Source organism: Novosphingobium chloroacetimidivorans (assembly GCF_014204535.1).
Classification (GTDB): Bacteria; Pseudomonadota; Alphaproteobacteria; order Sphingomonadales; family Sphingomonadaceae; genus Novosphingobium; species Novosphingobium chloroacetimidivorans.
This window is the reverse complement of record NZ_JACHLR010000026.1, coordinates 1-41,354: the sequence shown is the minus strand read 5'-3', so window position 1 is coordinate 41,354 and position 41,354 is coordinate 1. Positions and strand designations below refer to the sequence as shown.

Annotated in this window: 31 protein-coding genes and 10 pseudogenes; 23 read left to right on the top strand and 18 right to left on the bottom strand. The window is 62.5% G+C overall.

The window, feature by feature from the left end; all coding sequences use genetic code 11:
- The first annotated feature begins 358 nt into the window (after positions 1-358).
- Positions 359-484 (top strand): hypothetical protein, encoded by a 126-nt coding sequence (locus tag HNO88_RS22740; RefSeq protein WP_281384055.1) that lies wholly within the window; start codon positions 359-361, stop codon positions 482-484.
- A gap of 59 nt (positions 485-543) precedes the next feature.
- A pseudogene (locus tag HNO88_RS22460) lies at positions 544-804 on the top strand (IS5/IS1182 family transposase); the annotation flags it as partial.
- Positions 805-1,342: 538 nt separating this feature from the next.
- Here HNO88_RS22460 and fliE read toward each other — a convergent pair.
- Complete coding sequence (gene fliE, locus HNO88_RS19525; RefSeq protein WP_184249807.1) at positions 1,343-1,714, bottom strand: flagellar hook-basal body complex protein FliE; 372 nt, start codon at positions 1,712-1,714, stop codon at positions 1,343-1,345.
- Positions 1,711-2,772: pseudogene (locus tag HNO88_RS19520) on the bottom strand (sigma-54 interaction domain-containing protein); the annotation flags it as partial. The pseudogene HNO88_RS19520 and the gene fliE, both read right to left, overlap by 4 nt.
- A gap of 661 nt (positions 2,773-3,433) precedes the next feature.
- On the opposite strand from HNO88_RS19520, the pseudogene HNO88_RS22450 reads away from it, so the two are divergent.
- Both HNO88_RS22450 and HNO88_RS19505 read left to right on the top strand, forming a co-directional pair.
- Positions 3,434-4,181, top strand: a pseudogene (locus HNO88_RS22450) (IS630 family transposase); the annotation flags it as partial.
- A pseudogene (locus HNO88_RS19505) lies at positions 4,157-4,414 on the top strand (integrase core domain-containing protein); the annotation flags it as partial. The pseudogenes HNO88_RS22450 and HNO88_RS19505, both read left to right, overlap by 25 nt.
- Positions 4,415-4,938: 524 nt before the next feature.
- Here the strand turns inward: HNO88_RS19505 and HNO88_RS19500 are convergent.
- Positions 4,939-5,214 carry a hypothetical protein gene (locus HNO88_RS19500; protein WP_184249794.1) on the bottom strand — a complete coding sequence of 92 codons (276 nt, stop codon included), beginning with the start codon at positions 5,212-5,214 and terminating at the stop codon, positions 4,939-4,941.
- 565 nt (positions 5,215-5,779) lie between these two features.
- Between HNO88_RS19500 and HNO88_RS19495 the strand changes: the two genes are divergently transcribed.
- The 4 genes from HNO88_RS19495 (at position 5,780) to HNO88_RS19480 (ending at position 7,015) form a co-directional block, all read left to right on the top strand.
- Complete coding sequence (locus HNO88_RS19495) at positions 5,780-5,947, top strand: hypothetical protein (protein WP_184249791.1); 168 nt, start codon at positions 5,780-5,782, stop codon at positions 5,945-5,947.
- A gap of 141 nt (positions 5,948-6,088) precedes the next feature.
- Entirely contained in the window at positions 6,089-6,310 is a 222-nt protein-coding gene (locus HNO88_RS22445; protein ID WP_184249789.1) for a hypothetical protein, read from the top strand.
- A complete protein-coding gene (locus HNO88_RS19485) occupies positions 6,264-6,695 on the top strand; it encodes a P27 family phage terminase small subunit (protein ID WP_184249787.1) in 432 nt (143 codons plus the stop codon). The genes HNO88_RS22445 and HNO88_RS19485 overlap by 47 nt, the downstream gene beginning before the upstream one ends.
- Positions 6,696-6,790: 95 nt before the next feature.
- Positions 6,791-7,015 (top strand): hypothetical protein, encoded by a 225-nt coding sequence (locus HNO88_RS19480; RefSeq protein WP_184249784.1) that lies wholly within the window; start codon positions 6,791-6,793, stop codon positions 7,013-7,015.
- Between the two features lie 554 nt (positions 7,016-7,569).
- Here the strand turns inward: HNO88_RS19480 and HNO88_RS19475 are convergent.
- Positions 7,570-8,193 (bottom strand): DVUA0089 family protein, encoded by a 624-nt coding sequence (locus HNO88_RS19475; protein WP_221420123.1) that lies wholly within the window; start codon positions 8,191-8,193, stop codon positions 7,570-7,572.
- Positions 8,194-8,501: 308 nt separating this feature from the next.
- Between HNO88_RS19475 and HNO88_RS19470 the strand changes: the two are divergent.
- Positions 8,502-8,699: pseudogene (locus tag HNO88_RS19470) on the top strand (IS6 family transposase); the annotation flags it as partial.
- A gap of 58 nt (positions 8,700-8,757) precedes the next feature.
- Here the strand turns inward: HNO88_RS19470 and HNO88_RS19465 are convergent.
- Entirely contained in the window at positions 8,758-8,868 is a 111-nt protein-coding gene (locus HNO88_RS19465; protein WP_246382104.1) for a LysR family transcriptional regulator, read from the bottom strand.
- 115 nt (positions 8,869-8,983) lie between these two features.
- On the opposite strand from HNO88_RS19465, the gene HNO88_RS19460 reads away from it, so the two are divergent.
- Genes HNO88_RS19460 through HNO88_RS19445 form a run of 4 tightly spaced genes read left to right on the top strand, consistent with a single transcriptional unit; the run spans position 8,984 to position 13,445 of the window.
- The gene (locus tag HNO88_RS19460) at positions 8,984-9,910 is read left to right on the top strand and encodes an alpha/beta fold hydrolase (protein ID WP_184249782.1); all 927 of its coding nucleotides are present in this window, start codon (positions 8,984-8,986) and stop codon (positions 9,908-9,910) included.
- Positions 9,907-10,542 (top strand): cupin domain-containing protein, encoded by a 636-nt coding sequence (locus HNO88_RS19455; protein ID WP_221420122.1) that lies wholly within the window; start codon positions 9,907-9,909, stop codon positions 10,540-10,542. Before HNO88_RS19460 ends, HNO88_RS19455 begins: the two co-directional genes overlap by 4 nt.
- A 48-nt stretch (positions 10,543-10,590) precedes the next feature.
- Positions 10,591-11,703, top strand: a complete 1,113-nt coding sequence (locus HNO88_RS19450) for a hypothetical protein (protein ID WP_184249780.1) — start codon at positions 10,591-10,593, stop codon at positions 11,701-11,703.
- An 11-nt stretch (positions 11,704-11,714) separates the two neighbouring features.
- Entirely contained in the window at positions 11,715-13,445 is a 1,731-nt protein-coding gene (locus tag HNO88_RS19445; protein ID WP_184249777.1) for a peptidoglycan recognition protein family protein, read from the top strand.
- Positions 13,446-13,528: 83 nt separating this feature from the next.
- On the opposite strand, the gene HNO88_RS19440 is transcribed toward HNO88_RS19445, so the two are convergent.
- Positions 13,529-13,789, bottom strand: a complete 261-nt coding sequence (locus tag HNO88_RS19440) for a hypothetical protein (RefSeq protein ID WP_184249774.1) — start codon at positions 13,787-13,789, stop codon at positions 13,529-13,531.
- A 134-nt stretch (positions 13,790-13,923) separates the two neighbouring features.
- Between HNO88_RS19440 and HNO88_RS19435 the strand changes: the two genes are divergently transcribed.
- Together HNO88_RS19435 and HNO88_RS19430 are read left to right on the top strand one after the other, a co-directional pair.
- Entirely contained in the window at positions 13,924-16,455 is a 2,532-nt protein-coding gene (locus tag HNO88_RS19435) for a hypothetical protein (RefSeq protein WP_184249771.1), read from the top strand.
- 229 nt (positions 16,456-16,684) lie between these two features.
- Positions 16,685-17,413, top strand: a complete 729-nt coding sequence (locus HNO88_RS19430; protein WP_184249768.1) for a DUF7379 domain-containing protein — start codon at positions 16,685-16,687, stop codon at positions 17,411-17,413.
- A 61-nt stretch (positions 17,414-17,474) separates the two neighbouring features.
- Here the strand turns inward: HNO88_RS19430 and HNO88_RS19425 are convergent, their stop codons facing one another.
- Positions 17,475-18,068 (bottom strand): phosphatase PAP2 family protein, encoded by a 594-nt coding sequence (locus HNO88_RS19425; RefSeq protein WP_184249765.1) that lies wholly within the window; start codon positions 18,066-18,068, stop codon positions 17,475-17,477.
- Positions 18,069-18,200: 132 nt separating this feature from the next.
- Here HNO88_RS19425 and HNO88_RS19420 point away from each other — a divergent pair, with 132 nt between their 5' ends.
- Positions 18,201-19,436, top strand: a complete 1,236-nt coding sequence (locus tag HNO88_RS19420) for a hypothetical protein (RefSeq protein ID WP_184249762.1) — start codon at positions 18,201-18,203, stop codon at positions 19,434-19,436.
- Here HNO88_RS19420 and HNO88_RS19415 read toward each other — a convergent pair.
- From HNO88_RS19415 to HNO88_RS19400, 4 genes are read right to left on the bottom strand one after another with little or no spacing between them, the layout of a single operon-like run.
- Positions 19,389-19,958, bottom strand: a complete 570-nt coding sequence (locus tag HNO88_RS19415) for a hypothetical protein (protein WP_184249759.1) — start codon at positions 19,956-19,958, stop codon at positions 19,389-19,391. The two genes, HNO88_RS19420 and HNO88_RS19415, sit on opposite strands and share 48 nt — an antisense overlap.
- Positions 19,955-21,010 carry an NAD-dependent epimerase/dehydratase family protein gene (locus tag HNO88_RS19410; protein WP_184249756.1) on the bottom strand — a complete coding sequence of 352 codons (1,056 nt, stop codon included), beginning with the start codon at positions 21,008-21,010 and terminating at the stop codon, positions 19,955-19,957. The genes HNO88_RS19415 and HNO88_RS19410 overlap by 4 nt, the downstream gene beginning before the upstream one ends.
- Positions 21,007-22,914 (bottom strand): DUF362 domain-containing protein, encoded by a 1,908-nt coding sequence (locus HNO88_RS19405; protein ID WP_184249753.1) that lies wholly within the window; start codon positions 22,912-22,914, stop codon positions 21,007-21,009. Before HNO88_RS19405 ends, HNO88_RS19410 begins: the two co-directional genes overlap by 4 nt.
- Positions 22,915-22,971: 57 nt before the next feature.
- Positions 22,972-23,331, bottom strand: a complete 360-nt coding sequence (locus HNO88_RS19400; protein WP_184249750.1) for a hypothetical protein — start codon at positions 23,329-23,331, stop codon at positions 22,972-22,974.
- Positions 23,332-23,727: 396 nt separating this feature from the next.
- On the opposite strand from HNO88_RS19400, the gene HNO88_RS22900 reads away from it, so the two are divergent.
- Entirely contained in the window at positions 23,728-24,909 is a 1,182-nt protein-coding gene (locus HNO88_RS22900) for a cytochrome P450 (protein WP_184249747.1), read from the top strand.
- Here the strand turns inward: HNO88_RS22900 and HNO88_RS22075 are convergent.
- Complete coding sequence (locus HNO88_RS22075; RefSeq protein ID WP_221420121.1) at positions 24,857-25,306, bottom strand: hypothetical protein; 450 nt, start codon at positions 25,304-25,306, stop codon at positions 24,857-24,859. The genes HNO88_RS22900 and HNO88_RS22075 overlap by 53 nt on opposite strands.
- On the opposite strand from HNO88_RS22075, the gene HNO88_RS19390 reads away from it, so the two are divergent.
- Together HNO88_RS19390 and HNO88_RS22435 are read left to right on the top strand one after the other, a co-directional pair.
- Positions 25,286-27,931: a Dyp-type peroxidase gene (locus tag HNO88_RS19390; RefSeq protein ID WP_221420120.1), complete on the top strand. Its 2,646-nt coding sequence runs from the start codon at positions 25,286-25,288 to the stop codon at positions 27,929-27,931. The genes HNO88_RS22075 and HNO88_RS19390 overlap by 21 nt on opposite strands.
- 265 nt (positions 27,932-28,196) lie before the next feature.
- Positions 28,197-28,340 (top strand): annotated as a pseudogene (locus HNO88_RS22435) (IS6 family transposase); the annotation flags it as partial.
- 1,282 nt (positions 28,341-29,622) lie between these two features.
- On the opposite strand, the pseudogene HNO88_RS19385 reads toward HNO88_RS22435, so the two are convergent.
- Positions 29,623-30,317: pseudogene (locus HNO88_RS19385) on the bottom strand (transposase); the annotation flags it as partial.
- A gap of 74 nt (positions 30,318-30,391) precedes the next feature.
- On the opposite strand from HNO88_RS19385, the gene HNO88_RS19380 reads away from it, so the two are divergent.
- The gene (locus HNO88_RS19380) at positions 30,392-31,420 is read left to right on the top strand and encodes an IS110 family RNA-guided transposase (RefSeq protein ID WP_184249741.1); all 1,029 of its coding nucleotides are present in this window, start codon (positions 30,392-30,394) and stop codon (positions 31,418-31,420) included.
- Between the two features lie 243 nt (positions 31,421-31,663).
- Here the strand turns inward: HNO88_RS19380 and HNO88_RS19375 are convergent.
- The 3 genes and pseudogenes from HNO88_RS19375 to HNO88_RS19365 all read right to left on the bottom strand — a co-directional run.
- Positions 31,664-31,859, bottom strand: a pseudogene (locus tag HNO88_RS19375) (transposase); the annotation flags it as partial.
- Between the two features lie 110 nt (positions 31,860-31,969).
- Complete coding sequence (locus tag HNO88_RS19370; RefSeq protein WP_184249738.1) at positions 31,970-32,635, bottom strand: N-acyl amino acid synthase FeeM domain-containing protein; 666 nt, start codon at positions 32,633-32,635, stop codon at positions 31,970-31,972.
- Between the two features lie 762 nt (positions 32,636-33,397).
- Positions 33,398-34,146, bottom strand: a pseudogene (locus HNO88_RS19365) (IS5 family transposase); the annotation flags it as partial.
- Between the two features lie 329 nt (positions 34,147-34,475).
- Between HNO88_RS19365 and HNO88_RS23055 the strand changes: the two are divergent.
- Entirely contained in the window at positions 34,476-35,078 is a 603-nt protein-coding gene (locus tag HNO88_RS23055; protein WP_376768788.1) for a group II intron maturase-specific domain-containing protein, read from the top strand.
- A gap of 208 nt (positions 35,079-35,286) precedes the next feature.
- Here the strand turns inward: HNO88_RS23055 and HNO88_RS19355 are convergent, their stop codons facing one another.
- Both HNO88_RS19355 and HNO88_RS19350 read right to left on the bottom strand, forming a co-directional pair.
- Positions 35,287-36,378 (bottom strand): PEPxxWA-CTERM sorting domain-containing protein, encoded by a 1,092-nt coding sequence (locus tag HNO88_RS19355; RefSeq protein ID WP_184249735.1) that lies wholly within the window; start codon positions 36,376-36,378, stop codon positions 35,287-35,289.
- A gap of 35 nt (positions 36,379-36,413) precedes the next feature.
- Complete coding sequence (locus HNO88_RS19350; protein ID WP_184249732.1) at positions 36,414-38,276, bottom strand: toll/interleukin-1 receptor domain-containing protein; 1,863 nt, start codon at positions 38,274-38,276, stop codon at positions 36,414-36,416.
- Positions 38,277-38,602: 326 nt separating this feature from the next.
- Here HNO88_RS19350 and HNO88_RS19345 point away from each other — a divergent pair, with 326 nt between their 5' ends.
- Together HNO88_RS19345 and HNO88_RS23190 are read left to right on the top strand one after the other, a co-directional pair.
- On the top strand, positions 38,603-40,366 hold the full coding sequence (locus HNO88_RS19345; protein ID WP_184249729.1) for a DUF4231 domain-containing protein: 1,764 nt from the start codon (positions 38,603-38,605) through the stop codon (positions 40,364-40,366).
- An 86-nt stretch (positions 40,367-40,452) separates the two neighbouring features.
- Positions 40,453-41,132: pseudogene (locus HNO88_RS23190) on the top strand (IS6 family transposase).
- Positions 41,133-41,354 lie beyond the last annotated feature (222 nt).

The following is a 41,354-nucleotide window of genomic DNA, read 5'->3' as shown; positions in this document are numbered from 1 at the left end:
ACATGCCAGCGCTCGTCGCCGCCCGCTTCAATCCCGATCTTAAAGCCAAATATCAGCAGCTGGTGACCGCCGGAAAGCCTGCCAAAATCGCGATCACCGCGGTCAGGCGGAAGCTCGTCATCACCGCGAACGCTCTGCTCAAAGCCAACCGGCTCTGGCAGTAATCTCCTGCTTGATCATCACGAATACTTTAGTGCTACTTTCCGCGACGCTGCCAGCATGACTTTGTGTACGGTGACGTACACAGCGGCTGCTGCCATGTGAGCGTCCCACCGATCATTGCCGCACGTGCCGACGCGATTGCGAGGTAAGTCGACAGAACGTTGTCGAACCACGTCGCGCACGTATTATCGGGGCGATGGCCTTCGTACCTGCCAATCAGACCCAGCAGACGGGCGTGTGGCCCCATAGCGACCAGATCGCCGGCTCGGTTGAGCGTGTCACGTTCCACAACGCGGACATGGCTTCTGCGTTCTTCGGCTGACCGGTTTGTGGATTTGCCTACGATGCGTGAGCACCTCCGAAGCTTCTACAGCGCGATCGGCCGGTTTTGGTGGTGCAACTTCGGTCCAGCCGCAGCGCGTCCCGCGCGTTGATCCAGCGGCAAGCTGTTCCTTGGCACACGGCGGACGCGCTGCTTTCTACTACTTCACCGACTGCCTCACCGACGCCGACAATGCCGAGATCGTGGATGTCCAGGCGAGCACGGCGATCCGCCAAGCGGAAGTCATCCCGGCCGAGCGGATGATCGGACGGGCGGCCGATCGCCGCAGCCTATGGCCACGCAAGCTGATTAACGACACTGAACAGCCGTCAGAGGCCGTTCCCGCACCCCGGCTTGGCGCCAGTGTACGAACCGGTTGTAACAGGTCGTTTAGGGCCCGTTAGCGCTCAAGCGCCTAGGCCCATGGCGAACCGCTTCGAGACCGACAGAGAATGCCGTTCAAGACTCCACGATCACCTACACTGAAAACCCCGCGATGCTTGTCGGGCGGTAGCGGCTCGATGATCGGCCATTCCGTATCTGTCAGTTCGTATTGCCGCAGCGTCATCCAGCTTCCATCGCAATGAACAGCTTGAATCACCAAAGCCAGCTAACCTCAGGCAGCTTAACAAGTATGCCCCCGAAACAGCCCACTGGGCTTCACTACTTCGGCCTGTTTAGTACACACCCGCCGAGAGTGGCCGCCGTTTACAGCGACCCCTGCATCGAGGTTGCGGGCGCAGTTTCAACTGTCGGAAACGCCGCTCAGACGCCTAGGTGACCTGGTGATACGATTAAATTGTATTACCAATCGGGGCTGTTACGGCTGCCGTAAGCTCGTCTCCCGTCGGCTTGCTATTAAACTCCCATCCGCATGATGTCTTGGTAGGCGCTGAGCAGCTTGTTGCGGACCTGCAGGGTCGCCTCGAACGAGACGCTGGCTTCCTGGCGCGCGAGCATGACTTTCGCGACATCGGTCACTTCACCGCGCTGGTATGCTTCGGAGATCCCCTCCGCCTTCAGCTGCGTGGCGTTGACGCCGTCGAGCGCGGTCTTGAACGCGTCGGCGAAGTTTTGCGCCGGTGCTGCCTGCGTTCTGGCGACCTGACTGGTGCCCTGCGGCGCATGCAACTGCTGCAGGACCTGGTTGCGGTCCATGATCTGTGCACGCAGCGCCATGATCTGCTGCACGCCCGCAGCGCCGCCGCCGATGCCGTTGATCCCGCTCATCGACGGCCACCCGCCGCGGCGCGGCTGATCTCGATGCCGGCGTCACGGAACGACGCGAGGCGGTAACGCAGGGTGCGCTCGGAAATGCCGAGTTCGCGAGCGGCCTGCAGGCGGTTGCCACCGCAGGCTTCCAGCGTGTCGATGATAGCGCGCGCTTCGGACAGCTGCACCACGCTCGACAGCTTGCGCGCCGGAGCCTCTAGCTCGATCGGTTCGGAGACGCTCGGCACCGCGACGAGGCGAGCTGGCATGTCGAACACGATGTGGTCGGGCGTGATCGTGCCCGACTCGCCGGCGAGCAGCAGCGCACGGCGCACCACGTTCTCCAGCTCGCGCACGTTGCCGGGCCACGCGTGGATCTTGAGCATGGCGAGCGCGGCTTCGTTTAAGCAGGGCACGCGAGCCGGGTTGTGGGCGTGGCGCAGCGCCATGCCGAAGGCGAGCGGGGCGATGTCGTCCGCACGCTCGCGCAGCGGGCGCAAGCTGAGCGGGAAGACGTTGAGGCGGTAATAGAGGTCGGCGCGGAAGCGGCCTTCGGCGACTTCGGTCGGCAGGTCGCGGTTGGCGCAGGCGATCACGCGGATGTCGACCGGGATCGGCTTGGTCGCGCCGATTGGCACCACTTCCTGCTCCTGCAGGGCGCGCAGCAGCTTGGCCTGGAGCGGCAGCGGCAGTTCGGCGATCTCGTCGAGCAGCAGCGTGCCGCCATCGGCCGCGCGCATGAAGCCCTCGCTGGCGCCGGTCGCGCCGGTGAACGCGCCCTTCTGGTGACCGAACAGCATGGCTTCCAGCATGTGCTCGGGCATCGCGGCACAGTTAACGGCGATGAAAGGTCCGGCGGCGCGCTTGGACCGTGCATGGATGAAGCGGCTGAGCACTTCCTTGCCGGTTCCGGTCGGTCCGTTAATCAAGACGGGAATGTCACTGACGGCCAGGCGATCGGCGAGTGCGAAGACCGAGAGGCTCTCCGGATCGGCCGCGATCGGCTCGCCCGGGCCGGCCATCGCGGCCAGTGTCATGGCGAGCGCCGACTCGCTGGCAGGGTCGGCAAAGGTGAGACGTGTAAGTTTTCCATCACGCACGATCGCGGAATGCCCTTCACCAAAGGTCAGATCGCGTAGCGTTGCATGCGGCAGACGCCCTGGTGTGCGATAATCGCATGCGCTCTTCAGAACTCTCAATATGGGACCGAGCCGTTCGGCCATCACCTCTTCGTGCGTGTCCGTCGCTGGGTATGGTTGGCGCCGAAGGTTACAGATATTGGACATAACGCTGCGAACTCAAGTGACGTGGAGACGAGATCATTTGTATGCGCGATCGGCGGAAACATACCTAATTGCGAGTCACGGACAAATACGTAGTACATCATGGTGCAAGAGACGCTGAGGGCGCAGTTCACCCTGCCGCACGCCAGGAGAAGTGTGACGCTGTCGGAGGGGCGCCGATGACGCTCTACTTTGGTGTAGTTAGCCGATGCGTACTTGGCCGGAAGCTTGCACTGGTGTGGGCGGCCAAGGGCTCTGTCAAAGGAAGTGCACCGGTCGGTGGCTCACGTCGGAGCGGGCTGCGGCCTCGCGCGTCGAACTGCCTTTCTCACCCGCGCGAATCAACCTCCTCCGCAAGTCTTGAAGTATTTTCCACAGTGCCTGAATCAAGCGGTATTCTCTTGCCGCGTCAGGTCTGATTCACCCGCCTGGCTGGATTTGGAGGCCGGCATGGATGGGCAGAGCACTGTCTCAGGATCTGCGTGACCGGGTAGTGGCCGCTATCGATGGCGGCCTGAGTTGCCAAGCAGCTGCAGATCGGTTCGGAGCTGGCGTGGCGACGGCTATCCGCCGGCGGCAGATAGCGTTGAGGCATGGCCGAGCGGTGCCTGGAAAGCCAGGAGGCGACCAACGCTCGTCAAAGACCGATGCACATGCCGAGCTCATCCTGGCCATGCTGGAGGAGAATGGCGACATCACCCTTGCCGAGATCCGGACCGGCCTTGCCAAGCGTGGCATTGCGGTCGGGATCGGCACGCTCTGGCGCTTTTTCGATCGTCACCGGATCACGCGCAAAAAAAGTCGGGTCACGCGATCGAGCAGAACCGACCCGATGTCTTGAGGCAGCGCCATGCCTGGTTTGATGACCAGCTTGATCTCGAGCCAGAGCGCCTCGTCTTTATCGACGAAACATGGACTGCGACCAACATGACCCGCAGCCATGGTCGCTGTGCCAGAGGCGAGCGCCTGCGAATGGGCTTCCCGCATGGTCATCGCAAGACCACCACCTTTGTCGCCGGCCTGCGCATGACCGGCATGATCGCGCCGATGGTGCTTGATGGCCCAACAACGGAGACTGGTTGGAGGCCTACGTGACCAACGTGCTCGTTCCCGAGCTACGCCCCGGCGACATCGTCGTTATGGACAATCTCTCAAGTCAAAAGCGCGCCGCAATCCGAAGCACCCGTGGGCCAACGGTCAGGTCGAGCGGATGAACCGGACGATCAAGGATGCGACCGTCAAACGCTACCACTACGACAACCACGATCAGCTGCGGCAGCACCTCAGCGACTTCGTCGCCGCATACAACTTCGGTCGCAGGCTCAAGACCCTCAAGGGCCTCACGCCCTACGAAGCAATCTGCAAAGCATGGCTCAAAGAGCCATTCCGCTTTACCTCAAATCCGCACCAGCAAATTCCGGGACCAAACACCTAGACAAAAGTGCCGTCAACACAGCCTCGCTGCTCAATTCAGAAGCTCACCCGAACGCTTCATGGTCTGGCAACCCCGACCCAGCGCATTGTCATTGCCGATCAATGTGATCGCGACATGCAGTTAAAAGAACGGCGACCCCTGAGGTATCAGGAGGTCGCCGCGTAGTTGTCCGGACTCAACAAGAGTCCTTCGGGTGGTACCGCAACTATACACGGTGGACACCGTCGGTGAATGGCTATTTGCTGTGCTATACGCTGTGCGGTGCCGTATGTTCTGGATCGCGCATGGCTTAAAAAACGGCGGCGCCCGGGATAGCAGGAACGCCGCCGCGTAGTTGTCCAGACTCTTGCGAGTCCTTCGGGTCGCACTGAAGGCATACACAAACGAATTCCGCAGATGAACAGTTGTTCATCGTGCGGTGCCGTACCATCGTCGATGTAAATTTGGGTTAGCCGGTAGAGCGCTGGTCATTCAGCCCTGGCGAAGTAGGATTGGCGCAACCATCCTAAGCCCGGCCCCTTTTTTCAAAGTACGGCATACACGGCAGCCGCAACCAACGCCCAAAGAAACATGGTCAACGCGACAATGGCGGCGATGCGTTGCCGTATTGGCAACTTCTCTTCTGGCGAAACTTCCTGATAGGCTTCTGCCAGCAGATGCTGCAGTTGGCGAACGTGAGTCGCGTCCGCATCTATGACAGTCAGTTGAACATCGGTGCGCTCTGCTGGCTCGGCCTGCTTGGCGATGATGTTCGAAGTTTCGTCAAATGTGGCAAGTGCGAGATTGTGAGTGCGCGGCATGAGAACTCTCCATTTCTACATGGAGCTAAATCGCGGCGGTTGACGGCGTGTCGATGCAAATGGTTAACCGTATGTCTACGGATGGATCTTCGTTTTACTTCCTGGCAGCGCGCTTGAGAGCGCCTAGCTGGCGCAGGGACAAACGCTCATCCAGTGAGCGCGGCTATGGCAGCAAGTGGCAGAAGGCCCGCTTAGCATTTCTCGCAGCCAACCCGCTGTGTATCCGGTGCGAGGCAAAGGGAAGGGCGGTGCCTGCCGCTGTTGTCGACCCCCGCATCCAGCACCGTGGTAATCAGAAGCTCTTCTGGGATCGCAATAACTGGGAGCCAGCGTGCAAGCGCTGCCATGGCGGCGAGATCCAGCGGGAGGAGCGAGGCGGCATCGTGCATGGCATAGGCCGTGATGGCAGGCCGCTCGATCCGGCGCATCCATGAGGCAGGGGTAATGAAAGTGACCGACCTGTCGTTGACTTCGATCCCGCGCGCTTGTCCACGGACCAACCGATCCAGGCAATCGCGCCGATTATCTTGAGATCGGCTCGGCGCTGATCATCTGGCTCGACGGCGTGGAGCAACGGGATGTGCCGTGCTACTACATCGACGAGGGCTTCGTTGTCCGGTCGGTGCTCGACAATGCTGGCAACTTCCAGATCAACCCTGATGTGCGGGACAAGGGCTGGATGAAGAAGGTGCACGGTGCGGTCGAGGTGACTCGCAAAGGCGAGAACACCTGATCGTTCATCGATTTGGTGGATTTAGCTGAACGGACCACCCCTATCGAAAGTTTGAACGGGCGGCCTCCTAAACCCGGCAGGTACCTCTGTGCGCACCTCGATTAGGGGCCAGAGTAAAAGTTGCTTTGAAAGGGGTCATGAATGTCCGTCACCCCCGTCGAAGGTACCTTCGCCATCGTTCCTGAGCCCGATTGGACGCTGCTGCTGAGCGACGAGATCGAGGGCGCTGCGGCTGGCGAGCACTGGCGTCGGATCACGACCGAGATGAAGGAGCGAGAACTGCTCGCGCTGGCGAACGCGCACTCGATCCAGCCTGGTGCTCGCCTACATCGTGTTCGATCGCTGCTCGCGCGCAGTCATTGAGAACGGCGCGGTGCTGAAGCCAAAGCGCGGCAATCCGACAGCGATTGCTCGGCTCAGCCCGTACTTGACAGCGATGCGCGAGGCTGACTCCAATGCTGGTCGCCAGGAGCAGGAGCTCGGCCTGTCGCCGCGCCGCCGTGCGGGCGCGGCCAAGGTCGTGCGCAAAGGTCACCCCGGACGACTGGCGGCGGTTACCTCAGGAGCCGTGCCTAACCGCTTTCTGGCCGATCAAGATCCGACGACCTCGCGGGCGAAGGCGGCAGTCGACGGCAAACTGTTCCCTTGCGGCGAGTTAGTGCGGTACGCAGCCGAGCGTCACTTACGTCATATACGCAACGGCGAGAAGCGCGGGATCTACTGGCGGCCGGAGGCGGCGGCACGCTAAGGCGGCCATCATCGTCATCCGCAAAGCCCCATCTCAAGCGTGACTCTGACCGCTGGCAGACCGGCTCGTCTGCCCATCAACCACGGCGAAGTACCATGAAGAAGCTTACCCTTGCGTGCCTGTCCCTTTGTCTCGCCTCGCCCGCCTTGGCGATCGCCACCAAGCCCAACTCCGCACCGATAGCCGAGCCGAGCCGCGAACTGCTGGCCCTCCAAGCGCGCATGCAGACCTCCAACGATGCGTGGAACGCCGAGCCCGGCACGCGTGATGCTGTGGAGGCCGTTTTCGCGCGGGCGCAGAGTGCTTACTCGATCGCTTGAGCGGCCGACCAGAAGCGCGTCAGTGCGGCTTTTGATCGTCAGGTCGCAGCTTTCGGGCCCGCGTATGACAAGGCCTGCGCCGTTCTGTCGGGCTGCTGAGAGTAAGGCCGCTCGATCGACCGGGCGGCCCTCGCGACAGAGTTAAGGAGGCTGGCGCTATAAGCGTGCAGCTTCGGAGCAGTCGTTCTTCGCTCGAATAAGCCAGAACTCGTATTCGTTGCCATTGCGTTTGGGCAAGAAGGCTGTTGCAGCGTTACGTGCAACATGGCATCAAGCGACGCTGGTAGTAGTGGTCGCCCCTTTGGGCAAATGCGCGTACTCGCTCGCGGCTAGCTCACCTGGGCTCACTCGGTCACAGCTCGGTAGGACGAGCAGGATCGAAGCAGCCTCACCGCATCGTTTGGCCAATCGCTATCGCTTTGAAAATGTCGACCGAGCTGGGGTTATATCTTCAGCTATTACGTATTCGCTGGCTGCGCGATTAGGCCCGTGCCGTTCTGAGGGGCCGTTGAGAGTAGAAGGGGCCGCAGATCAAAGCGACCCCCGTCCTTCGATCAGGCGACGTTAGGGCTCATAACCTGAGCGGCTTTACGCCGCATGGTGAAGCCGACAAAGCCGATACCCATAATCATCATGGCCCAAGTTGAGGCTTCAGGCACAGAGCCTACTTGCGTGGCGGACTCGACGCCGAGGATGTCGAAGGCCCAATTGTTGTTGCGAACATCGCCGGTGACGTCTGTAAGGCTTCCATCGCCCTCAAAGCCGTCGGAAAGGTTGGGGCCAATTGCAAAGTTCGAGTAAGCTTGGATGGATACAGTGTAGTTGCCGGGACCCAGCACGCGCTGCAGGAAAACGTCGAATTGTTCTCCGGTTACAGCGTCGGCCGCCACCGTCCCAGTCTGATCATCATCATTCTGACCGATCTGGAAACCATTTCCGTCGAACAACGCCAATATGGGATCGAAGCCTCCGCGATCGATGGTCGCTCCTTGAGCATTCACTCCACCTGCATAGGACCATGAGCGTAACGTCACGGTGGAGGGAGCTCCCACGACAAAATTGAAAAGCTGTACATCATTGCCGTCGGCGAAGTTGCCGACGAACGATAGATCGGCAGCTAGCGCGGGCGACGAGAAAGCAGCAGCTGCTGCTGTAAAGGCTAGTGTAAGTCGCTTCATCATACGCGTTCCCTGTTTAAGTGAGATGCGACCCTCTGTTATTCTAAGAGGCTATCACCGGATCATTGCTGACGAAATAAAAAACCTCGTGGACTTAGCTTAGAGAAGTCGCTGCTCCCGAGCCGGACTCGCTATATCCAGACGGCAGAACTTTGCGGCGTCCGGGTGGTGCTCTCCGCCATTTTAGCGTTCTGGACTCACCAGCCAAGAGAGGCACATACGCACGGCTGGAGAAAAGGTCAGAAGTCCTGATGGCTTTGTCAAACCAAGTGCACCTGCTGGTAAGCAGGGCAGGGTATGGCGGTTCCATGCCTCGCCCACGTAAGCCCATCAGCCCATTTTGCTACTTTAACTCGTCGCCGGAGGTGATCCGGCTGGTGGTGCTGATGTACGTGCGCTTTCCGCTGAGCCTGCGCAACGTGGAAGACCTGCTGTTCGAGCGCGGGATCGACATCCGCCATGAGACGGTGCGGCTGTGGTGGAACAGGTTCGGGCCGATGTTCGCAGGTGGGCTAAGCTGCCATCCTCGAAGATTGAAGTGCATCGTTTAAAGAGCGGTTCGCGTTAGACTGACAGCACCACCGACTTGGCCATGCTCAGACGGCGCGCCGCTTCGCTGATCGACCCGGCTTCGGCCACCGTGACAAACGCCGCCACGCCGTCGAGCTTCATCATTGTTCGGCACTCCCGAAAGGCGGTTCCGGCATTTGGCGCCTAGTGCGCACGATGGCTGTAAATCATCTTGGCGTCGAGGCTGCGCGAGGGGGGCGCAAGCAAGGAGGCTACTGTCATGATCACTCGCATTCTCACCAGCGCACTCGCGCTTTCCGCCATCGTGACCGCCGGCTCCGCTGCCGCTGAGGTGGAGCGCTTTCCCGCCAACTTCAGCACGCAGGAGATCGCCGCCAACGGCACCACCATCCACACCCGCGTCGGCGGCAAAGGTCCCGCCGTCGTCCTGCTGCACGGTTATGGCGAGACCGGGGACATGTGGGCTCCGCTCGCCGCCGATCTAGCACGCGATCACCTGGTGATCGTACCGGATCTGCGCGGCATGGGCCTGTCCGCCAAGCCGCCTGCGGGCTACGACAAGAAGACGCAGGGGCAGGACATTGCAGGGCTCCTGGATGTGCTGAAGGTCGGCAAGGTCGATCTGGTCACGCACGATATCGGCAACGTGGTGGGCTATGCCTTTGCCGCGCAGAACCGCGCGCGCGTGACGCGCTTCGTGCTCATGGACGCGCCGCTGCCGGGCGTAGGTCCCTGGGACGAGATCCTGAAGAACCCCTTGCTCTGGCACTTCCGTTTCGGCGGGCCGGACATGGAGCGCCTCGTCGCCGGCCGCGAGCGCATCTACCTCGACCGGTTCTGGAACGAGTTCTCCGCCCGGCCCGAGCGCTTCAGCGAGGCATCGAGAGCCCACAATGCCGCGCTCTATGCACGGCCCGGGGCGATGCATGCGGGCTTCGCGCAGTTCGCGGCTTTCGACCAGGATGCGACCGATAACCGAGAGTTCGTCGCTGCAGGCAAGCTGACGATGCCGGTGCTGGCGATCGGCGGCGCGAAGTCGTTCGGGCCGATGATGGCGACGGTGATGCGCTTTGCCGCCGACGATGTGACGGAGGCGACGATCCCCGATGCCGGACATTGGCTCATGGAGGAGCAGCCGACCGCTACCATCGCCACGGTACGCCGCTTCCTGGACACACGCCGGTGATCGCGCGCAGGTATCGTCTGACGCTCGCAGCGCTTGCGGCATCGGCGGCAATCGGCGTGGCGAGTGGTGCAACTGCGCAGGACGGTCAGGAGCGCCTGACGCCTGCCGCGATCGACAGCCTGCCGGTAGTGGCCGCTGGCGCAGGCACCTCCGGATTGCGGCAAATCGAAACGCGCGTGCTCTCGGGCGACCCGACCAAGGCCGGGCCGTACACCATCTCGATCCGCGTCCCTCCAAACGTCCGTATTGCCGCACACACGCACAAGGACGCACGCTCCGCCGTGGTGGTGGCCGGGGTCTGGCACTTCGGCTATGGCACGGCGGCCACGCAGGACAAGTCGGTGCCATTGCCGATCGGCAGTTTCTACACCGAACCAGCTCGCGAGCCGCATTTCGCCTGGACGGGTCCCGAAGGCGCGACCGTTCACATCACGGGCATGGGCCCGTTGATCCCGCGGGGGCTGTCGCGCTGGACGACCTTTTGCCCCATTATTGCCACCGGGCGATTTGCGCACCTGTGGGCGAGGATGCGCTTCAATTGGTCGCGACCGTGCTTGCCAGAACGACGATTTGAGCACAATATGCATGCGACTTCGCAGGCGTCGCCGCAGAACCATAAACATCGCTATTGATGGGCGTGCCCCGGCGAGGCGGGGCGCAGGTGCTTGGCCGGAGGGCGGATGCGCGACGATAGGGCAGCGACGGTCGAGCAGATCCGCATCGGCGGAGAGGACGCTGACGGACGCGAGGTGATCGACGTCTACGGTCGTCAAAGCGGGCGCTATGCGATTTACCAGACGACCCGCCGCGTCGTGGTGCGCTATGCCGACGATCCGCTGCTTCAGCGATTGCAACGCAAGCGGTTGGCGGGGCTCGCGCCGGTGCGCAACGCAATCGACGGCTCGCTGCTCGCCTGGCGCTGCAAGAACCCGAAGTGGAGCCGGCTGCCCCAGACCGCGCGCGAGTTCGACATGCGCATCGCATCTGGGCTGATCGAGGCGATCGAGGGCAACGTCGAAGGTGGCCTCGCCATCCTCCAGCAGATCCAGGCAGACCTCGCTGGCGAGATGGGCTCGCGTGCGAGACTCAGCTACCTTGCCTGGACGCTCGCCTCGGCCGCCGCCTTCCTGATCCCGGTGCTGCTGTTTTATATCAACGTTCGTAGGGGTGGCTGGGGTAATGGGGCCTGGATCGAGGGCGGGCTCGCTGTCGTGCGCGCGATCGTCGCCGGCGTGCTCGGCGCGGTCTACTCAATTGCGCTCGGCATTAGCCGGCGTGATCTCAAGAGCGACCTCAGGCGCTATGATTACTTTACCGACTCTTTCTTGCGCGTCGGCATCGGCGCGATCGCCGCATTCGTGCTCGCCTGCTTCGTGCTGAGCGGCATCATCCAGATCGGCTTCGGCGCTGAGATGAGCCTGCCGGGCGGCGACCGCAGTGTGGGCCGCATTTACCTGCCGATCTGGCCCGTCGGGCTTATCGTCGGTTTCCTTGCGGGCTTTGCCGAGCGGCTGGTGCCGGACCTTCTCGATTCCTACGCTGTCAAGGCACGCAAGGCCGATCCGGTGCCGGTACTCGCTACTCAGGCAAAACCAGCAGGCGCCGCGGAGAGATCTCCCGCCGGGACCGCCGCAACCGAGGGTGCTCCGGTGCCCGACGACGAGGACCTGATTGTCACCCCGCCCAGCGACGAAGAGATGATCGACGGCTGCGATGTCGATCTCGCCGCCCCTCAGGACGCGACCCCCGACGACAAACTTCCCGCCGCCGCCGGCGGTGTCGTCGGCAGCTAGGGTGACGCGCCATGGTCTATTCGCTCACTTGGCTCCCCGACGTGCTGCTCAAGGCGAACCTTAAGGTCGCCGAAGTGCCGGACTGGCGGACCCGCGGCCGCGCCGAGATGGGCCCGGTGCGAGGCGTCATGGTTCATCACACGGTCGGATTGCCTGAGGGTAACATGCCGTCGCTCGATCTGCTCGTGCGCGGGCGCTCGGAGTTGCCCGGGCCGCTGTCGCAGCTCGGCCTGGGGCGCGACGGTACTTACTACGTGATCGCCGCCGGGCGCGCGAATCACGCAGGCAAGGGGGTTTGGCGCGGCGTCGCCACCGGCAACAGCAGCTTCATCGGTATCGAGGCGGAGAACACGGGCAAGCGCGAGGACGTCTGGCCCAAGGTCCAGGTCGACGCATTGCGCCGCGGCGTTGCCGCCATCCTGGCGCATATTGGCAGCGACGCCTCGATGGTCTGCGGGCACAAGGAATTCGCGACCCCGGCCGGCCGCAAAATCGATCCGCTATTCGATATGCCGCTGTTCCGTGAGGCGGTCGCCACGATGCTCGTCGAGGGCGTGCCGCCGGCGCCGGCGATCCCCGCAGTCGACCTCGTCTCACGGCCGACGCTGCGGCGCGGCGCCAAGGGAGACCTGGTGCGCACGCTCCAGGCGGCGCTCGGCGTTACCCCCGCAACCGGCAACTTCGGTCCGGTGACCGAGGCGACGCTGCGCGGTTTCCAGCGCCAGCACGGCCTGGTGCCCGATGGCATCGCCGGTCCAAAGACCTGGGCGCGGATCGACCGCGTGACGACCGACGCCCGCGCGCTGGTCGCTTCTGCTGTCGCACCCATCGCCTCGGCGGTCGGCGCGGGGGACATCCCGGTCGCCGACGACGCGCAGCATCCCGTCACCCCTCAGGGCGATCGCCTGATCGGGCCCAACGGGCGCGGCTTCGCCTCGAAGTTCCGCCTCGGCTTCGTCACCAACGGTCAGACCAGCGCGCGCGCCTACCTCGGCGCGAACCCGGCGGCCGGCGAGGGCGTCTCGGCTTCCGCGCTGCGCTGCGTATGCGCGGTGACCGGCAACGAGGGCGGGTTCGAGGCGGTCAACTCGTGGGACCTTGCGTTCATGTCGTTCGGCATCATGCAGTGGACGGTCGGCGTCGGCAGCGATCCGGGCGAGCTGGCGGCGCTGCTCGCCCGGCTGAAGCGGGACGAACCGGGGGCGTTTATCGAATGCTTTGGCCGCTTCGGCCTCGACGTCCCCGCCGACACTGGGAGCACCACCGGGCGGCTGACCCTCGGCCGCCTCGCAATGGCGGACAGCGCCAGCAAGAAGCCGCTGCGCTCGCCCGAGTGGGCCTATCGCTTCTGGCGCGCTGGCCACCACTCGGCGGTGCGCCGCTGTCAGCTGCAACACGCAGCCGCCCGCGTGGCGCGCTTCGCCAATGTGCCACTTCGCGGCCATCCGCTGCGACAATGGGTCACGTCCGAGCTCGGCATGGCCCACCTGCTCGACCAGCACGTCAACCGCCCGGGGCACGTTCCCAAGACGCTTGAGCAGGCGCTCAACGCGCTCATCGCCGCAGGACGGGTAGAGCCCGATCCCGCGCGCTGGAACGGCGACGACGAGCAGCGGCTGATCGACCGCTACCTGACGCTCCGCGCCAAGACGAGCATGACTCATTCGCAGCAACGCGCCACGCGCATCATTGACCAAGCGCGCGACGGACTTCTCGAAGCCGGGCGAGGGTCGTTCGACTGATTCCGTCCGAATTGGGCTTCGGCTAGCAGACATGGAGACGCACAGTGCCGACTTTGCCCCGCTGGATCACCGTCGCAGGCGGCTTAGGCGACCTCTCGGCACTGCTGCCGGGACTTGAGACCTATGCCGAACTCGGCCGCCGCTGGCGCGACATCGCGCATGGCCTGTTCGTCACTGGCACGCAGGCGCCGGTGGACAGCCCGGCTAAACTGGCGCTGTTTCTCGCCCGCCAACTCGACGATCCGGCCTGCGCCGCGCTCTTTGTGGAGCTGGGGCTTGAAGATCTGCGCATGCGACTGGCGACGCTGCGCGAACGGCTCGGCGCGCCTGACGCGCCCTGGCACAAACTGCTGCAGCCGCTCTCGGCATTCGTGGAAAGCTATGTCGCGCTCGCTGCCGGCGCGCCGCCCTCCAGCCTGTTCGGCTTCGACGATGGCGCCGATCCGATCTTGTCCCGATCAAGATACCGCCCCTCGCGGTGGCCGAGGGGGGACCGGCCGCTGGCGCCGAGCTGCAATTCAACCTCGGGGCCGAGGCTCTGCTGGAGTGCGAGGCGGGCGCGGTCTGGCCGTTCCGCGGCGACGCGGTGCCGCCCGGCCTGCTGCGGATGGGGGCGCGGGGCAAAGTCGAGACCCGCGCCGGGCTGTCGTTGCCGTTCGGGCAGGTGGGCGGCGGTAGCGCGCATGCGGCGGCCAGGGGCGAGGCCTGCCTCGGCTTCTTCTTTCGCCCGCGCGATTCCGACGCGCCATTCGCCGAGGCGCTGGCGCGCACGCTCACCGCTATGCCCGAACCGCTCGATCTCAGCCAGATTAGCCACGCAATGGCGCTTGCCGATCTAGAAGGGCTAGTGCTCGCTTGTGACGGCGCCGCCGAGGCCGGCGTGAGCGTCGTTGCTGGGGAGAGCTTCGCGATCCCTAGTTTTCTCTCCGGCTCGGCCGGACTCGCCGCCGAGCTGTCGTTCCGCCGCAACGCGCGCTGGATCCTGTCAGTGCGACGGCACGACAACGCGCTGCACTTCGTGCTCAGCCGGGACCAGCTGCGGGAGCGCAATTGGTCGGCCGGGCTCGACCTGCAGCTGGACATCTCGGGCCTTGCCCGCCGAGTCCACGACCTGCTGGTCAAAGCCGACGAGCTAGCCAAGCCAGCGCTGTCGCAGATTGCGCCGTTCCTCAGCCCGGGCACGTACCTTGCGACGCAGGCGCGCCCGCTGCTGTTCACCGCGGCAAAGTCGATCGTGGAGCATGGCGCGCTGCGTCGGGCCCTGCTCGATGATGTCAGCATCGCTCTGGCCGGGCCGGCTGACGCGGACAGCGCGCTCGTCGAACACCTGGCGACGCGCATCAGCGCGCTCGCCGCGACACAGGAACGTGCGCTTTTGTCCGACCTCGATGTCTTCGCCGGCACGATCGTCGATGGCTTGGTCCGTTCTGTGCCGGGCCTCGCCGCCGCCGATCTAGCCGAACAGGTCAAGGCGCGGATCTGCCCGCTACTCGGCGACCTGCAGACGCGGTTCACCAACGCCGTTCAGGCGCTCGCCGCCTCAGTAGGGCCGCAGCTCGCCGCTGAGCTGGCGGCTGTCGGCACCGCAGTGAACAAGACCGAGACCCGCGCCGATGTGCTGCTCGCCGGCACCCGCGAGCTAGTCGACACCTTCGACAGCTTCTCTCAGCAGGTGATCGCGACCACCAGCGACGGCGTCGCTAAAAAGCTGCAGGCGCGGTTCGGCTGGTCGGGTGCCGACATGTCGGGTGCGCATTACGAGCTTATCGGCACGATCACCGACGCCACCGAGCCCGTCTCGCAGCTGTGGCGGGCGCTTGTCACCGGCCGGCTGCAGCCGTTCCAGCTCATCCTTGCGGACCCCTCGCTGGCGCCGGCAGGGCTGCAGCTTGCGCCGAACTCGAGTCTTGCGCGCTTCGCCGGCACGCAACGCGGCTTCGCGCTCGAGGCAGTGGTTCTCGGAGTGGACGTGTCGCTCGCCTCAATCGTCAGCGGCAAGGCGCGGATCGACCGAACCGCTGCCGGAGACGTCACCGTGACCGCCGAGGGGAGCGCGCTGCGCAAGGTGGACGGCTTCGACGAAGGCCGCTCGGCCAGCTTCGTCAGCAGCTGGGACCTGATGCTCGGCAAGCTTGACGAGGTGCAGGGGGGAGGCCGCACGATGTCGGTCGCGATCGCCTTCGACCACGAGGATCAGAACCTTTCGGCAAAGGAGGTCAACGGATTTTTCGCCGGACTTGAGCGGCAGCGGCTGATCGATGCGTCCCGCTCGCGATTGGCGCTTGCGACCTACCAGCAGTGGCGCACGCGCGTTGAGTCGGGCAAGGACGTGAAAGGCCGGATCGAAGTGCGCATGGGGCTGACTGCGGAGGCAATGCAGCGGATGGTGCGGCTTGGCCGCGCGGTGAACCAAGAGCAGGCAGGCGTCCGCCTTCGGCTGTTCGCGCTCGCTGGCAAGGCGCAGCTCGCCGCAGGAGTTGCTGATGCCGCCGGATTCGAGCGCGACTGCAAGCGCGCGCGGGAGGAGTTCCGCGAGATTGCCGGACTCGACGATCCCTGGCAGGTCATGTTCGCGCTGCGGAAGGTCGATCTGACTCCAGAATCGAGCACGGGCACAAACCGCTACGGGGCGTTCGCCCGGATGATGCCGCGCGCGCTCGGCTTTCCTGACATGCTGGCGAAGATGGCCGACATTTACGATGCGGTGCCGGTCGGCACGGGCGGGTCGCCCGGCGGATGGACCGAGAAGGACTATGCCAAGGCCGAGAAGGAACTCGCCGCGCACGCGCGCAAGTGGCTGCGGCTGAACCAGAAGTTCATCTTTTTCTTCAAGGACGAGATGCATCCGGCGATGCTCGCGTTCCTGAGGCTGCTGGCGGACATGAACCGAGCGCTGCTCCCCGGCGACGATCCGCTCGCCGGGCTGGAGCAACCCGCCGACGCGGCGCTCAGCAATGGCCTCGTCACGATCGTGATGGTGCCGCAGGGCGGCGCGCTGATCCCGGTCTGAACACCGACGTACTCGCATCTCATTAAATGGAGAGCGCAGATGGTGACCGAAAACACCCCCAAGCGGCGTAACCATCGTCAGCGAAGGCGTTGTCGTCACCGCCCGTTCGGCCGGGCTCGAAGACGCGCGCCGCAGCTTTCAGCGCGAGCCGCCACCGACCGACACCGAGATCGACGAAGGGCTGCTCGCCGCCAACATCGCGCTGGTCGATACGCTCGCCGTCGCCGCGGTGCCGGAGGATGATGGCCGTCGCAGCTTCGGGGCGGAGCCCGAGGCCCAGCTGCGCATCGACGTGCCGCTCGGCGCCAACGAGAGCGCCGCACTGCTGGTCGAGGACGAGAGCGGGCTGCTCACCTGGCAGGTCGCCGATGCCGCCGCTTCGCCCGAGGACGTGCGCCGCGGGGAGCAGGTGGTCGCCAGCTTCACCGTGCCGCTGAGCGCGCGCGGCGAGGGCGAGCCGGGCCGCCGCAGCTTCATCGGCGACTTCCTGATGGACAAGCTGATCGAGCCGGTGCGGATCCACGTCCTGCGGTTCCTTGCCGGCCGCACCATCGACACGCTGGTCGACTGGATCGAGGGTGACCTGATCGCCGGGCCGATCGTCATCGCCGATCCCGCTCCGGCGACGTGGAAGGTGGGCGCGCTCAGCCTTGCCGCCGCGCGCATCCCGGCCGACCGTCCGGCGCGGGTGCTGCTGATGGTGCACGGCACGTTTTCGACGACGCTGGGCAACTTCGGCGCGCTCGACCCGGGCGTGCTGCGCGCGGCGATCGATGGCTACGACCTCGTCCTCGGCTACGATCACCGGACGCTGGCGCGACGTCCGAGCACAACGCCGCCGCGATCTTGGCGGTGCTCCACGCGCTCAACCTGCCCGAAGGCAGCACGATCGATGCGGTTGCGTACAGCGATCGCCTTGAGACCGGTCGGAATGATCTTGTTAGCCGGGCACTCGTGACGTTCAATGCGACTGGGTTGATGCTCCGAGCACTACACGTGCTGCGGTCGGCAACTCTTTTCTACGAAAGGAAGGTCACCGGCAGCGCGATTGCTGCACCCAGGAGGCCGCCGGCAGCGATGTCACTGGGATAATGGTGGCCACAAGCCATGCGCGCCCAGGCCATCGCCAACCAGAAGCCGAGCGCCAGGGGCCACACGATCGGAACGGCATGCACGAGCGGGATCAGCGCCGCGGCCAGCGTCATCGCGTGGCCGCTGGGGAAGCTGTGCTCATCCAAGGAGGCCAGCAGCGGCTCAAGGCTATCGCGCAAGTTGCAGGGGCGGCTGCGTGCGCACGCAGCCTTGAGCCATGGGTAGAGCAGATGCGCTATCGCCACGCTCAGAGCAGCCGCAACAAGGGGTCGCGCCACCCAGTGGGCCATGTACCACAGGGGAACGGCTATGATCGGGTAAATCGCCCCGTTTCCCAGCCAACTGATGGAGATCGCGAGCGCGCGTATGCCCGGCCGTCGGGTGCCACGCCACGCCAACTCCACAAACCTGATTTCGCGTTCCGATAAGTCGTTGAAAAGCGAACGAAGAGGATCAAGCGCCTCATGGGCGGCGATCCTTGTGCGTGCAGATGCAAGTGATATCCTAGGTCGCGCAAGCATGGCGGCACCCCCGTTATAAACGAAAGATCGCTCTTTATCGGGTCGATCGCAAGTAAAAGGTGTTGAGTGCCTGGCTGAATTGGCGTTTGCTATTTGACGTGGAGCGCTCAGTCGGCGGCGTTGGAGGGTGTCATGGCTACAGATGCGCACGCGTATCCTTACGCGTTTCACGTTGCGCTCGATGGTAACGGCGTAAACGGCCTGGAAGGCATGGCCGGGGTCTGCCTGTTTCGATACGACCCGCACGGCAATCGATACGCCTGGAAGATCAGGTACTTCGACGGAATCGGGGCGGGCCATGCCGTTTCGATCGATCCTACCGGTCGCCTCGGTTTCCTCGGTAATGCCGGGCAGCACCTATTGTTCTACGATGCCCTCACGCTGGCAGAAGTCGCGCGTCAATCGACGCTGGCGTTCGAATGTCCGCGATCGTCGGTCCAAGGCAGCACGCATCTAGTCTGGACCGGCCCGCGGCAATTCCTGACGGCTATCGGCGATCATTTCTACTCTTGCGACGTCAATCGGCTAGACTCTCCAGAGCGGCTGGTGCCGCACGGTGCGAAGCTGCCCCATGCAATGCGCAGGACCGCTTCCGGCCGCTATGTCGTCTATGGATCGATGGACCAGCCGGCTGACCGGCACCAGGGCGAGGCGCGGCACATCGGGATCTGGGATCTGGAAACCGGCGAGGTGCGCATGGTGGATCTTCCGGCCACCTGCTGGCACATCGTCCAGCACCCGCGTGAGGACCTGGTCTATGCGGTGTCATTCCGAGCCGCGCCGCAGGACGGCCACGATTACCACGAGTGGGGGATGGCCTGGCTCAAGGAGTACGTTTTCGAGATCGACATCGCGCATGGACGAGTGCGCCGCCACTGGGTGGCGGGACGCGACATTCCTGCGCATATCAACTCCGACGTCGTCTTATCCGACAGCGAAGTCGTCTTCTGCAACGGCGGCAGCCAGACGGTGATCGGCGTGTCATTGGAGAACATGGCTTCGTGGCGGATCATCGTCGACGAGAAGCCTGGCATGGCCGAACAACTCCAGCACCCGCGAGAGGTCGCCGGCACGGTCACTGGAGCACTCGCGCGCGGTAACATCGTAACGAACAGCCGTCACTTCGTCGGCGCGCTGAAAGTCAGTCGCGGCGCTTTGCTCGACTCGATCTACGGCTGTCAGATTTCTGCCGATCAGACCCTCATGTTCACTGCCAATCGTGGACTGAACCGCATCTCGGTGTATGATTATCCCTCGGGTGACTTGCGCCTACACGCGCCAATGCCCGAGTTGCAGGATTACTTTCCCTGGATGGAGCCTTCAACCGATCCCCGGCTTGGCTTTCACCACGCTGCCCTCCTGGGCTAGAGCGGGAAGAGAAGCCGCCACTTCCGCAGCGGTGCGCAGGTTCTTCGGGATCAAGGTGGTCGCGATCGTTTCCGCAAGCATCCTGACTGGACCTTGGAACGGCCCGGCGATCGCTACCATGAAACTGGGCTCTATATCGAGTTGCCCAGCGAAACTGACGCGCGCACCCCTGCCGCCCATTGCCTCCTCGAAGCGAGTAGAGCCGGCGCACCGTATGCCCCCGCTGCCGAACGAAGGTTCGATCGACCAGTCGCAACCAGTGCCGTCGTGAGACCAGACTGCTCGGTCGATCCAACTGATCTCGTCGGCTCCCAGCCTGTCGCGCAACATGGCCGGCACGCGCTGCCGGGCGTACCATCGGTTCACGAGATGGATGCCATCGGATTGCGTGTGTCGCTCGAGCTCCTCGATCCGTTCGATATCGTCGAGACCCTCGCCGATTTCACTCAGTCTTTCGCGCATGCGGGTGCAAAGGAGGTCTGGAGCGATCCTGAGCACGACGAGGGCGGCGAACGGCTTCACGCGGCCCTGCTCGCGAAGCGATGCTGCCAGACCTCATCGGATAACCGGAGCGTCGCGCGCGTTTCCCGTGCGACATGGTGGCTGCCCACCAACCACGACACCGCTTCCAGCAGCGCCGCGCGTGCGGGGCGCGGAGCATATCCGAGGGCTGCCGCTCGCGCGCTGTCGTACCAATAGTAGCGTCCGATCATGCCGGCTTGTTCGCGGGTGGTCATGGGCATTTCGCCGGCGAGCAACGCTCTTCCCTCCTCAAAGCTGGCGGCGAGCCACGACAGTCCGCTGCCCAGCTCACAATATGGGCCGCCGGTGCCGGTGAAGTCGCTGATCAGAGCGTGGATGTCGCGCCAGTGCAGATTTCCCGAACCGAGCAGGTAGTGCTGACTTGCCGACCCCCGCTCCGCGAGGATCACGTGGCCATGGCCGACATCCTCGGCCGAGACGATGTTGCAACCGCCCAGGAAGGTGCTGCGCGTACGATCGGCTAGGTAGGCGACGATCAGACCGTTGCTGGGTCCAAGCGCACTGCAGGTGGCGCCGACGGACATGGTCGGGCACGCGAGCACCAGCGTGATCCCGAGTTTCTCGGCAAGTGCGAGGGCGGCAAGGTCTTGGGCAATCTTGGCCGCCACATAAGCGGGCTGTCCGGCAGGATCGGCAAGACCGGCGCTTTCATTGATGATGCTGCGGTCCTCGGAATAGCCGAACACCACGGAGGATGACGTCACAACCACGCGCGGTACGCCGGCGTGCTTGGCCGCGTGCAGCATGGCCTTGGTCCCATCCACGGCGATGCGGTGCAGATCGTGCGCATCGCGGCCATAGGCGAAGGTTGCCGCGCAGTGGACGATGGCGTCCGCACCTGTGCAGGCGGCGACTATCGCTTCGGAGGCCCCGAGCATGTCGGCTTCGACTATCACCGCTTCCGTGCCCCTCAACGCCTCCCGCGTTCCGCCGGGGCGTCGGAGGGCCACTGCCTCATGTCCGCGTGCAAGGGCGACGCGCACGATGTTGGCCCCGATCAGCCCACCCGCACCGGTCACTGCCAGCTTCATGCGCCAGGAACCACATGCACGAAGCCATCCGCGTCAGCCGGCGCGGGACGGGCTGTCTTCGGCTTGAGCTTCTCGACAAAAGGCGAAGCACGCTGTGCCAAACGGGCAAGGGTCTCCTCGATGGCCACCGACGGGTGCGCGCTGTCGACATCCGGATCGCGCCCCAGTCGGACATCGCGTCCTTCTACGAGCGCTTCGAAATTGTTCAGCGTCCTGTCGAAGAAGGTGTGGTAAGCCATCGTCGTTAGTGGCTCTTCCACGGCAGGCCAGAGCGACAGATCGAACATCTGCCAGACTGGGGGCAGGGTGAAGAGTTGTTTGCCTACGATGGTCACCTGCGTGCCGAAATCACTGCGGGCGAAACTCACGAAGCCATCGTCTGCCTCTGCCGAGCCGTTGCTGCTGTTCAGCGTCTTCCAGGTGAGACGGTGCTCATCCGCCGCGTAGCTGACCACTTCGATCTTGCTGACGTCGATGGGCTTGCCTCCATACAGCGCAAGGTAGTTCGGCTGTGGCAGATAAAGGTTGCGCTCGGCCTGCCGGATCGGACGCCCCTGATCATCGAAGGACGCGGCAACGATCACGCCGCCCAGGTAATCATTCATGAAGCTGATCGCCCGCGATACATCGACCGCTGCGACGAAGTGATCGAAGGGAATGGGAAGCGTACGCTCGAACGCGAACAGCACCGCACGGTCCCACTTACGCCAGCGCAAGCCATCCGCACGTTCCGGAGCCGCTCTGGCGATTGGGGCGAGGCTTTCCAACTCGTCCAGCATCCGCGCGTATTCGGTCTCGGGTACTGCGCCGGGATCGATATCGAGAGTGACGGTTCGCTGTACGAGCGTGTCTTTCGCGAACAGGGTTTGCCAGGCCTCCAGACCATGCGCCGCCGCTCCCAAGGCCGCGGCGATGGTTGGCTGCAACCCGCGACCGACCGTTGCGTCGGAAGGTGCCAGGACGCGCAATGCCTGTGCGTCTAATGTCCGCAGCACCGGGAAGGCTGTGGGATCAAGGCGCCGCGTCCAGCCTTGCGCAAGTCGCGCGAGCGCTTCGCTCGCTCCTTGCGACGCTCGCCCCTTGCGCTCGATTGCGGATGGCACGCTGTGCATCGCAAGCGCGGTAAGATCGCCATCCAAGATGAAGTCGACTGGCGGTGGCCGGACCCGCGCGACCTGTGCCAGTACCGGCAGCGCGAAGGGATCGAGCCCGAACTTCAAGGCAGCTGCCATGTCGACCAGTAAGGGCGAGGAACCGACGACGCGAATAACGCTGTCGACGGAGCGTTGCGGATCAATCCACTCCAGCAGCGTCAGGTCAGGCGGCGTGGCATCAAGCAGCGCCGCCACGACTTCCCCCGCGTCACGCCGCAAGCGATAGTGCAAGTCCTTGTCGGCCTTGGGCAAGGCGCAGATGAGCGTGTTCAGCGCGCCGCCGAAACCATCCAGACCATCGAAGCGCGCCGTTGCATAGACGATGCGAATGTCAGCATCGATCCAGGCGCCGGAGCCCGGTGTCCCATGTAACACGGACCCAGCCGGGAATATGTCAGCCCTCTGGTCGTCTGCGAGATCGATGATGTCGTACTCATTGCCCCCTTCGGAATGGTAGCGGTATCCGGCAATGTCGGAGAGCGCATAGACGTCGCGGTTTGCCGCAACCTTGGTACTGCTGTCAGCGCTTGCGGCAATTTCGATCCGTGCCGGTCCGCAAGCAAGCAGGGCATCGATCAAAGCTTCAACCCTGCGCGCCTGTCCCGCGTCCGCTGCGAGATCGACCAGGATCCGGATGACCGGAGTTCCCCCTTCCTCGGCTTGTTTCGGCGCAGCCTTGCTTCTTAAAAGCTCCGCGAGACCGGCTCGCGACAGGAGCGATGCCCAGTCCTCTTCGCTATCGGCGATCACTGCCCGCCGACAGATCTGGCTTGAGGGCGATGCCTCGTGCTCTTGGGCGAACACGGTTCAGCCTTTGACTGAGCTCGCCTCCGATCCCACGGCTGCAGCAGCGTCGTTTGTATCCGCTGCGATCGCGTCCGCGACGTCTCCGGCCGCAGCCGAGCTAGCTCTCACAAAGCGCAACGACCTGACCTTGCTGATACCCGTCTTCACGGCATCGTTGGTGATCCGGCCGCCAACGTGGCTGACATCGCGTACTGCATCGGCATAGATATCCAGCGCATCGCGCCCAAAATCGACGAACTCGATTTCCTTTTTCGAGAACCGCTCCAAAAGCGCAGCGTATTTCTTGTAAGCTTCCGCCTGATTGCCAGCAGCATCACGTACAGCTGCACCGATCTTCGTTCCGAGGCCCTCGCCGCTCATAGCAGACTCCTTTGCCAACAAGCCGAGCATATCAGACAGAATGCAACATGGCGAGGCCACGATGACATATCGGTTAGAACTTGATCTGCCACGACAATCCTACGAGCAATGCACATCTGCTCTAGAAACGGTGGGATCGTGATCGCGAGGGAAGGCCCGTACTCGGGTTGAGCGACAAGGCGCGACTATGGTGAGATCGGACCTTATCTCGATGGACAGCAGGCTCATCTTGCCGTGTGTGCTGGGCTGTCACACGCCTGGAGTCAGCCGAGCGCCACTTTGCGAGAGCATGTGCTCGATTTATAATGACGGCTTACTCGGGATCATGATAGAACATGAGTGAAGAGGTGAAAATTGGCGACTGTAAAATCCGTTTTTCGCCAACGGCGAGGGGGGGTGGGTCAGGCGATTACTTCGTCGCTGATGGCCTTGTTGCCGATGTTGTTCAAAGTGCTACGATCAGTGTGTCCGGTCTTTCGGATCGGCAACACGTACCTGGTGACCCGTGCCGACGATGTGCGGCAGGTCTTCGCGGATGACCGGTCGTTCGGCGTTCCCTATCGAGAGAAGCTGAACGTGATCACTGGCGGTGAGCCATTCATTCTCGGTCTCGAGGACGGGTGCCACTATCGTGACGACCTGGCGGCGCTGCGGCAAGTCATGCGGATTTCGGATGTCGAGGCGCTTGGAGCCAAGGTCGGGGATCTTGCGACTCGGACCGTTGATGCTGCGGGCGGGCGGATCGACGTGGTGGACATGACGCGCCGCATTTCGTTTGAGTTTCTAGCCGAATACCTGGGCGTTCCGCCTGTTGAGCATGGCGATCTATCAACTTGGGCGACGCGCCTGTTCGAATATCAGTTTGTCTCCAGCGATCGAGAGCTGCGTGACGAAGTCGATGTGATTGCGCCAGCACTGCGCAGCCATGTGCTGCGAACAATCGAACGCCGGCGAGACTTGCCCGACGGCCGTGACGATGTCCTGGGCCGCTGCCTGGTCATGCAGGAAGCGGGCCATCCCCGCTTCGATGACGCCTGGATATGCACCGCGCTGGTCGGCATGATCGTCGGCGGACCGCCGCAGCCGGCCATGGTTCTCCCCCAAGCGTTCGAGCAATTGCTGCGGCGCTCGGATGCGTTGGCTGGCGCACTGAGAGCGGCGCGTGCAAATGATGATTGTCGTCTTGCCGCCTACATCGCTGAAGCCATGCGCTTCGATCCACTTGCGCCCTGGATGCCAAGGTGTGCTTTGGCGACGAGGACAATTGGCACGGGTCGCCACGCACGAACGATCCCGGCCGGCGCCAGAGTGCTGGCGAGCATGGCGTCGGCGATGCGCGACGGGCGACGGGTACCTGATCCTGGAGCATTCAATCCAACACGCACCCCCGACCAATACCTGCATTTCGGTTTTGGCGTTCATCAGTGCTTCGGCTTGGAGATCAACCGTGCAACCTTGCACCGCATGGTGAAGCCACTTTTGCAGCGCAGGGACCTGCGTAGGGCGCGAGGCCCCGCCGGTCGGCTCACGAAACAGGGCGCTTTCGCAAGCACATTGGTTGTCGAGTTCGGCGCGTGATCGCCTCGTGCACAAGGGGCGGGTGCACAGAGAACAACTTATCAGACACGTAGTGGCAGCGGGAGGGCAAGGCATGAGCCAGGCAATGGTGACGGTGACAGCGCGCATCGACGCTGGAAAGGTCGATGAGGCCCGCGACTTGATCGATCGGTTGGGAAACCCGGCGGGACCGATCGGCGAACGGATCGCCGGCACGCCGGACACCGCCTTCGTCCACTTCATCAGCCTCCACGCCATTGCCTCGCATCGGCAGGATCGAGGCTATCTGGTGCTTGAGCTTTCGGCAGACAGCACCGCCCAAGAGGCGCTCCATGCACTGGCTGACCGCATCGGCGATGCGCTGCTTCCGATATTCCGGATCGCCGATCCGGACTTGATGAACGAAGCGCTCGGCCAATGGCTGCTGAACCGCAAGTTGAACATCGGCTACGGCCTCTTCAGCCCGCCGGGACTCGCGTTTTCCGGAACGCCCGGCCAATCGGTGCGCGACATACTGCGCGAGCAGGCGCTTGCAGACGCAGTCGCGGTGCACATCGCGGCCCAAGGTGAGTTCGCGTCGTCGCTGGCGCGTGTCGCCGATGTGCGCGCGCGCCTTGCAGGACAGCCCGCGCTTGCCTGGGCGCTCCAGCCGAAACCGCGTATAGCGGCCAGGGCGAGGGAGGCTCCAGGCTTGCTGCGCCAGGCTGGTGCGGTGCTGCCGGCCTTTGTGGGGGTGTTTCTCTGGCCGCTCCTCCTCGTCATCCTGCCGCTTGCTGCCTGGCTCGCCTGGCCCACACGCCATGGCACAAGCGCCGCGATCCTTTCGATTCTGCTGTTCCTGGTCCTGGTATTTGCCGCGACGGCCCTCGCGCTCGTCGGGTCCTACATCGCCTTCAGACGGGGCGAAGATGCGGACTGGATCTCGGATGCGGCCCCGACTCTCGACCAGTCCAAAGCGATGTTCGCGCGCGAAAACGCCCACGGCTACGCGCACAATCACATGATGTCGCATACCGTGCGCAAGCCGGGCATGATCCGGGCCGTGACGCTGAGACTGGCATTCATGGTCATAGCCAAGCTCACGGCTCTGAACCCAAGACCCGGCTTTTTGGGCGACATAGGCACGATCCATTTCGCACGGTGGATCACTCTTCCTGGCACAAGAGACCTGATTTTCTTCTCAAACTTCGGCGGAAGTTGGGAGAGCTACCTGGAAGACTTTATTACGCGAGCGCACGCCGGCCTGACTGGCGTGTGGTCCAACTCGATCGGGTTCCCGAGAACACGGAACCTCTTCCAGGACGGCGCCACCGACGGCGAACGCTTCAAGCGCTTCGCGCGCCAGAGCATGACTTACACTCCCTTCTGGTTCAGTGCCTATCCGACGCTGACGACGTCCAACATCCGCACCAATGCGCTGATCCGTCGTGGTCTGCACAGCGAGACTGAAGTGGAGGCGGTCGAGTGGCTGTCGCTGTTCGGATCCAGCCCGCGCCCCGCCGGGAAACTGGACACCCCTCAGATCCAGAGCATTGTCTTCGGTGGGCTCGGCTTCAAGCCTGAAGGGCGCCTGCTCACGGTACGCCTTGGTGAGGATCAGGCAGCCAACCGGACCTGGCTGCGCGAGCTCATGCCCGACATCGCCTTCAATGATGGGCGGTACATCAAGGACGACGCGGTTGTGACCCTGGCGCTTACACCCAGCGGCCTCAGCAGGCTCGGTCTGCCGGACCAGGCACTGGAAAGCTTTCCTGTGGCCTTCCGCCTCGGAATGCGTGGTGAAGGCCGTGCGCACATCCTTGGCGATGATCCTCATGCTTCCCAGTGGTGGTGGGATGCAGAGCCGGTCGAAGCCGCGCTGCTGGTCTATGGTGACGACTGCTCGGCCGTGGAACGACAGGTCAGCGCCATTCGTGAGGCGCTCAAGGCCTGTGGCAGCATCGTCAACCAGATCGATCTCACGACCGTGGGCGAGAAGCTGGTCGACCGCAAGGAGCCCTTCGGCTTTGTCGATGGCGTGTCGCAACCGGCAATACGGGGCACGTACCGCGGCTTACGGAACGCCGATCCCATCCACCTCGTCGAACCGGGCGAGATCCTGCTAGGTTATCCCGACAATCGCGGCACCATCCCACCAGGCCCCTCGATGGACGCGCGGTACGATCCAACCATGATGCTGCCGATCACAAGTAGCGATGCTGGCTTCACCGAAACGATAAAGTCCAATCCTCGGTCAATCGGCTTGAACGGCAGCTTCCTGGTGATCCGCCAGCTGGAGCAGGATCAAAAAGGCTTTTGGGATTACTGCGAGAAACAGGCCCATGCCTTCGCGAAGTTCTTCCCGGAGCCTGCGATCTGCGACGCCGAGTTTATCGCCGCCAAGATGATCGGACGGTGGACGGACGGGTCGTCCTTGGTGCGCAATCCCTATATGTCGGCGACTAAGCTGAAGGTGCTCTATGGCACCTCAGAGGGGGGCGCAACGATGCGCGAGAAGGCAAGGCCGGCAGACGCGTCTGCCACTCCGGTCGAGACCGGAGATCGCGCGGCTCCGCCTGCCACGCGAGCGCCCAAGCCGGACAACGATTTCCTGTTCGGGACCGAGGACCCGCAAGGGCTTCGCTGCCCCTACGGTGCCCATGTCCGCCGAGCCAATCCGCGTGACAGCTTGAGCCCCGGTTCGATGGAGCAAGTCGAAATCAACAACCGTCACCGCATCCTGAGGATCGGGAGAGGTTTCGCGGCGGAGGGCGACAGGCAAGCGGGCTTGATGTTCATGTGCTTGAATGCCGACATTGAACGGCAGTTCGAATTCATCCAGCAAACCTGGATGGGCAGCGTCAAGTTCCACGGGCTCGACAAGGAAGCCGACCCTATCGCCGTAACAGGGGAGGCCGGGCGCAACGGGTTCACTATACCGGTTCGTACCGGACCAGTTTCGCTCGAGCCGCTGCCCAGGTTCGTCACCCTGCGGGGCGGCGGATACTTCTTCGTGCCCGGCCGACAACTGCTACGCTACCTTGCGCATGAAGCGCTGCCGTGACCAAGCGGGATGCGGCTAGGCAGTTTGATCGGCCAGGCCGCATGCGTGCCTGTTACTCTCCATTCTGCTCATCGATACCACCTAGGCTTCGCATGATCATGCCCGCGGCAGCGTACCGATGCGACGCAACGCGGACGATGCAGCGAAAACGATCGCGATGCTGAAGGGCGGCAGTGGGCTGAGCCAGACGGCTCTGTCAAACCAAGTGCACCTGCTGGTAAGCAGGGCAAGGTATGGCGGTTCCGTGCCTCGCCCACGTAAGCCCATTAGCCCAATTCGCTAGTTCAACTCGTCGCCGAAGGTGATCCGGCTCGTGGTGCTGATGTACGTGCGCTTCCCGCTTAGCCTGCGGAACGTTGAGGACCTTCTGTTCGAGCGCGGGATCGACATCTGCCATGAGACAGTGCGGCTAAGCGGGGCAGGATTGTGACCGGATCCCGCCTGGTGCGCTTGCTTTGACAACTCCCGCTTGATCGTAATCGCATCACGATCGTTACCCGGTTGTACGGCTTCTTGAGCAATCGCGGGCTTGGAAGGCACCAGCCGATAGAGTACCCTGCAAGGCCTATCGTTCGCCCGAGCTTCTTCATCTTTGGAGGAGCGCTTCGCGGAGCTTCGCAGGTATCCGAAGTGGATTACGACCGTGAGCTTGTGGAAAAAACCTCGTCATCGTTCTGCTGAAGTTAGCAAAAAGACGGGCGTTCTGGACTCACTCGCGGCTAAAGGGGTCGAGGTCGTGCTCTTCGTACCTCGCAGTGCAACAGGCGAACCGTGCAGTGAGGCGTTGAAGTTGGACCGTGGGCGCATACCGATAGGCTTGGCAGAGCCGATCCCATTGCAGCAGTGCAACAATCGTAATGGCTGCCAATGTAAGTATCAAAGCTACGGAGCCGACGAGAAGGAATCCTGAGCAGGAACCTTCTCAGTAAGCACCGTCGAGGTCGCGGATCTTCATGAATGCGGCGGTGAGCTTCAGCCCGGGCGCCGCTCCGGAAGTCATCTCGCCGGACATGAACACTGGGTCGATGGCAGCTTCGCAAAGGTAAACATCTGGGGAGCTTGGACCCACCCCAAACAAGCTTGGGCTGTCAGACAGCGGTTCCAAAGCCAAGTTTCGAGGCGCAAGTTGATCACCTGGCCGTTCGTTCGATAGGTCCCCGCGTATGCGCGATGTGAGTGACCTCCGAGGATTCGACCAGCTTGAAGTGTAAGTGTACCGCGATAAATAAGATCTCGGGGCTTCAAGGCTGAGCTTGCCACGAAGGCCCATAACCCTTGTACACCATCTTCGAAGCCGCCCAAACTTGTGGTGATTGCTTCTTTACCGATGGCTAAGGATCCCCCCGTTATGCTCTGCATATGCCCTCGCCGGCGTGATTGACCGACCGTCTTTAGCTATCCGATGTACGGCATCGTCCGGGCTCTAGCTACTGAGCTCGACTGACAGTGTCACCTTCTTGCGTTCCGAAGCGTTGTCCGCCGGTCCCTATCTACGTGATGTTTGTTAACGCAGGGTCCTAAATGTTCGTTCCTTACCGATCGCGCAAGCGACATCATCGCTAAAAACTGACGACAAGCTAGACACTTCGAAGAACTACCGGTTCGAGGCGGGAACTACGAGAGGCGGGTGATCACGCCAGCGTTGGAAGCGTGATCGGGTAGGTTCTTGGGCGGGTTGTGTGAAAGTTGGCGGGCCTCCAGGGCCGCATGTGCATCACGCGGGCGCAGTACGTCCCTCGAGCCAGGCGAGCCGCTGGATGTTGTAGGCGAGGTTGGCCATGCCGATCTTGATACGTGCACGAGGCTGTGTTGTCAGGGCTGATCAAAACCGGCAGCCTTGCGCCATCGTGAGCATTGGCGGCGCTGGCATCCCAGGTGCGAACAGGCCATGGGTGCGGTCGATGTCTATGTGGTTGTTGTGCCCGAACATCGGGATGGCAAGGTCGACCGGCTTGAACGCCTTGGGGTCAGCGCCGTCTTTCACCTTGGCCTTGGTATATTTGACGCTCCAGCGCCCGTCCCGATCCTTCTGGCGGAGCTTGGCTGGCTTGTCCTTCCAGCGATCGGGAATCCGACCGTCTCTGATCGCCGCCTTCTCCTCCTCGGTGTTGCGCTGCTTAGGCGCCGGCACCACGGTGGCATCGATGATCTGGCCGCCCATGGCGAGATATCCTCGGTCCGTCAGTGCGGCATCGAAGCGGGCGAAGAGCTTGTCGATTGCCTTGGCTTTCACCAGGCGCTCGCGGAACAGCCATACTGTCGTTGCATCCGGCACCGTGCCGTCGAGGCCAAGGCCAAGGATGCGGTGGAACGAAAGCCGGTCCTTGATCTGGAACTCGGTGCCTTCATCCGACAGCGAGTAGAGCGCCTGGAGGACCAGGATCTTATGGGATGGCCCGCCCCAACTCAGCGCTTTGATGTATCTATCATGAGGCAGGTACCGACGAAGGAGGTGAGGTTATGGATGTCGCGACACTTGGTATCGATCTTGGTAAGAATAGCTGCAGCTTGGTAGGACTGGATGCCGATGGGCGTGTGGTACTGCGGCGGCGGATGCGACCAGCTTCTATTCCGCGCTTCACCGAAAAACTGGCACCCTGCGTCATCGCAATGGAGGCTTGTTGCGGCGCTCATTATCTCGGGCGACAGTTGATCGCTCAAGGCCACACGACCAAGCTTATGCCACCAGAATATGTTCGCCCGTACGTTAAGGCGCAAAAGAACGATGATCGTGATGCCGAGGCGATCGCAGAAGCAGCAACGCGCCCGACGATGCGGTTTGTCGAACTGAAGTCTCAAGAGCAGCTCGATATCCAATCCCTTCACAGGGTCCGTTCCCGTCTCGTTGGAGTCCGCACAGCGCTGATCAATCAATTACGGGCGATCCTTCTCGAGCGCGGTACAACGGTACCCCAAGGACGCCGAACCTTCGAGCGCGCCATTGATGGGCTTCTCGCTGAAGCTGGCGCTCTTCCAGAAGGTCGTATCCGCCAGCTCGTCGTTGAAGTTCGAGGCGAGTGGCAGGAGATTGATCAACGCATTGCAGCGCTCGATCGCGAATTTTCCGAAATGGCGCGCGCAGAGCCAGCTGCCCGCCGTTTGTCCTCCGTGCCGGGTATCGAGCCTCTCACAGCCACTGCGATGATCGCCGCGGTCGGCAAAGGAGCGAACTTCGACCATGCACGAGACCTTGCTGCCTGGATTGGCTTGGTCCCGAGGCAAAGCACGACCGGTGGAAAGCCGAAGCTTCTCGGAATTAGCAAACGAGGCAATACCTATCTAAGAACGCTCCTGATACATGGCGCCAGAGCGACCATGCACACCCTGTCGAAAAGCAAGACGGCGTTAGGGGAATGGCTCCGCAAACTGCTCGCGCGCGCGCACTACAACGTGGCGGTCGTCGCATTGGCTAACAAGCTTGCTAGGCTTGCTTGGGCCACGATGCGACGCGACATCGACTTCGCTCACGAGCAACTGGCAGCGGCATAGGGCCTAGTCGCTACCTGAGGCGGAGCGATGTGAAGAAATCTGCAGGAGGCTGAACAGATGGCCTGACGGTTACCGGCATTCCCAAGCCTGAGATGTTCAATGGCACATCGATGCCGAGGATCTTTTTAAAGGCCAGGAATGTGCGACTCTCCATCTTGGCGACGGCCGCGTGGCCGATATGCCGTATACGTTGAGGCAGACCGATCAGCAGTCATCCGAAACCTCTTGCAGAGGGGCGGGCCATACGTTGAACATGACCACCGGGTCGAACGGCGGCCGCCCACCCTTGCCACGAGGGCTGCGGCGCAATGCCGCAACGAGAGGTCCGCGGGAAAACTTCAAAGTCGACCACTGCCGCTAGTCGCTCCAGCGGATCGCGCGCCGCGCTCAGAGCCTCGTACCGGTCCGGAAGATCAAAGAAACCGGGCTGCCCAACAATCTCTGCCTCCATTGCCGTGCCACGGCAGTGAATCAGCTCAGGCCCTCAGACGCCACAGGTTTCGAGGCGTCCAGCTTCCACAAGCCTCTTTGGCCGGGGAGGGCCGTGGCTTAGCGAGCCTCGAAAAGTGTGCTGAGCGCTCTATGCTCGCGGCGCAACGCCAGACGGCTCCTGACCCTCGTCTCCTCAGCTTCCGAAAGGAAGTATGAGTACAGCGAATGCTTGCGCGTCGCCTTGGCAGAGCGAAGCGCCTGGATCTGCGCAGCTATGTCCGAGACGCTGATCCACATCAATTGGGATGGCGCATCTACCGTGGGGTTCATGCGCAGCTCACCAATTGGCTCAAAGCCGAGCATAGCCTCGTAGAACCGCCGATGGCGTGGGTTCACTTCTATGAAAAGGTCGGTGCCTTGGTGGCCGTCGATGCCGTAAAGATATACAGCATGAAAGAGACAAGCGAGAAGGCTGTTGCTGTCTCTCCTATCGCATCTCTCAAAAGCAAACCTGGTGAGTTCACAGACCTTAGCCCCAGGCACCTTTCTATATTCGTCGATCTCAGCTTCGAAGAGGGAATCAACTGCTAGCCCGGCCTGGTTGTCAACACCAAGAGTGATGGTGCCGGCAAGGTTTGGCCCCAGGTGGGCAAGAAAAGTAGTCTGATACGGGCTGCCACCTACCTTGTGGTCCGAACCGTACCCACGCCACTCGTAGCGTCGGTTGAGCAACGACTCAGCCGCCAGGCGGTCCTCGACAGTCTGGGCAATGGAGAGCGTCAACCGTCGCCTTGGACCGGAGGCCAAACGCCCTGGCAGATCCTCATACGGTGGACTCAAGATCCGCTCGTAGAGAGACGTTGGAGCTCTGTGATCGAGCATTTGGAAAGTCATCGATACCCCCGGCGAGTGCGACGCGTTGTACCTGCAGTGTGCGACATTTTTCAGTAAGGCAGCATTGATGCGGCTGGTTAACAGAGTGAGTTAACGACGAGTAACATTGGAACAATGACGCTTCATTGATGAGCATGTTTTAGCTATTATCTAAAATCCACGAACTCGACGGTATGAGTAAGTTCACGCTCTCGGTTCGCTGTTTGCACGAAAGAGTATAGCAACCAGCCGTTGCTCTTGTTCATTTGCCGTTAATGTGAGCGCCGTCTCATGAGATCCCGTTAATCTTCTTTGTCGCAGATTGTCGCGGTGCCTAACTATACTCGATGAAGCGAAGATTGGTCACGACGAATGGATTGTTCTGCCGGAACCTCTTGCTCGATCCGGAAACGAAGGGGCGCTAAATTTGAAATCATACTTATGCCGGTGCTGCCAACTTCACCTTGGCTTCCGATTCGTGGATTCGCGCTGGGCTGCCGAACAATGAGCTTCGATCAAGGCATCAGTGGCCTCACGTTCCGGCACGCACGTTGTCTTCCTTGCCGAAGTTCCTCGAAAGCATGTGCTGCAATGCTGCGATGCAGCGCCGGAACGAGATTGGGTTAGGTAAGCTCGCGAACTGAGGAAGCTCGGCGGAGCTTGGGACTCATTGAGCCAGAAGAGGAACGTGGCTGCGAGTGTGATGGCTGAGAGGAAGGTGTGGGCGCATCTGTCGTAGCGGGTGTGGATGCGGCTCCAGTCTTTCAGCCGTGCGAACATGTTCTCGATGCGATGGCGCTGTTTGTAGAGGGTGCGATCGTAGCTGTGCTGGATCTTACGTGAGGCGTGCGGCGGGATGCAGGGCGTGATCCCGCGATCGGCGAGAGCCTGGCGGAACCAGCGGGCGTCGTAAGCGCGGTCGGCGAGCATGGTTCTGGCCGCCGGCAGGGCGTCGATCATCATCGCTGCGCCCTTGTAGTCGCTGGTTTGTCCGGCCGACAGGCGGAGCAGGATGGGGCGGCCTTGGCCATCGCATACCGCGTGAAGCTTGCTGGTCAAGCCGCCGCGGCTGCGCCCAATGCAGCGGGGTAGAGCCCCTTTTTGAGCAGGCTTGCGGCGGTGCGGTGCGCCTTGAGGTGGGTGGCGTCGATCATCAGCTGGTCGCCGTCCCCGCCCTTGGCGAGCTCGGCAAAGATGCGGTCGAACACGCCCATCCGGCTCCAACGGATGAAGCGGTTGTAGATTGTCTTGTGCGGGCCGTAGCCGCCCGGCGCGTCGCGCCAGCGCAGCCCGTTGCGGATCACGAACAACATGCCGCTCAAAACGCGGCGGTCGTCCACGCGCGGAACACCATGCGACCGCGGAAAGAACGGCTCAATCCGCCGCATCTGCGCCTCGCTCAGCCAAAGCAGCTCGTCCATGCAGCACCTCCGCCGCACCTTGAATCAGCTCAGCCAAGCCGCCGCAAGCAACTTAATAGGTCCTGACCCTAGCTGTCACCGCCTCCGGCCGGGCCGGGGAGCGGTCAGAGCTCCTGTCGTCGTTATCTGGGGCGGTGGCCGCTCGAACGCTCAGCAGGTCAAGCTGAAGTACTGTGCTGACGCTCCCTCGTGCACTGATCAGGCAGTGGTTGGACTGTGCTGTCGAAGACACCGACAACCGGGGTCGGAAGACACGGACGACGGCGGCCCGGGATCAGCGACGCGGCATCCCGCAGGGATCACCCATCTCACCCTTAGCCAATTTATACATGCGCCGGTTTGTGTTGGGGGCGGAAGCTTGGCCTTGGGCAAGGCCTTGGCGCTCGGCTCGTCACTCACGCCGACGACCTCGTCATCCTGTGTACGAAGGGCAATGCGGAAGCTGCGCTCGATCACATGCGCAAGCTGATGGGCAAGCTGGGGCTGACAGTGAACGAGGAGAAGACCCGCATCTGCAAGGTGCCGGAGGAGACGTTCGACTTCGTGGGCTATACCTTCAGGCGGATGTACTCGGCGGGACGGGACGAGGCTACATGGGCCATTGGCCGTCGAAGAAGAACATCAAACGGGCTGTGGAGACCATCCACGCGCTCACCGAGCGAAGGTCTACATGGCAGGATGCCACAGTGCTGGTGGGCAAGATCAACCGGGCGCTGCGCGGATGGACTAACTACTTTTCGGTAGGCACCACGCGCAGGGCGTATCGCGCGATCGATAGCTACACGGTGATGCGGCTGCGTCGGTGGCTTCCGCGCAAGCATGGGAAAGCCGGCAAGGGGGCGGGAGCCTATCTACCTCAGCACCTCTACGAGCAGTGCGGGCTCGTACGTCTTACTCAGCTTGGTCGGGGTGCGCCGTGGGCGAGGGCGTGACGCTTTGTCCGAGAGCCGGATGCAGGGAGATCCGCATGTCCGGTTCGATGAGCAGGGGATATAAACGGGTTGTCTGGTGAGCCCTACAGGCGAGCCGCATGACACCGCGTCATCTCCTGACTCTACCCTTATTAGATCACGAACTAGCTGTTCACATGTCACGTACTTCTCCACGCCCTGACGCTGGCCTCGTAGAGAACGTCCCCCGTCAAACTGACAACATGATTCTCATTGCCGCTGGATCAGCTCTGCCACCGTTCGACAGTCTCCTGCCGCGCATTTGGCAACCGATCAAACCGAAACCCATGATCAGCAGCATCCAGGTGGCAGGCTCCGGCACCGCAGGAACGGCAATTGGCGTGAAACCGCCGCTGTAGGAAAGCGGGGCTGGCAACTCTTGGCGTGGTGGAAGCGGGGAGGACGCGTCCACGAAGCTGGTTGGCAACTCGAATGAAGCATAATCACGATTGATGATGTCGCGCGCAGGGTCGACCACAAGGGCACTCTGCCGGCTAGTGCCGCCGCCGTTTTGTCGGGGGTCGCCAAATGCTACCTGCACACCGCTGCAGGCCTGCAGATTAGTACAGTTATCACTCATTTCTGACTGATATTGCGCCTCATAGGTGACATACGAGGTCTGGCCTGCACCGATCGTCAGCAAATTGAGATTGAGATCGGTCGCGCCCCAGTCCAACGCCGACCCAAACGGGGAATCGACCCTGTTCAGTCCATTGAAAGCTCGCCCGTCGGAGGTGAACAGTTCTATCCCGTCTGCCGTCACCTGTCCGTTGGCCGAATAGAGTATAGTATTGAAATTGGCCACAGTTTGGCTGACCCGAAAGGTGAATCCTGCATTGCCCGGAGTGCTGCCGAGCCGAGCGAGGTGACCTGGCGTGATCAACGAATCGAATCGCAGATTTTCAGCAGCCGGCCCGTCGTTCCTTAAAGTGAAAGTTATCATGGTGCGTGATGCGGTGGAACATAACCCAACGCAGTAGTTATTGTGGAGAAAGAAAAAGCTTCCTGAGGATGCTTCACCTACGAGGTCGATACCAAGCTCGGCTATAGTGCCGTCACCGTTAGGTGCCGGCAAGAAAACTTGCTCGCGCGAGCCAGCTTGATCGAGCCCTGGATAGCCGGTGTCGAAAAAAAAGGCCCGACTGTTGTTCACCCGAACCGTCTCGAAGATGGCTGCTTGCGCTTGCGTCGTGGTGCAGAGTAGGGCGACCCCGGTTATCCCTCTTGCCAGTAAGCTCGTCAGGCGCTTTGCTCGCGTCGGTGCCTTCGTTCGTACGTGCATGAAATCCCCCCTGAATTGGGCAGGTATACACCAACTTAACTACTCGATAAAGGTCGGGCGGCGTGAAGAGGAGCACAGTCGCGTCGCGAGCCCGCCCCAGGATCATACGGATTCAGACGCATGCGAAGAGCTACGGCGGCATCGCAGGCACGGCTCGCTTGTTCCGCGCGGTTTGCCGCCAAAAGTATACGCGATCGAAGGGCCAGCAACTCGGCTTGATCGGGATCGTCGGGGCCGTATTGCCGGTCGTAGATCGTCTTGACCCGGGCAGCCCGAGCCAGCGCGGCGTCTGGGCGGCCTGCGACACCCTCCGCCTCGGCGGCATAGAAGTCGGCGTCAGCAACGGATGAATTGTTCGGGCCGTACATGCGTGCGAACATAGCGCGCGCGCGATAAAGCGCTTCCAAAGCCGGCTCGGGCTCACGCGCACCGATGAGGATGCGGCCTTTGAGGATGAGCGCGGCGGCTTTGAAGGGATGGTCGGGGTCGAGTACGCGATCGTAGATGGCAAGCGCCTGATCGATGCGCCGGTCTGCGATGCCCAGCCGACCTGCCTCCAAGTCGGATAGCGCCTGATTGCGAATTGCGTTGGCGGTTAGAAGGTGGTTCCATCCGAACTTTTTGGCAGTAATTGCGACGGCGGCAGCGTAGATCTCATCTGCTTCATCATTTCGGCGCAGCTGGATCAGCGCAGTAGCCTGATTTATCAACGCGCGGCCAATTTCTGCACGATTGTCCCCGTTCAAAACAGCGAACTGTCGTGCCGCCTCACCTAGCAGTTTTGCAGCTTGCTCATAGCGGCCGGCCAACACCGCAGCACGACCCTGCTCGTAGACCACCTCTGCGTCTCGGTGCCGAGCATCGGGCTCACTCGGGCCATAACTAGCGCGCGCCGAGTCGATCGCGCGCGCCATCGCGGCAGGGTCATTGCGTTCGTAGGCGAGCCGCGCCAATCTTAGCCATACACCCGCGCGCTCCGTTCCGCGCGGCAGACGGCGTAACGCCAGCCTTAGGTCGTGTTGAGCTTCACGCGCGAGCCCGAGGTTGGCATAGATCTCACCGGTCGCGCCCAGCAGCCGCGCACTAACCGCAGGTTCGTCGTTCAGGCCCGTGGCGGCACCCCGGCTGGCGCGCTGCAGTATCGTCAGGGCAGTAATGGTGCGGGGGTTCTCCGTTGCCGGATTGGCGACGGCGAACGTCCCAACTAAGAATTCCAGGCTCCGGTCTGCCAAGCGCCGCTGCCGCTCGGCGATGCGCCGCTGCCCCTCCGCGTAGATCGCCAGACCGATGGTGACGACCGCAATGGTCAGCGATATAACCGCGATAGCCAGAAGTCGTCGTTGTCGTCGTGCTGCGTCCCGACGAGCAAGTGCATCGAGCGGCACCCCCGCGATCCCGGCAACGAGCTTCAGCACTGCCAGCCGCCGGCCATCTTTGCCGGGGCGCAAATCCGCTGCGATCGGCTCAGCGGGCTCGGTGCCCAAATCGCCTTCTGGGCCAAGCTTGAAGCGAAGGGCAGGGGGGAAACATTCGAGATCGCCGCCATAAGGCTCGCCGGAGAGGATCACGGCCAACGTCCGGTGTTCCCCATGAACACGCTTGAACGCCAGTATCTCCTCATTCACCCAGCGCGACCGCGCTGCGGCTGGACTGCACAGCACGACTTGGAAGCGCGAATTTGCAAGGGCGGCGCGCAACTCCGTACCTAGATCACCGCTCGCTGGAAGTTCATCTCGGTCGCGAAAAACCGGCGGCAGTCGGCGAGGGACGGGGCCGAAAGGTGACGCGGTGTTCGTTAGCGCGCGAGGTACGCGAAAGCCTTCAAGTGCTCGGTGCAACCGGCGTGCTGCCACATTGTCGGAGTGGCTATAGCTGATAAAAGCAGCGTAGCGGCTCATGCTTCCCGCTCCCCCCGGCTCAGTTGGGGGTAAGGGATGGCACAGTAGCCTGTTGGCGACCAGCAAAGAAAAGGGTCTGAGGTGCTCGCGTAATTGGGAGATCATCGTGCCGCAGTGCGGTTGCCAGCCCCTTCAAGAGGCGCTTCTCATCCCTGGCGGCCGCGAACCATCGCCTTCCCGAACGCTGGCCCTTGGCGGGCGCCAACGTTGGCTTTACCGTATCTGCGGTCGAATAGAGAAGACGGGGCGCACTTCATGGATCGCTGGGAGACTTGGAACGCTGCGCGGAGCGCGGGCGAAAGCGAGCCAAGGCGCAGGAGCCGACAATGACGGAGCCGATGTGGCCTGCCGGGCGCTCGGCTGGTGACAACGCGCCGATTGCGATTGGGATTACCGGGCATCGTTTGGAGCGGCTCGCCAACGTTGATCTCGCGGCGTTGCAAGCGCAGGTAGACAAGGTGATGTCGGCGATGTCTGCCGCTTCGCCGGGAAGCCGTTTCCGGTTGATCGGTAGCTTGGCCGAGGGCGCGGATATGGCCACGGCCAACGCGGCGCTTGGTCGCGGATGGCAGCTCGACACCGTTTTGCCATTCGGGCGCGAGGAGTATGCACGCGATTTCGATCGCGGTGGAGCGATGGAGCTAAGCGCCTTGCTTGATCGATCGACGAACGTGTTGGAACTGCCGGGTCAACGCGACGAACCGGGAGGTGAGGCTGCGGCATATGAGCGTGCCGGCCGCGTGGTGCTAACTCAGAGCGATCTCCTGCTTGCCGTCTGGGATGGCGCGCCACCGCGTGGGCGCGGCGGAGCTGCTCAAATCGTTGCCGAGGCCGTGACGCACGCCATACCCGTGCTAATCCTCCACCCCGAAGCGGTGCATTCGCCGCGCCTTCTTTGGAGCGGACTGAACCGACATGATTCCGGTCCCGAAGCCATCGATACCGTGGCGCGTGGAGGCTTGGACGACCTGCCCCACTTGATGACGTGCCTAGCTTCCGCGATGCCAGCCGACGCGGACACAGATCGTCGTTGGAAAATGCGGTATGTGCCGGCGCTGTTCGGCATCGCCTATCCGCTTCTCCTTGCCGTCACTGGGGTACGGCGATTGCGGCTGTCTGACCTACGCCGTCCTTGCCCGGCGTCGCGGCTGCCCAGCACCGCGCCGCCGGCGGCGATGCTAGCGCGAATTCACGCGCAGCTCTGGCCGCGGTTCGATGCGGCAGACTGCGAAGCAAGCCTTGCCGCGCAACTGTTTCGCAGCGCTTTCGTCAGCAGCTTTGTGCTTGCGGCTCTTGCCGTCACTCTGGCCCTGATCGGGCTGATCGTGCCGACCGCGGTCAAGCCACTGCTCGCTGCTGGGGAGTTCGCATCGATTGCGATGATCCTCTTCATCACGAGTTGGGGCGCGCGGGCCGGCTGGCACGATCGGTGGATTGAGCAGCGCACACTAGCTGAGGAATTGCGCTGTCTGGCCGTCTCGGCCCAATTAGGTGACCTGTTTCTCCGCGGCGTACACGCGCAGGATGCGGATGGAGCAAAACGGGAGCGAAGAGAAATCGCACGACGCCTCGAACTCCCGTCGGCTAAGATCGACGATATCTATGTCGCGGAAGCGCACGCGAGCTTGGCGGCGCTGCTTGACGATCAGATCGGGTACGTCCGCCGTGAGTCCGATCGGATGCACCGATTGGAGCACCGGTTGCACCGCTTAGGCGGTGCTCTGTTCTCGGTGACGGCGTTGGTGTGTGCAGGCGTGCTCGGCATTGAAGTCTTCTGGACGCTCTCGGCACATGGTGGGGGAGAGGCGGAGCACAATCTGCCGCTGGGGATAACGGTCGTGAGCGCCTCGCTGCCGGCGATCGGCGCCGCTATTTACGGCATCCGTATGCAGGGGGATTTCGCGGGGGCGGCTGAACGAAACGCCATCTTGGCAACGCACCTTGCCGAGCTACGCAGGATCGTTAGCGACGAAGCCCCCGGGTTTGACGGGTTGCGTCGTTTAATCCGGCGTTCTGCCGAGCTTCTAACGGCCGATGTATTTCAGTGGGTTCGCGCCACGCGCGCTCGACCACTGAGCTTGCCAGGCTAGGTTCGGGCGGTGCGCTTGGCATTGCAGAAGGTGGCCCTTTCAAAGCAATGCAGTTGCTGGTAAGGTGGAAACGGTAGGGCTGTGCAATGCCACGTCCGCGCAATCCTGCTTACCTGTTTCGCTACTTCAACTCGTCGCCTGAAGTGATCCGGCTAGTGGTGCTGATGTACGTGCGCTTTCCGCTGAGCCTGCGCAACGTGGAAGACCTGCTGTTCGAGCGCGCGATCGACATCTGCCATGAGACGGTTCGGCTGTTGCGGAACAGGTTCGGGCCGATGTTCGCGGGCGAGGTCCGGCGCAAGCGGGTCGACCGCATGCGTGGCTTTCGCCACTGGCGCTAACACCTGCACGAGATGTACGTGAAGCTGAACGGCCAGATGGTTTACCTGTGGCCCGCGGTCGATCAGGGAGGCGAGGTGCTGGAAATTTGTGTCGCCAGGGCTCGCGACAAGGCTGCGGCGCTCACCTTCATCAAGAAGGCACTTACGGGCCATAGTTCGCCCGAGATGATCACCACGGATGGTCTGCGCTCTTAAGGTGCTGCGATGAACTGGGCCAACAACCGGCTGGAGAACTCGCACTTGCCATCCGACAACGGGAAAGGGCGATGCTCAGGTTCAGGCAGATGCAGACCTTACAAAAGTTTACCTCTGTTCACGCCAACGTCCACAATCACTTCAGCCTGCAACGCCATCTAATCGATCGAGAGACCTACAAGGAACACCGCTCAGCCGCATTGCCCGAGTGGCGAACCCTTGTAGGCTAAGCTGCCATCCTCAAAGACCCAAGTGCATCGTGTGGAGCGCGGTTCGCGTTAAACTGACATCACGATAGAAGGGCTGCCCGCCGGTCCGCCGAAGCCAGAGGACGGAAGAACTCAGGCGGTTTGACGGCGGTTCAGCCGTTCATGCCGCTGACGGTTCTGTTGGACCTTGGATGCACGTAGACCCGACATGCCGTCACGTTCGACCGCGCGCTGCCATGAGAC

Excerpts from the sequence above, each read along its gene's own strand:
- HNO88_RS22740 (WP_281384055.1), top strand. The coding sequence starts at position 359 with ATGGCCTTCGTACCTGCCAATCAGACCCAGCAGACGGGCGTGTGGCCC.
- HNO88_RS19420 (WP_184249762.1), top strand. The coding sequence starts at position 18,201 with ATGGCTACAGATGCGCACGCGTATCCTTACGCGTTTCACGTTGCGCTC.
- HNO88_RS19475 (WP_221420123.1), bottom strand. The coding sequence starts at position 8,193 with ATGAAGCGACTTACACTAGCCTTTACAGCAGCAGCTGCTGCTTTCTCG.
- HNO88_RS19465 (WP_246382104.1), bottom strand. The coding sequence starts at position 8,868 with ATGATGAAGCTCGACGGCGTGGCGGCGTTTGTCACGGTGGCCGAAGCC.
- HNO88_RS19350 (WP_184249732.1), bottom strand. The coding sequence starts at position 38,276 with ATGAGCCGCTACGCTGCTTTTATCAGCTATAGCCACTCCGACAATGTG.
- HNO88_RS19425 (WP_184249765.1), bottom strand. The coding sequence starts at position 18,068 with ATGCTTGCGCGACCTAGGATATCACTTGCATCTGCACGCACAAGGATC.
- HNO88_RS19400 (WP_184249750.1), bottom strand. The coding sequence starts at position 23,331 with ATGAGCGGCGAGGGCCTCGGAACGAAGATCGGTGCAGCTGTACGTGAT.
- HNO88_RS19460 (WP_184249782.1), top strand. The coding sequence starts at position 8,984 with ATGATCACTCGCATTCTCACCAGCGCACTCGCGCTTTCCGCCATCGTG.
- HNO88_RS19355 (WP_184249735.1), bottom strand. The coding sequence starts at position 36,378 with ATGCACGTACGAACGAAGGCACCGACGCGAGCAAAGCGCCTGACGAGC.
- fliE (WP_184249807.1), bottom strand. The coding sequence starts at position 1,714 with ATGAGCGGGATCAACGGCATCGGCGGCGGCGCTGCGGGCGTGCAGCAG.
- HNO88_RS19500 (WP_184249794.1), bottom strand. The coding sequence starts at position 5,214 with ATGCCGCGCACTCACAATCTCGCACTTGCCACATTTGACGAAACTTCG.
- HNO88_RS19445 (WP_184249777.1), top strand. The coding sequence starts at position 11,715 with ATGGTCTATTCGCTCACTTGGCTCCCCGACGTGCTGCTCAAGGCGAAC.
- HNO88_RS19450 (WP_184249780.1), top strand. The coding sequence starts at position 10,591 with ATGCGCGACGATAGGGCAGCGACGGTCGAGCAGATCCGCATCGGCGGA.
- HNO88_RS19410 (WP_184249756.1), bottom strand. The coding sequence starts at position 21,010 with ATGAAGCTGGCAGTGACCGGTGCGGGTGGGCTGATCGGGGCCAACATC.
- HNO88_RS19390 (WP_221420120.1), top strand. The coding sequence starts at position 25,286 with ATGAACGAAGCGCTCGGCCAATGGCTGCTGAACCGCAAGTTGAACATC.
- HNO88_RS19345 (WP_184249729.1), top strand. The coding sequence starts at position 38,603 with ATGACGGAGCCGATGTGGCCTGCCGGGCGCTCGGCTGGTGACAACGCG.
- HNO88_RS22445 (WP_184249789.1), top strand. The coding sequence starts at position 6,089 with ATGTCCGTCACCCCCGTCGAAGGTACCTTCGCCATCGTTCCTGAGCCC.
- HNO88_RS19380 (WP_184249741.1), top strand. The coding sequence starts at position 30,392 with ATGGATGTCGCGACACTTGGTATCGATCTTGGTAAGAATAGCTGCAGC.
- HNO88_RS19480 (WP_184249784.1), top strand. The coding sequence starts at position 6,791 with ATGAAGAAGCTTACCCTTGCGTGCCTGTCCCTTTGTCTCGCCTCGCCC.
- HNO88_RS23055 (WP_376768788.1), top strand. The coding sequence starts at position 34,476 with ATGCGCCGGTTTGTGTTGGGGGCGGAAGCTTGGCCTTGGGCAAGGCCT.